Source organism: Deltaproteobacteria bacterium, from assembly GCA_016874735.1.
Classification (GTDB): Bacteria; Bdellovibrionota_B; Oligoflexia; order Oligoflexales; family CAIYRB01; genus CAIYRB01.
In genome coordinates this window covers 1-57,671 of record VGTI01000022.1, presented here as the reverse complement: position 1 = coordinate 57,671, position 57,671 = coordinate 1, and the positions used below count along the sequence as shown (strand labels likewise).

The window sequence follows — 57,671 nt, the reverse complement described above, 5'->3', positions numbered from 1 at the left end:
CCCAAATAGACGCAGAAGCACCGTATCTAGGACGGTTTCGGGCAAAACTTTTTTTGCCTGTTCCAGAACGGTCATAATTGCTCCCCATAAATTGACTGCAAATATTGAGTAAACTTAAATTACCCCAACATTTAGCCTAATGACCAACAATATAGTCCCTGTTATCATTATCGGCATATTCCCAACGCAGTCGAGGCTAACTATGGATTTGTTTCACGGCGTCGCATTCACAATTTGGACTGTGAATGTAATCCTAGTTGTTGGTGGCAGTTTAGCGACGGTGATTTGGACGCGCATACGTGAGCGCAAGGCCGAAGGCACACCCTCTTTCTCAATCCTAAAGCCCCTAAAAGGGGTCGACTCAGGTCTCTACGAAAACCTCGAAACTTTTCTAAACCTAGACTACCCCCAATACGAGGTCATTTTCTCCGTCGCCGATGATCAAGATCCAGCCATAGCTGTCGTGCGTCGACTCTTAGCGGCCTACCCCCGCGCTCCCGCACACCTCATCATTGGTGACGATGTGATCGCCCCCAACCCCAAGGTGAATAATCTGGCACGTTCTCTCGATGCAGCAAGGCACGACTTCATCGTTATCAGCGACAGCTATATCAGAGCTTCTGATGATTACCTGCAGAACCTGCTCGATGTTTATGGACCCGACACGGGAGTGGTTACGGGTTTAAGGTGTGGCTACGGTGGCAAAGGTATTGGCGGCAAGCTCGAAGAATACCACATGAATTCATTTTACATTCGGTCGCAAGTCCAAGCGCGACTCGCTCATCAAACTTTTTGCTTAGGCTCGACCATGATGTTCGCACGCAGCTTGGCAGAGCAGCTTGGTGGCTTCAAGGTATTTGGTCACTTTGCGTGTGAAGATTTTGCCTTTGGCATGGCTTGCAAGCGCAAAGGCAAAAAAGTCTCGCTTTCCCATGCGCCTGTGCGGCAATTCATAGGTCAACGGAGCTTTCAGGAATTCTGGCTCCGTCACCTGCGTTGGCACATCTTGCGGAAATACGCCACGCCTTGGATCTTTTTCATCGATTGGCTCCATCGCCCCCTGCCGGCCTCGGTGCTTGCTTATCTAGGCATATCCGGCTTTGCACCCCAGTTAGCCCTTGAAGCTGTTTTAGCAACCAATGCCTTGTGGTTCCTCTGTGACTTGTTCGTCCAGAGAGCCATCATCAACACTTGGATCAATCCTGCCATCTGGTTGCTTAAAGAGCTCCTAGCGCCGTTCAATTGGCTCCATTCCCTGATCGGGCGCCATATTGTTTGGCGGGGCAACAAATTGAAGCTGCTGACTGGTGGTCGTGTCGAGGCCGTCCCCAAATATGAAACCCAAGAGCAGGATCAGAGTTTAGGGAAAGTTAGCTAACTTCTTTTGCCCGCCACACTAGAGGTAGGGTGCAGCTAGTCGTACGACACCGTCGCGGATCTTGGCTGCGGTGGGGCGCCGTATCAGCTGATCCAAGGTCAGCGGCTGAGAGCGCGCCAACTTGCTCTCAAAAATGGCATGCAAGCCCGCCGCGAGACCACCGCTGAAGCACTCAACATTAAACTCAAAATTCAAACGCAAACTACGTGCATCCCAGTTTGCTGATCCAATCATGCTCCACGCATCATCAACCAACATCACTTTAGAGTGATCGAAGGGTGCTTCGGACAAATAGACGCGGCACCCCTTTTCGAGGAGTGGGGGCAAGGTTGCCATCGCTGCCCAGTGCACAGGCTTGATGTTGTTCTTGGCCGGCAGGATAATCTCCACCTCAATGCCGGACATGGCCGCCACACATAAAAAACGCACTGTGGTTGCATCTGGCAGAAAATAAGGGGTAACGATCCGAATCCTGTGTTTAGCCGACGCAATGGCACCGAGTATAGTCCAGAGTATCTTCTCAAAATCACGGTCCGGCCCATCCAAGATGCCGCGTGCCAAAACTTGTCCCGGTTGCTCTGTAATGGCAGGACGCCAAATCTCGCCCGTAAGGCGTTCTTTGGTGGTGAAAACCCAGTCTTCGATAAATGCCTGGCGCAAGTGCGCCACTACCGGTCCAGCAACTCTGAAGTGCAAATCTTGAATTGGATGCGGGTAACGTTCTTGGATGCAGTTGCCCTGCCGGATATTCATGCCTCCGGTAAATCCCAAACGCCCATCAATAACCAGAATCTTACGATGGCTGCGCAAATTGATGGCCGCTATCCGCGTTGGCTGAAAGTTCGGCATAAACCGTGCCGCTCTTATGCCAGCGCGCCGCAAAGGTTTCATAATCGACGGATACGAGTAGCGTGAACCGGTGGCATCAACAAGTACACGAACCTCGACACCGCGCGTGAGCGCCTGACTCAGGGCAGCCACGAACTTAGCTCCCACATCATCATTGTCGAAAATATAGGTCGACAACATGATGCTCTTTTGCGCCCCGGCGATAGCCTTTAACATCTCGGGATAGGCCTGATCACCGTTGATCAAAGGTGTGATCTGATTACCCTCGAGCAGTGGCAATCCAGCCACCAAATTACCCACGTGTGCAAGCCGCCTGATCGATGGCTCAGTGAGCAGGCCCACATGATCCAACTGACGTACAGCCGCGTAATCGAGACCGCTTATGTTATCGCGTCCCATAAGACTGACGGCAGAGCGCCTAATGCGATTGATACCTAATATGTAATAAAGCAGAGTCCCTAAAATCGGGGAGAGCCATACAACCCCCACCCACCCCACTGCTGCCCGCGGCTCCTCTTTGGTCAGAACGATGTGCACTGAGGCGCCAATAGCTACAGCTAAGTGCAGAGCTAGCAGCACATCAACGCGGACTAAAAGATCGTTGATTAGGTGAATCATCCGTTCCTAAACTTAGAGCGCAGAACAGACCTTAGAGTTTAGTCTCATAGATATGAAAGTGTGCCTGCGACATCCCCAGTCTCTCGTAGGTTGCAATCGCTCCGGCATTATCCTTCTCGACGTAAAGACGTACACGTCGCCCGTCACCTAGCGCATTAGCCTGAGCTATCACATGCTGGTAGAGACGCTTAAAGATCCCTAAACCACGAAATTCGGGTTCGACAAAGACACTCTGGATCCAATGAACCAGACCATCTTCCCAATCAGTGACTTCAAAAGTCACCATGGTCTGCCCGACGACGCGCCCGTCAACTTCGGCCACATAGTAACGGCAAAGCTCAGGGGCTGCCAAAGCCCGGGCCACTCCGGCCGTGATCGTCGCTTCGGGTAGCCGACGCTTTTCCGTGTCCCAAGCCATCGTCGTATTGAACCGTACCAATGTTGAAAGATCACCGATCCCCGCATCACGAATGATCAGCGCGTTAGCAATTTCGGGACGATGACGCACCGCCGACGGCACGCCACCGTTCTCAAGATCAGTGGCCACTGAGTTTCCTTACGGTGTAGTGCAAAATGCCGCCGTTACGATAGTACTCAAGCTCATCAGCAGTGTCGATACGGCAGCGTGCTTTGAGGCGATCGGTCTTGCCGTCTTCACGGTGAATCACGACCTCAACTTCGCAGCGCGGCGACAACTGAGTCAGTCCAAGAATGTCAAAGGTCTCTGTGCCAACAAGCTTCAACGTGACGCGACTTTGGTCGGGCAGGAACTGCAAAGGCAATACGCCCATCCCGATCAGGTTTGACCTATGGATCCGCTCGAAGCTCTCAGCGATTACCGCCTTGACGCCAAGAAGGAAAGTCCCTTTGGCAGCCCAGTCACGCGACGACCCCGTGCCGTATTCTTTACCAGCAACGATCACGAGCGGTGTCTTCTCTTTCTGATATTGCATCGCCGCATCATAGATGGACTGCTGTTTGCCATCCGGCATGTGCTTAGTCACGCCGCCTTCGACGCCCGCCAGCATCTCGTTGCGGAGGCGAATATTAGCGAAGGTACCGCGCATCATCACTTCGTGATTACCGCGACGCGCACCGTACGAGTTGAAGTCGGCCTTTTTGACACCGTGAGCAACCAGATACTGACCTGCCGGACTAGCCTCTTTGATCGATCCAGCGGGCGAGATATGATCCGTAGTCACGCTGTCACCGAGGATCGCCAAGGGACGAGCGCCCTTGACATCACTCAATGCCGCCGGCTGTTTGGACATCCCGACAAAGTACGGAGGATTGCGCACGTAGGTACTCTTCTCGTCCCATTTGAACGAGAAGCCACCGCTGACCTTAACGGCCTGCCATTGCGCCGGGCCTTTGGCGACATTGCCGTAACGCTTGCGGAACATCTCCGGACTCAGGGCGCTGGCGATGGTGTCTTGGATTTCTTTATTGGTCGGCCAAATATCTTTGAGGTAGACGGGCTTGCCGTCTTTACCAGTGCCGAGTGCATCCTTTTGCAAATCAACCTTGATATTACCGGCGATGGCGTAGGCAACGACCAACGGAGGAGACGCAAGGTAGTTGGCTTTAACGTCGGGGCCGATCCGACCCTCGAAGTTGCGGTTACCCGAAAGCACCGAAGCACACACCAGGTCTTTCGCGTGAATAGCCGCAGCGATAGAGTCATGAAGCGGCCCACTGTTACCAATACAGGTCGTGCACCCGTACCCAACTAGATTGAATCCCATTTGATCGAGGTACGGAGTCAATCCCGCTGCTTGGTAGTAATCCGACACAACTTGGGATCCTGGCGCCATCGACGCCTTGACCCAGGGCTTAATCTTCAGACCTTTTTCTGCTGCTTTTTTGGCCACCAAACCAGCTGCCAACATCACTGCTGGGTTGGATGTATTGGTACAGCTGGTAATCGCTGCAATCACTACGGAGCCATGCTCAAGGGCAAAGTCAGCACCGGCAACTGGAGCGGTTTGGCTGGCATTGGCTTCACTCACCTTAAAGTTGCCGTGCAGCTCCTTTTTGAAGCCCGCGGCTACTTGGCTGAGAGGCACGCGGTCCTGTGGACGACGCGGACCTGCAAGGCTCGGCTCAACGCATCCTAGATCGAGTTCCAACACGTCTGTGAATACTGGCTCTGCGGCGTTGGGATCGCGCCACAGGCCTTGCGCTTTAGCGTAGGCTTCAACGAGCGCAACCTGTGTATCGTCACGACCAGTGAAACGCAAATAACGCAGCGTCTCGTCATCAATGGGGAAAAAGCCGCAAGTAGCCCCGTACTCAGGTGCCATGTTGGCGATCGTTGCGCGGTCGGCGAGCGACAGCTTGCCTAGACCTTCGCCAAAGAATTCGACAAACTTTCCGACCACACCCTTTTTGCGGAGCATTTCAGTCACAGTGAGTACTAAGTCGGTGGCGGTGGCGCCCTCGGGCAGTGCCCCTTTAAGACGGAAGCCAATGACCTCCGGGATCACCATCGAGAGCGGCTGTGCCAACATAGCGGCCTCGGCCTCGATACCGCCTACGCCCCAGCCCAAGACGGCCAAACCGTTGACCATGGTGGTGTGACTATCCGTACCTACGAGAGTGTCGGGATACACCCATTCGTCACTTCCTTGTTTAGAGCGGAAGGCCACCCGCGCCAAGTACTCAAGGTTGACCTGGTGACAAATACCAGTGCCTGGGGGCACCACAGTAAAGTTATCGAACGCCGTCTGCGCCCATTTCAAAAACTCGTAACGCTCCCCATTGCGCTCGAATTCCAAATTAACATTGACCTCGAATGCATCGGCCGTACCCGCCTTATCCACTGTGACCGAGTGGTCGATTACCAGATCAACCGGTTTGAGCGGATTAATCTTCTTGGGATCGCCGCCGACCTGCGCCATGGCCTCACGCATCGCCGCCAAGTCGACAACAGCCGGAACACCTGTGAAATCTTGCATCAATACACGCGCTGGATAAAACGCTACCTCGTGCGTCGAGGTCTTAGTCCTAAGCCATTCGCTCATGGCTCCGATGTCGGCCTTGGTTACGATTTGCCCGTCTTCGTGACGGAGCAAGTTCTCGAGCAAGACCTTAAGCGAGAGTGGGAGACGACTGATATCGCCCAGTCCGCCGGCGGCTGCCTTCTTTAGGCTAGCGAAACGATAAGTCTTGCCAGCCACGGTTAGGGTGTCGAGCGAGCGATAGCTGTCGGTCGAGGTAGCCATAGATTCCTCTCAGATACAGGTGCAAGTCAGTTCAGGTTCCAACCAGTCGCCGGTAGATCAGCATGCCTGGGCGTTGGCCCAGTCTACCTAATTTTGCTGTCTGGGGCAGCGACAAAGTGATCTTTCCAGTTCCGCTGTTAATGGTAAGATCAACGGCGTTGGTGCCAACTTCGACCCTACTACTGGCGATATCGAGCTTTGGTAAATATTGTTACTCCACCATTGGACATGGCCTTTTCCCAGCTGGACATCCCCACACCTGGGCGTGACATCACGCCCGACGCAGCTAAGTCACTGGCCACCCTGATTGCACTGCGAGGCCTCGGTCGTGTGGCACCCAATCCTCTGGTAGGAGCGGTCATTGTTGACGCCCAGCACCGCTTCGTGAGTGCCGGAGCCCACGAGAGGATCGGTGACGCCCACGCTGAAATTGCGGCGCTACGCGCAGCTGCTGCAAACGGGCTGACGCCAGCCATTGCCGGTGGGACGATGTATGTAACGCTCGAACCTTGCGCGCACCAGAACCGCACGCCAGCCTGCGCGCCGCAAGTAGCGGCCAGTGGCGTCGCAAGGGTGATCTATGGCAGCCCCGATCCCAATCCCAAGGTCAGTGGTCGCGGCGCTGCTTATATCAACAACGCAGGGATCACCTGCGAGTTGGATACAACCTGGACGCCCGCCTGCCAAAGGCTGGCGGAGGTCTTCCTATGGACCATGCATACGCAGAGTCCTTTCGTTGGCCTCAAAGTGGCTATGTCTAGCGACGGCATCATGGCCAAAAAAGGCGACCAAAGGGCCTGGATCACGGGGCCGAGGGCCAGGGCTTACGGCCATTTTCTCCGCATTTATTACGACGCTATTTTAGTTGGCGCTGGGACCATGCTTGCCGATGACCCGACCCTGGATGCGCGGGATGCGCTCATTGCTGGTCGGACACCGATCCGGGTGGTTCTCGATCCTGAAGGGTACCTCCTGCAAACGCGGCCGGACTGCGCTTGGCGCGTCCTTGGTCACGAACCCGACCGCGTCTTATGGTTGGTGAGCGATCAGCTTGCAACGTCAGCGACAACGCTTTTAGACCGACTTGCAAGTCTGTCGGTCCAAGTGCAGCGCCTCGCCGTCGATGCCAGCGGAGCCTTCAATCCGCGGGACGTCCTACAGGCTCTCTGGACGCGCGGGATCACCAGTCTCCTCATTGAGGGCGGACTTGGCGTTTACAAATCATTCCTGAGCGCCGGTTGCGTCAACCGTCTGCACCTATTTCAAGCCCCCAAATTACTGGGCAGCGATGGCGACGCCATGTACTTCGGAGAGGTAACGACTGGGCCTTTGCCATTCACGACCACTAGTCTGGTCCCTCTGGACCAGGATTGGTTGGTCGACGCCTCGCTGACGCGAATCCAGTAAACTTAAGTGCCAACGGCTTCTAGGCCTGTAAATCCTGTAAATGAGGCATGATCCAATCTCTAGTGGCCGTGATGGCCCCTGCGTAAATTTGGGGTAATTCGGAAAAGAGCTCATGACGGGCGTTGTGAAACACGTCGAGCTTCACGGCGCCGGGTGCATTTTCATGGGCAGCTAGGGCCCAGCGGCGCGCACAGTCAGGATCAACCACTTGCTCCAGGGTTGGAGCAAGCACCAATGTGGGTGTACTCAACTTCTTGAGGTTGTCGGCATGGAAACAAGTGTCGATAGCGCGGAACGACGCAGCTACCCAGCCAAATGTGGCACCTGGGATCTTGTAAGGAGCTGCGACGATCCGCTGATACAAATCAGCGCGATGCGTAAGCTTATTGTCGGCGAAAGTGGCACGACCAAAATCGCCGGCTCCGGAGCTGATACTACCGAGCCCCAAATGCGCAAGCGTCCGCGACAGGGGACGCGCGAGCGGTATCGGTACAGGTCTATTAGGTAGACCAAGAAAAGGCGATGACAACACCAAGGAACGCGGCGCTAGTTGCCCCGTTATCGTGCCGTAAAGTGAGATGAGAGCGCCCATCGAGTGGGCCACCAGCACGTAGGGCTTGCCGTCTGTCATTTTTTTAATCAGGTGCAATAAGTCACTGACATAAGTGTCGTAGCTATCGATGTAGGCGCGTGTACCGCCTGATCCGCCTTGCCCACGATGATCACAGGTCAAAAACCCTACATGCTTCGGCAGAGCTAAGTCGGCCTGAACATAAGCGTATTTTTCAATCCACTCGGCGCGACCATTCAAAAACACGACAAAGTGCGAGGGGTCTTTATCTTTGAGGACGCGACCGTAGCGCAACTCAACTTTACCATCCGGCATGCGTAATTTGCCGATATCAAACTGGCGCTCAGTTGCCTTGATCTCGTCAAATTTAGTCATGGACAAGCCGGTCATAGCGATCTGCCTCCTCGAGCCATAATTTAAGTTCGCGCGGATAATTCGTGCACAGTCCGTGTAAGCCAAAGGTACGAAGCGTCGTCCAGAGGGCGTCCCGTCCATGGTCCTCGCCCACCATCTCCGCCCATGCGTAAACGCGCCAGTTGCGCGCTGCGGCCTGGTCCATCAAATTGGCGTCCACGAGACTTGTATGCGGATGCAGGATGTTCGTGCTTGCCTGTGCCAGAAAGACGCTAGGCGCTAGGGTGGCAAAAAACGGCCAATTAAACGAATCAGAGCTCCAAAGGCAGGCCCGTTGCACCGCGGGGGCGTGGTACTTCATCCATACCAAAGGCTTGGCTTGAAAACACGAGACGATGATGCGCTCGCGCCGAGGGTGCTGCGCCACCAGCTTAGCCACCACATCGGCCAACTTTTCTGACTCACCCTTGATCTCAATATTGAGTTCAATCGCGGGCAACAGACGCTCGAGGGCCTCGTCTAGAAAAGGTACGGGCTCACCATTCAGGAGCCGAATCCGACTAAGCTCGGCCCTGTCGAGTCGCGAAATCCGTTGCCGCAGTCCCGTGGTCTTGGTGAGTGCATCGTCATGATTAATCACCGCATGGCCGTCACGCGTGAGCTGGACGTCGAGCTCGATGCGCACGGCGCCAGCAGCTACGGCTTTGCCGAAGGCGTCCCAGCTGTTCTCTAGACCCTCTTTGTTGGCGCCACGATGTGCAATCACCAGCATCGATTGCCCCCATCACCATTACGAGTAACCGTCAGTATTGACTAGTTGAATGACGATATCGCGATCCCACGTCGCGGGTCCAGGCAAATACTGCCGGTTAGAGGATGTCGCGTAGTAGGTTACACTATTATTACCGACCTCAATGTTTTTCTCAGAAGCCTTCCCCTTCCCCGGAGACCTCATCATGAGTGACCTATTACGCAGCTCCTTGGCCCGTCGCACCCTTGGCGCACTCGTAGCGCTGGTAGGCTTATCCACTGCGGTGAGCCCACGCGCCTACGGTCAGAGTGCGGGTGGCGGGCCGTTTGCCATGTCATCCGGCCGGAGTGGTGGGGACGGACCCTATCGCAGCTTGATGCTGGGACTACCCTTAGCCTCGACCGAGAGGGGACCCATCGGCCGCGTCGAATGGAATCTCTACGGCAAAGGTTCTTTGGCGGTCGAAGGTAGTTCTGAAGTTCTTGCCGAAGACTTGCTGCGGAGCCAAGTGACAGAGTCGGGTGAATCGATGATGACCAAGGGTGGGCAGATGAGCCTCCTCTACTTCCGCTATAGCAAACCGGCGTCGATGGCAGGGTGGTACTACGGCTTTGGGTTGGGTTATCACGAAGAGAGCGTCCAGTGGCACCGCCGCACGTCAGCTCCGGGCATCGCGCTAGCCGATGCATCTTATGTTAATCATTCTGCTTCATTAAGAGGCCCGACGGGTCACGGGCGTGCCGGCTATCGCTACGTCGGCACCGACGTGCCCATGCTGGTCGGCGGTTATTTCGGCCTGAGACACTTTCAGGCCTCGATCAGCGACAGCAAGCCCGAGGATTATGCTGAGAGCTCGGTGGCCCAAGTGGCCATGAGTGGCGCTGAGAAGACGCGCCTGCTCAATCGCTTTCGCACCGCTCCGGAAATCGGCATTGAGATAGGCTTCGTCCTCTAATCTGCCAGCATCACGAAACTGTGTCTGACAGTCTTTAGTTATGCTACCTTGGTGGCTTATCGGCACCAGGGGGATATGTGCGGATTGCAATCGATGCCAGGATGATCAACCCAGGCAGTATGCATGGCATCGCTCGCTATGTATACGAGTTGCTAATGTGCCTGATGAAGAGCGGGACCGGCGATGACTACTTCATCATCGTCAATCCCCATAGCCCTCTAGAGAGTATCTCCTGGCCTAAACACATGAGCCTCAAGACGGTCCAAGGCAGCTGGATGAGTCTCAGCCAGCAGTGGGAGTTGCCGCGCCTCCTTCACGACATCAAGGCCGACCTCTTCCATGCACCGTCATTTATGGCACCGTTGGTCTGCCCCTGCCGTCTCGTGATGACCATCCATGACCTGAACCACATGGTGCTGCCGCAGTTCTATACGCCGTTTCATCAATTCTACTATCAGCTATTTGTCCGCAGCTGTATCCGTCGCTCGGATTACATTCTCACGGTGAGCAATTTCTCCAAGGATGAGATTGTACGCAATCTTGCCATATCACCGGACAAGATCTTCGTGACCTACAACGGTGTGTCCGACAATTATCGACCGGTCGTAGATCAGGAATATTTGGACTACGTCCGCGATCTTTACGAATTGCCTGAGCGCTTTATCTTCTGCCTGTCAAACAATAAGCCGCACAAAAATGTCCACCAACTTGTGCGCGCCTATTGTCATGCCCAGCTTACAGTACCTCTCGTTTTGGCTTGTCCCGTTGATACAAGCCTCATCAGAATTGCTGAAAATTACGGCAAAAAGCACCTGATCTACTTCTCTAAGTTTATCGCCGAGGAGCACCTCCCGAGTGTCTATTCTATGACGCACCTGTTTGTTTATCCTTCGACGTACGAAGGGTTCGGACTACCACCGCTAGAGGCGCTTTCTTGCGGCGCTCCTGTAGTCGTTGCGCATTCGTCTAGCTTGCCAGAGGTTGTGGGCGACAGCGCCATTTTTACCGACCCATTTGACTATCAGGACATCGCACGCGCCCTTGAGCTTGGTGTCCGTGACGAGGCGCTGCGCAAGCGGCTATCACATATAGGTGTCCAGCATGCCAAACGATTCTCGTGGCAGGCCATGACGGATCAGACGGTTGAGATTTACAAGAAATGTCGGATCGCAAGTAATGCCGGCGCTACGAAACGAGTGGAACCGACATGAGAATAGGCATCAACGGCAGATTCCTTGCCGCTAAACGTACCGGTGTTCAGAGAGCTGCGTACAATTTAATTAAGGCCCTGGTCCGCGTTGATCATGTGAACGAGTACTACCTCTTCACTTCTGCCGACCAAGCGACTAATCCTGACTGGAATTTTCCTAACGTCAAAGTCATCGCCGCGAACATTCGCGAGGGCGAAAACTTTCGCAATCATTTGTGGGAGCAGTTTGTGCTGCCACGCCTAGCTATGCGGCATCAAATTGACATTTTGCATTCACCGGCCAATCTAGCGCCGCTGCTTTATCGCGGCAAATCCATCGTCCATATTCATGATCTTTGTTTTGTCGTCAATCCACAGTGGTTCAGCTTCTCATTCCGGACCCTCTATAATTTTGTGATCCCCCGTCTCGCTAGACGCGCCGCCAAGGTCATCACCAACAGCAACAACTCACGCAACGACCTGCTGCAGTTTTGTAATTTACCCGCGGAGCGAGTCAGCCAAGTGTACTGGGCGGTGGACGATCTTTTCACTTCTAGGGATCGCGAGGATAATCAACCAACCGATTGGAATTTAAACGACTACATCTTGTATGTGGGCTCGCTCGAGCCACGTAAGAACATCGGCACGCTGCTCGAGGCCTACGAGCTCATGCGTAGTCGGTACCCCGACTTAAAGCCGAAGTTGGTGCTCATCGGGGGGGAGAGTCCGCTTTTTGCCGAAGTCCGGCTCAAGGTCAAAAAATTCAAGGACGACATCCTATTCAAGGGATTCGTCAACGATGAGATGCTCAGGGCCTCGTACCGGCATGCCAGCATTTTCGTTTACCCTAGTCTTTACGAAGGCTTTGGCTTGCCGCCGCTGGAAGCAATGGCAAGCGGGGTCCCCGTGGTCACCACGCTCACCTCGTCCCTTCCAGAGGTCGTGGGCGATGCAGCGATGATGGTAAGTCCTTATAATGTCGAGCAGCTTGCCGAAACGATGGCCAACGTACTGACCAAGCCCGAGCTGCGGCGGGATATGATCACCAAGGGCAAGGAACAAGTACGCAAATTTAACTGGTATCGTGTTGCGCGCAACACCTTGGCCGTTTATTACGAAGTCTACAACGCGCAGCCAGCGGCGGCTGGCGATTCACGGCAGTTTCTCCCGTTCTCGGTCTGGCGAGAACTGCGGGATCTCGAGGCCCGCGAATTGCCTCCCGCAACGCTCACGTTGTCATGACGCTACGAACAACTTCACTGGAGATAGCATCTTATGCAACGCGAACGCATTGCCCTCGTTCTTGCCTCTGGCAAGCCTGACACCGTCATCACCGTCTGCGGCTGGGTCCGCAGCAAACGTGAGTCAAAAAACTTTGCCTTCCTCGTGCTTGGCGACGGCTCTACGCAAGACAACCTGCAGGTTATTGTCGACGTCGGCACCCAACCATCCACCCAGCTGCCCCAGTGTAATACGGGCGCAGCCATCAGCGTCCGCGGCGTCTTGCGCGAATCTCCCGGCAAAGGCCAATCGGTCGAACTTTTGGCGCAGGAGATTACCATCTTCGGCGGCGCCGACCCAGAGACCTACCCACTGCAAAAGAAGGGGCATACGCTCGAATTCTTGCGCGAGATAGGCCACCTGCGTCCGCGCTCGAATACCTTTGGTGCCGTGTTCCGCGTGCGCAACGTCCTGTCTTATGCCGTGCATGAGTTCTTTCAGAGTCGCGGCTTCGTCTGGGCTCACACTCCGATCATTACTGCCAACGATTGCGAAGGGGCGGGCGAACTATTTTCCGTGACGACTCTGGATCCCAATAAATTGCCGCGCGACGACAAAGGCCAGATTGACTACACTAAGGACTTTTTCGGCAAAAAGGCCCACCTCACCGTCTCCGGACAACTAGAAGGTGAGTTTATGGCGATGGCGCTTGGCTCCATCTATACCTTTGGACCGACCTTCCGCGCCGAAAACTCGAACACCACGCGGCACCTTGCTGAATTTTGGATGATCGAACCAGAGATGGCCTTTGCTGATCTCGATGATGATGCCAAACTGGCCGAGGATTTTCTGCGCGCCATGTGTGCCGCTGCCGTCAAACACTGCCAACCCGAACTTGAATTTTTGGAAAAGCAGTATAAGACCATCACCGTGGCCGAGATTGCTAAGCTCGCCGCATCACCCTTTACTCGTATCACCTATACCGATGCGATCGCCGAACTCAAAAGGGCCAAGGTCACCTTTGAATTCCCCATCGATTGGGGCAAAGACATGCAAAGCGAGCACGAGCGCTATCTGACTGACACTGTGTTCAAGGGCCCGGTGATCGTCACGGATTATCCCGAGCAAATTAAAGCGTTTTATATGCGCCTCAACGACGACGGCAAGACAGTGGCGGCCATGGATGTACTGGCGCCACGCATCGGCGAAATCATCGGTGGCAGCCAGCGCGAGGAGCGTCTGCCACTCCTCGAGAAACGCATGGCCGCCATGAATATCCCAACAGCTGATCTGCAGTGGTATCTGGATCTCAGACGGTTTGGCTCAGCGCCTCATGCGGGCTTTGGTCTGGGCTTTGAGCGTCTCGTTCAGTACCTGACTGGCATGGGTAACATTCGCGATGTGATCGCATGTCCACGAGCGCCGCAACTGGTCGCGTTTTAACGAAAAAAGGTTTATAAATAGAGGCACAGGAGGTGCCTCTTATGGTTTTCTTGCGCTGCAGTGCAGGGCTTCGCCTTGCCGTAAAGCTTGCCTTATCTGTCTCTCTCCTCACCGCCTCGCCGTCGCTTGCTTCGGCCGCGACAGCGCGGACTGGGGGCATCAGCCTCGAGCATAAGGAGCAGCATTGGCCGGCTCCACATCACGGGCTGCCGCATGTGGTGATGACGTCGTCTGGTTTTACCATCACGACGGCGCAGGGCCGCACGTTTAAGGTACCCAGTGACGACACCGCTAGGGACCGGTTCCTTACTCTTTGGCTACAGCTACACGATCCACGAAATGGCTACTTCAGTGCGACTGACCTACCTTATCATTCGGCCGAGACGCTCATCGTTGAAGCGCCCGACTACGGGCATTTAACGACGAGCGAAACGATAAGCTACTGGGCATGGCTCGAAGCTGTCTACAGTCGCTACACTGGCGACTTTAGTCTGCTCGGTTACGTTTATGACCGCATGGAGGCCTACGCAGTTCCAAAAATGCAGCACGGTGTAGGCTCCTACAACCCGTCCTCTCCTGCGCAGTATGCACCTGAACGCGACCTACCTAACGAGTACCCAGTACAACTGAATCAGGGTGTGCAAGTTGGTACTGATCCGATCGCCAAAGAGCTTGCTGCGGCCCACGGGCCAGAAATTTATGGCATGCATTGGTTGATCGATACAGACAACTGGTACGGCTATGGTCACGGTACCAACCCGGTGCCGATTAACACCTTTCAGCGCGGTGCTATGGAGTCCGTATTTCTTACGGTGCCCCATCCCTCGTTTGATGAATTTCACTTTGGTGCACCAGATCAGGGCTTTTTAAGCTTATTCGCTGCTGATCCTAGTGGCTATAAACGGCAGTGGCGCTACACCAACGCACCTGATGCTGATGCACGCATGGTGCAAGCGACCTATATCGCTATGCAAGCAGCGCGTGCCAGCGGTGATGAGCAGGCGGTACGCTCACTCGCTGCTAAGGCGAGTAAGATGGGCGATTACCTGCGCTATTCTATGTTTGATAAGTACTTCAAGGCGACGGGCTGTATGCGTCCGGATTGCACCCCTGGTCAGGGCTACGACGCCGCCCATTATTTAATGGCTTGGTACTACTCGTGGGGTGGCTCGCATCCTCAGGATCAGGGCTCATGGTCATGGCGTATTGGTGGCAGTCATGCGCACTTTGGTTATCAAAATCCTTTTGCTGCCTACATCTTGAGTCAAGATCAAGATTTCCTGCCGCTTTCGGCCCATGGTGCTGCCGATTGGCATCAGAGTCTGACGCGTCAACTTGAATTCTATCAATGGTTGCAAGCGGCCGAAGGCGCCATCGCTGGTGGCGCCACCAATAGCTGGCTTGGCCGCTACGAGACGCCTCCTGCTGGTCAGAGCCAGTTTTACGGCCTGAGCTTCGAGCCCCATCCGGTCTACCATAATCCCAATTCCAATAGTTGGTTTGGTTGGCAGGCTTGGTCGATGGAACGAGTGGCAACTTATTATCAAGTGAGCGGTGACCGATCGGTCGAGCCATTGCTGACACGCTGGGTCAACTGGGTAACCGCTCACGTCAAACTTCAAGATGATGGCGGGTATCTGATTCCATCGACTCTTGAGTGGAGCGGACAACCCGACTCGTGGGATCCGCAGGTCCCTGATCATCAGCGCAATCGCGCGCTGCATGTGCGGGTGACTGAGTATGCTGAGGACGTTGGTATAGGCACGAGCTTAGCCAAGGCTTTAGCAAGTTACGCCAAAGGCTCGCGTCTGCACCGCCAAGTGGAGTCCATACAGGCTGCGACGTTGGCACAAGAACTCATCGACCGTACCTGGAATCACTACCGCGACGACAAAGGCGTCACCAACAACGAGACGCGCGCCGATTACAAAAACTTCAATGCCGGTGTCTATATCCCGCCCGGCTATCAGGGTAAATTAGCGCACGGCGCTGAGGCCATAAGTAATGCCACGTTCCTGAGTCTTCGGCCGCAGTACCGTCAGGACAATGAATTTAGCAAAGTGCAAAACTACTTGAACGGCGGCCCGGCACCGATTTTCCGCTATCACCGGTTTTGGGCCGAGGTCGAAGCGGCCGTGGCCTTCGCCAATTGAGAGCGCTAGTTTTTTGACTGAGGTGGAGTATCGCCTGCATGGGCACGCTCCACCTTAGTAACATCAGCATCCGACACTGGTGCCAAATTTGTGTGGGTGAAAGCTTGATCACTAGGGATTCCTAGCTGTAATCCACGGGCAGCCTCGAGAGTCACAGCGCCGCTGACCAAATTGAGTTTGAAGACGTGACCAGCAAAGGTGTGATCATCACTGATAAAGTGGAAGTGGTAGCCGGGCACGTTAATGCCCGACACATAAGACGGCATGCGGAAACCAACCATAGTCCCGGTCACCCGGGCTCGCTCAAAGATAGGCTGCTTCTTCACGGCTTCCGTGAGCTTGGGGTAGGGGCGCTCTTGCCTAGGTGCCACGCGCAGTGTTACAGCTGCGAAGTCACCACTGATCTTTATAAACACAGGTGTATTTAGACTTGGCATGCGCGCATCGACTGCTGCCTCAATCTGGGCTAGGTCTAGGTTCTTCAGTTGCTCTGCTTTGGCATCTGCACTGAAACTGGCAACTGTCGCAAATGGTGTGGAGCACGCGCTTAACCGCTCCACCTTGCCGGACTGACGTGCTGCGTATACTTGGCCGTCGACGACGATCATCTCACCGTCTAGGTGATCGAATGTACCAACGCCGACATTGGACCCACGCCTCAGGACATCGCTACAGCTGGCGTTACCGTCGTAGAGACCTGCCATGACCGCCGCGATAGGTGCCGTCTGGTAAATCCAACCCGGTTCAGCTATCCCCATCTGGGAACAGATTAAAAGCAATGCCGCGTAAATATGCCGAGCCATTTTCACTCCGAAGTCTCCATCACTTAGCGCCGTACGCATAGTCAATTCATTTACAAAGTAAACGCAAGATTAGAATATAACTCAACAAACACAGCTGAAATTCCGATAAACTAACATCATGCAGGCGCCGTAAGCCTGGCGCTAGGCCGCACTACACCAGCATAAATACACGATCGAGGTCGCAAGTGACATCTCAAAGCCAAAACACGAAAGCTTGGCCGCTAACTCAAAAGTGGTTTGCCGCGGGTCTAGGTCTCGTGAGTTTGGGACTCGGCTGCGCCTTTTACGCCAGCATGCGTCCCGCTCAGTTCTGGATCTCATGGGCACCGCGGCTCCCACCTCTACCGTTGCCCACCGTGATTGCTACGAGCGCTCCGAGCTTTCTACACACGGTAGCATTCGCTCTCATGGGGTCAGCTATGAGTCAGAAGCCCGAGCGGTCCGTAATCTTCTGGACCGCCGTGTCGCTGGCCTGGGAGGCTATGCAAGGCCTATGGCCGGTGCTTGGCGTGTGTGACCCGTCCGATTTCGTCTTTGCCTTGCTCGGTGGAATTTTGAGTTGGACCATCGCTCACGGGCAAGTCCAGACCAAGTTGCCGCCGCTGAAAACTCTTTGTGTCAAAATCCCGGTAACCTTGGCCGGTGCTGCCGCATTGATGGCGACGAGTCCGTCGCGTGGTCCCTTTAACCCTGTTTATATTCAACCGATTTACATGAGCTACGAGGACCTCCGCATTGCCTTTCGCGTTGAGCCTCCAAAGCCCATAGCCGAGGCAGGGAAGATACTACGCCATGACAAGTATTTGCTCATTAACGACATCAATAAAGGCATTCATGTATTTGACAATGAAGATCCGACGCAGCCTAAAGCCATCGCCTTCCTGAACATCCCTGGAAACATCGATATCGCGGCTAAAGATCAGGTGATCTACGCCGACAGTTTCACTGATTTACTAACTATTGAGTTTATTGATGGCAATTTCTACTTAAGACATCTTGAAGCCGATGTCTTTCCCTACAACGCCTATCAGATATTTCTCAACAAGGGAGCAGGAAGGCCACCCTACGGATCGTTTAAAGAAATCGATCCTAAAAGTGGTGTCGTGATCGGTGCAAAAGATTCTTGAGCAATAAAAACGGTCTCACGGAGCAACCAAGCATATGCGTCAAAAAATTGAAAAAACTATATTCTGCTTGTTGATAGCAGCTCCCACATTACTAGCTATCAGCTGCGGTACTGGTGGCAGCGGTGGCAGTACAGGTAATAGTGGAATTGGTCAGACTGGTTCTACGGCACGCTTTGCTATTGCGGGAAATGTGCTGTACACATTGAGCACTAGACCCAAAAGCGGCCCGGCTACGCCTCCCGAACCATCGAGCTGGCAATATGCAGTGTCAGGCGATCCGATCATCCGTACCTTTGATATTGCGACGCCTACGATTCCCGTTATGTCTGCGGATGTGCCGGTGCAAGCGAGGCCTGAAACCCTATTTTCGAACGGTAACCAACTCTTTGTCGGCACCCTTACTGGCATGGAAATGTACGACCTTTCTGAGCCACTCAAACCGCGTTTTCTATCACTGGTTCAGCACGTGCGCGCTTGTGATCCCGTCGTGACAGAAGGCACCACAGCCTACGTCACACTACGTAGTGGTGGCGGCTGTTTTAATGCAGAGAATGTTTTAGAGATCATTGATTTCAAGGATCCGATCAAGCCTATCAAATTAACTAGATTTACCATGAACGCGCCATTTGGCCTGGCAGTGCATGATGGACGCGCATTCATATGCGACGGGCCCGCTGGGCTCCGGATCCTCGATGTTAAAGACCAAACGCACATCCAAGATCTACCAAGTGTGTCCGAAGAAATCTGTACTGACGTCATATTGAATGGGGAGCACCTAATTACTACTGGCTTTACGGGAATCGCACAGTATGACGTAAGTCAATTGCCACCGCGCAAGCTCAGTGTGATCGCCGCTACAGACCCTCGTAGCTCTGGTACGACAAAATCGACGCCTTAAAAATCTGGATAAAAATAATATATTGGGGTGATAATTCGCTATGTTTACCATAACGGTACAAGTCTCAACCCCGTTATGGTCTCACTTTTAGTGCGCGTGCACCGATAGCACTTCTGAGAGGTATTGTCCCAACACTAATATCCCAACGCTTTTCCGATGCGAGGCACAGTATGGCTGATCACACAGGCAAATTTAGTAACCACGCCGCACTAGCTCTTACGACCGCGTTGTCAGCGATGCCCTCATGGTCCTGCAAGTCTACCAATGCGCGGGATCAAAGTGCGCTAGCCTCAGCACCACAGCCGACGGACCCTAAATCGAGTGCATACACAGTGACCCACTACGAGGGTCGCGTTGCGTACCAGACCAAAGCCGATTATCAAAAGTGTCATCTCTACACCTTCAAAGCGAATAAGGACGGCAAACTTGCCTTAGTTAAATTCTTGGGCGGGACCCGCGACTTTGAACTCAGATCCTACAGAATCGGTGGACCTGCCGAAGAAAATAAAGATCGCCTCGAACTGAAAGTCGACCTCGAGCGCACCCCTTACAAGGAACTAGAAGGCTACACCCGGCTTGCTCGCTCCGAGGAAACCGAGAAAAAATCTCTGACCTCAAGCACTCTCATTGTGACGGATGTTGCCGTGCGCGATGAAAAACCCAACTGGTTTGGCGCCGTAGTCGGCAGCGAGGTATATAAGATTAAAATCATCGGCGGCATGACCATGGACGACAGTAGCCGCGAACGCGAAACGGTGACTTGTGTCGGAGTCGCCAAGGTTGACGAGAAGGGCACGGAAGAACTGCCAAAAAACTAGCCGATACGTCTGACCTTGATCAGCTCATCGGCAAAGATAGATTATAAGGTTCCGATTACTTTGAAGTATTAGCCTCCCTCGGGCGGCATGAATCGTGCAGAACCAAGGTTGAACTAGACCAAATGGACTCACGGTATCGCCATGCTTCCTTTCGGATCAACATTGCCAAACTGGGCCCAGCGCAAGCACCTTACCCGCGGCGCACTGGGCCTCACACTGGGACTTGTTGCGGTAGCCATGTGGGCTGCAAATCCTGTTTGCCAACGATCGCGTTCCCAGGCAACTGATCAAGTCACTGATCATCCAGCCCCAATCATCGCCACCACAAACCCAGTCATCGATTTTAGCCGTGCTGATTTTGACTCGCAAAACAGCTTCGAAATTGGCCGCTACTTGCAACCAGAGTCCGTAGATGGCTCGGCCATCTATCAGGCGACCTTAAAACTCCCACCTAATCATCATGGTTTCGCAATCAAGTTCTCCGAGATCAATGGTCACGCCCTCATCTACATTGACAACTTACTAGTACGCGAGGCGGGTTATTATGATGAGGCAGTGCACCAAACTGTGGCGGCTGGACGACATATTTATGTCCCGTATTATACCGAAAACGGAACGGTTAACCTGAAAGTTAAAGTCACCAATCGCTCAGCCCCGATCACAGGGATCACCGGAACCGTTAAAATTGGCAGCCCTGAAGCGATTGCTGCTATCAGAACCGGTGGTTTCGTTTTGGACGGCGTCGTCGCGAGCATCATGCTTTTTATGTTCTTTTACCACTTAAGTATTTTTGCCATCGAGCGGCGTCGCGTGAGCAATCTATGGTTCTCTCTGTTTTCTTTATTTGTGCTGATAAGGTCGACCTTAGTTGGCGAAGCTAATTTGGCCGCAGAATTATTCCAGATCGGCGACACTTGGAGCTGGCGTGCTGAACTGATCACGTTCTACTGGTCACTCCCGGTGCTGACAGCATTTATGAACGCTCTTTTCCCGAACGAAACGGAGCGCCGTTACCCTTGGATCACCTTAGCACTGGTCATACCTTTCACGTTACTCACGCTGCTGACAGAACCTAGGATTTTCGCCCCGGCGAAAATCTTCATCCAAATAGCGCAGGTCATACTGACCTTCGTCTATTTGCGGAGCATCATGAAAGCCATAGCCCGTAGTCGTCCAGGTGCAAGGGCTTTTCTCGGTGGTTTTCTAATGCTGGCTAGTTTATCCCTCGCCGAAGTGGCTGCTCTTTATTTAGGTTGGGACATACCACGTCTCTCTAATCTCGGTGCCGTTGGCTTCGCAGCTGTGCAATCAATACTCTTAGCCAAGGGTTACAGCGATGCGTTTTATGCCGCAGAGACGAGCGAGCGCAATATCCGCCGTTTACACAACGAACTAGTCAAACAGGAGCGTGACCGTCTAGAAATCACGCGCATTCAAACAGAAAAGTCCATGATGAAAACTAGCCTTGCCGAGGCACAAGCGTTCACCAGCGCGCTCGGCGACGTGGCTCTTTCAATGCCTGAACTACAAGTCGCATCAGCGGTAAAATCAGCCGAGGTTGCTGGTGGTGATTGGCTCGGCATAGAGTACGACGAGCAGACCCAGCGTGCCTATGCCGTAATCGCGGATGTCACAGGTCACGATATGCTATCAGCGCTAGTCACTCTGACTGCAGTAGGAACTTTCAGGGGCGCACTTGCAGCAATCAAGGCCCAGGAAACGAGTGATTCCCCCGAGGCCATCTTGGTACATCTAGTCCGGACCATGAACGACGCTGTGCGGAAGGCAGGTCAGAAAAGTGAACGCCTCATGACCATGGCAGTGATCATGATCGACTTGCGCCATGGCGAGGCCTACTACTGCAATGCGGGACACACGCCGCTCCTCATGGTGAGCAACCAGAGCGTTAAAGCAGTAGCGCGCCCTTCGTCACCGCTCGGACTAGCATCAGAGGTCCTGCCACAGGTCACCAAACTGGATCTTAATCCCGGGGACGGGATATTCCTCTATACCGACGGCTTACTCGACAATGAGGGTCCAGACGGTGAGAGACTCAAGATCCGCATGCTACAGCGACTCCTAGCAGCAGCAGAATCACCGCGTGAATGCGACCGGATGATTCGGGAAAGCTGCGAAAACCTTTGGCAAAACACCCCCCAAAAAGACGACAGTAGCTACCTTCACATCCGGTGGCTACCAGGGCGGGATCACGGCATCAGTGGCGCCTCTTAGCTTTACACTGTAACAGCAGAGCCGCTTGACTCGCGAAATACTTTGAACTAGACCCGGTGTTAGGCAGCCTCGGTTGCCACTTGACTCCTCCCTCAAGGTGATACGTTGACCCCTAAGGCTCTACATTCCGGTTGCATGTGTTGTTGCTGTTGCAGCACCGGCCTGGTGTCGCCTTTTAGGGATTGCGCTTAAGCATACTGACTCAGTACCTCAAGCCCCCCACCGGCGACACAGCCAGTGGGGGGATTTTTTTATCGCGTTCATTTCAGGACTATTGATCGATAGATGTGATTCATTAGGGAGCTACCGCAGATGATTGATGAAGCATTAAGGATTAAGATCGCCCCCGTAACTCTCTCGTTACTATTAATATCTGGCTGCGAAGTTTCATCGGCAGAGCAAAGTCATCTCAAAATCCGTAGTGGTCAAGAGGTAACCTGGCAACAAGAGGGCCCAGAGGCCAAATCGACAGTAGGGCTGATTATTCAGGATTCCTTTGGACGCGAGTCGACTTGTAGTGCCGCGCTCATAGGTCCTGACCTACTCGTGACTGCGGCTCACTGTGTGTATGGCTATGCCGGGGTAACGGCATTTTTCGGCTTGGATCGTGACACTGCGATCGCGAGACGGCAACTCAACCCAGCCGCTGCCGTTGCGATCCATCCTGATTACAAAGCACAAGGCCCTGAAATCGCGCCGCACGACATCGCTGTGCTCAAACTTAAATCCGCAGCTCCGAGCAACTACGAACCAATCGCACTAGCTGCAAGTACCGCCAATCTAGAGCCCGGAACTCAGGTGCTGCTCGCAGGCTACGGCATCACCGAACTAGGACGCGACAGTGGCACTTTGCGCTATACCATGGCCACTTATACCGGTAGCGATGCACAAGGTCGCCTGCAAATTAACGATCCGTGGCGCCGCGGCGCATGTAGCGGTGATTCCGGTGGGCCCCTCTACCATGAGGAGGATGGACGTTACGTGGTCGCCGGCGTCTTGTCAGGAGGGCCAATTCCGTGCCGCGGTGTTAACTTCTACACCGCGGTAGCGGAACATTTGGACTTTGTTAAAGAGGCGCAGATCGCTTTAGATCACTAACACAAACACCTGATCCACTAGACTTTTTGCTGATGAGCTGATCACGACCACTGGCTGACCAAAGAGAGCGGTGACTAAATCAGCACCAGTATCGATGACTTGATCGGCTAATCTGATTAAGCTCGTCAGTATCCCAGTCCTAGGTTTTTGATCGACTATGATGACGACCTTGCCATCGACCGTCTTTTTTTCGACCCAGGGATCTGTCAAAAGCATACGTTTTTATTGCAAGATTATTACTGGCCATTTGGCCAATAAATTTCCATAATGCCACCGATCACAATTATTTCAGATAGTTAGACTGCAATCACCAGATTGGGAGCTTGTATGACGACGATCCCCCCCGGACTTACTTCCACTGTAGTTGGTATCGATGCCCTCGCAGTTTATGTACCAAAGCCCTATGTCGATCTCACCGGTGAATGGGCGCACCAACGCTTGGCATCAAGCGGCGCTGACAACGTAGACAATCTAATAGGTAAAATCCGCGCTGGCATTGGTGTGGAACGCATGGCTATTCCCGATGCGCACGAGGATATCGCCACCATGGCCGCGATGGCGGTGAAGAAGCTCATCGAAACCTCCGGCATCGATCCCACCGATATCGCCTATCTAGCCGTCGGTACAGAGTCCACGGTGGACCAATCGAAATCGGTGGCCGCCTACGTCCTCGGCATGATCGAGCGCCATTACGAGGTCGATCTCGCTCACGTTGGTTGCCCGCAGTATCAGTTTGCCTGTGCTGGCGCTACGTATGCTCTTGAATCTGCACTGGCTGCGGTTAAGGCTGAGATATTCGATCGTCCCTATGCTGTCGTAGTCGCCTCAGACGTTGCGCGCTATTCTCTCGAGTCTCCAGGCGAATACACGCAAGGCGCCGGTGCCGTCGCCATGCTGATTAGCCGCGATCCGCGGCTCCTCAAGATCGATCCGACGCTGATCGCCACGGTGACGCGAGACGAGCGGGACTTTTTCCGCCCCAACTATTCAAAGACTGCAGTCGTCGACGGTAAATATTCCATCGGCGTTTACCTAGACTGCATCGAGAAGGGTCTCGATTACTTCTTGAATAAAAAGACATTGAAGGAGCAGCTCTTAACGCGCAGCGACTCCAGGTCTCAGGATCTCTATGACCTCGTCGATCATTTTGTCTTCCATGTTCCCTTCCCCAAAATGGCCGAGTACGCCATGGCTCGGGTAGGAGCCAAACTGTGGCGTCACCATGACCAATTTAAAGGGTCGGTTGAGCTGACCTGCAGTCTCACTGCAGATGCCACATCCGAGCAAAAAACTGCTGTGGACAAAGCTATTGCCAAACTGCCGGAGTTTCGTCAGGCCTATCAGGATAAGGTCGCTCCGTCGCTTAAGTTCACGCGCGAGATTGGCAACATCTATACCGGCTCACTTTTTCTTGCCCTCGCTAGTCTCATTGAAGACGCAAACCTTCGCGGCAAGGATTTAACCGGCCACAAAACTCTGCTCCTATCCTACGGCAGCGGCGCCACGGCTAAAGTGTTGTTGGCAGAATTCACCGATCAGTACAAAGATGTGTATTCAGGTACACCAGTTACTGATTGGCTGGCGCGCGAGCACGATCGCAAAGGTGCACGGTTTGAACTATCCGTCGCAACTTACGAGACCATACACGCTGCCAGCGAGGTCACCTTTGCTGCCCAGACCGAGGTCAAACGCCAAGGTGCCAGCGCCGGCACCTTGCGTGATGGAGTGATTCAACCACATGTGGCTGTGGACAAAGACCAGGGAGCGCTTCATCTGGCAACGAAGCCGCGCAGTGTGAGGCAGCCTCAAGGTGAGTTCGCCCTGATCCGTGTCGGTCACGAAGAATCAAAGGACAGGATGGACGTCGGGTATCGTTATTACGAGTGGGTTCCCAACTGACGCTGATCGCTCTTTCGGCTGCGTGTTAACTCAACCTAGAAGTTGTGAATGACGCGCCTACTTGCGCAACCACTCCATCATGAGCTTCTTGATCATGGTCTGATACGGCACGCCGTGCCGCTCTGCCTTATAACGGAATGCGGTAAGTAGCTGTTCTGGTATCTTGATGCTAATCAACTTAAGTGCTTGCTTGGCGCGCGGATCGGTCAGATCACGAAAAGACTCGAGGAACTCAATAATGGGCGTGACATCATCCATCGGTCCAACGAGCTCGTCGCGCGTTTTGGCGCGTTGGACTGGGCGAGATTGCGTCTTCTTCTTTTTCTTAACGACCACGAAGCGCCTCCAGCATTTTAACGTCTTCAATATCCTGGGGACGGCCAGCGGCGCGCTTCATCTCAATTAAATGTGGAATCGATAGCACCTTCACTTTGTCCAAACCTGCGCGCATGATCACAGCCTTTAGGTGCGCAAGGTTATGAGTGATGATGATATCAACCACTTCTACCGGATTAACAGGATTGTAAAAACTCCATGCGATCAAATTCCGGCGATTAATATACTCCTCACGAAACCGAAATACCTCGCGCGCTGTAACCGGCAGCCTCGGCTCCATACCTATGGAGCGCAGAGCCGCCTCACAAGCAACAAATGAGTCCTCCGTGTGCCGGATAATACAGTCGATATCCACAGTGCCTCGGACAGCACCATGAAGCGCCACAGCGTATCCACCAACTAGTGCGTAGGAGACGCCAGCTGCGTCAAAAGCTTTGATGATGCGCGTTAATGTGCTCAAAATCACTCCCGCGAAGTCAAGGTATATACCAGTATATACCGTTTTCATAGAGGATGACAAGATCCGACCCGCTCGGAGTACGCGCCATCCGGCAGCTTCGACGGACCTCGATGTTTAAGTTGTGACTAAAAACGGTATATTGATGTAATTTGAGGCGTCTTGCCGGAATGATATATACTTTTTTGGCCGTCACAAAGCTTGGATATCTCCAGTGACTAAACATTTTTGGCCAATATTTAGTAAACATCTGGAACTTAGAGATTTCAGAAAAACCCACACATGGGTAGCAAGATTCATGTGTATCTTCCTTACAAACGAGTGGTTTGTTTTTTCCACACGCTCCGATGCTTACAATCGCTATAATATAAGAACAGTCTCAACAATGGCTCCTAAGGTATTTCTTCTGTACGTGATCGGACTTTGGCTATCGAGCACTCAGTGGAGCCTACGGCATTAAAAAAAAACAACCTACATTCTTCTACTTCCATCGCTATTGCTGTCTCCTCCGATCGCAGGGTTTCCGTTTAGCTTAATGGGATGGTTGACTCTTGTTGTCGCAATTTGGTCTTACGCGCAAGTGTTTGTAACAAATGGGAACTTTTAAATGGAATGGTGGACCAGAATCTCGCTACGCCGGTCTAGCGACTCAAGGCTTCAATCCACCGCCGCAGGCTTAAGCAGTAAGCTATAACCACCACTCAGCTCGTCCATGCGGTCGATCTTAGGGCTGACTGACGTGCGAGGCCTTAGCAGTACGTCATCTGTGGCGAGTTCGATCTGGCGGCCGCGCCACTTGAGAGCGAGACGTGTATTGAAGAGTGGTTGACGCGCGGCGTAAATATGGCGTGCTTGCATCACTTCATCGCTGTGCTGCAACACTTCGTGGGAGAGGCCGTGCTCCGGCTGAAAGAGGTACTGCAGCTGACCACCCACACCAATCACCGTGACGAGAGCAAATAACCGCCACACGCGCTTATCGATTTTGGCTGCCATGTCTGCAAGCACGACGGTCAATATAGCCAGAAAGGGAATTGTGATGGCGACGTACCAGTTAAACTTGGTCGCAGACGATGCGAAGAGGGCGCACGTAGGTATCACCATACACAGGCTGAGCAGCATCAGATGATCAGCGCGCAGATAATTCCATATGCCACTAAGTATTTGACGCGTGGTCGAACGGTGCTGCCAGCCTAGATAGAGTAGTAGGAGTATCAGAAGATAAAGCCAGGGCCCAAATCTGATATCCAGCGCCTCCATGACGAACCATGATGTGGTGTTGTTGCCCTCGAGCTTTTCCGTGTAGCGGCGGAAGATGTCGTAGTTGACCATAACGTCCCATGCATCGACGCCGTATTGACTGTTCGCAAAGGGGGTGCCCAGTCTTTTCACCGCCAAATACCAACCACCTATGGCCGCTCCCATGATGAGAGTCCCGAGCCAAAAGAGCCAGTCCTTGAGTAGACGCACGAGCTGCCCACTCAACAGGACATAGAGTCCTAGACCGGGCAGAAATATGCCCATCATAAAACCCTTAGTCATGAAACAGAGGCCACCGCACAGTCCGGCGAGTGGCAATAGCCAGCGCTTGCCGCGTACTTCGGCCAGCTGAAATAGGTAAATCATCGCCATGGCCGTGAGCACGTAGACAGCGTCGAGATCGCCGCTACGCGCCATATGATGACCAACGATCCCGCGACAGAGCATCAGGACCAGCGCGACTAACGCTGCCAGCGTCGCACTGCGATAGAGCCGCACTAGTGCATAGGTGAGCGTAATGATGCCTACGCCAGCTAAGGCCGACGGGGTGCGCAGAGCCCACTCGTTAAAGCCGAGTAATCGATAAGCAAGAGCAATGAGCCAAACACCCAAAGGCGGTTTAGCCAGCCAGTCGTCGCGCACATCGTCAAAATAGTAATCGATGTAGTCACCACGCTGCAGCATCTGCCATGCCGCCTCGGCGTGACGCGTCTCGTCCCACATCTTAAGCCCATGATCACCGAGCTGGAAAAAGCATGCAATCGCGCTACCGATCACCACTAACCAGGGTAATCGATTTTGCCACGCTGCCTGCGATCCGGCGCTCAACTCTGACCCCAGTCGTCATTGGGCTGAGAGCCCGCACGGCGCGGCAATGGCTGCCCCACCGACGTCTGCACAAAATACAGCGGACGCCTTTTAACCTCGTTAAAGATCTTGCCGAGATAGAGACCGAACACACCGATAAACGTCAGGTTCAGCCCAAGGCTAAGGACGTTAAAGCTGAGCAGTGACACCCACCCTGGAGCTAGCGGCGTGATACCGAGTGCCACCAACACGATTGAGACGATGATGTAAGCAATCGCCAGCACGGAAATGATCCCACCAACGAGCAGTGGCAGTTTGAGTCCGACGTCAGAGAAGGAAACAATACCGTCGGATGCCAGCTTCAGTGACTTCCGCAGCGTGTAACTCCGCTTACCAGCGAACCGTGGCGGGCAATCAAATTCCATCAAAGTCTGACGGAACCCAATATAGGGAACCATACCGCGGTAAAACTTAAGCCGCTCGGGCATCGACTTCAGGGCATCGACACAGCGGCGATCGAGGAGACGAAAATCCGGACTGTGCGGAATGATCTGCACATCTGAGGTCCGGTTATAGGTCCAGTAAAAAAGACGCGACAGCAAGTCACCCTTGGCCTTGGTCTCGGCCGTGTTGCGCCGCATCATGTTGACGACGTCGTAGCCACTGCGCCAGGCTTCGATCATGCGCGGGATGAGCTCGGGCGGATGCTGCATGTCGGCATCCATACAGATCACGACATCACCGCGTGCGGCATCAAGACCGCATGCCAGGGCCGCCATATGTCCGACATTGCGCGAGAGAGCGATGCCGTTCACGCGAGAGTCGACCTCGGCCATCTCCGTGATCCGCGCAAAGGTGGCGTCCTTACTCCCGTCGTCGACGAACAGGATCTCAAACTGGGGCGTGAGCGCCCCCAGTATCCTGATTAACTCTGCCGCCACCTTAGCAATGCAATCGGCCTCGTTGTAGGCCGGGATAACTACCGATAGGGAATATTGTTCAGGGCGCTGCGTATTCAGAGGCTGAGATCCTTAAAGTGTATAAGTTGGATACCACGGCGCGCGATGGTGGCCTTCACTTCGGGGTCGACCAGAGCGGCGAGTTCTCCGGCCCAATCGAAGTCCTGGTACCCCCAGGGTAGATGACGCCGCAAAAAGGGATCATCTAAACCCGGATGGGTCATTAGCTCCATCGTGCCGACGGGCATATCATCCAGAATCTTACAGACCGCAGCGGCATCAAGGCGACCGCAAACATCGAATCCAGCGAAATATTTTGGCCCACCGATGTTGAGATGACGGGCCTGACGCCGTGCCCGGACTCCCAGGGCCCGCATGGCCAAGTTTTGCGGCCATCGGCGGTCGCTACCTGGGACCCTTCTGCTACGATCAGGGAGACGCAACCAGGGGATCTCATACTTGGACATGAGCCTGAGGACGACTTCCAGTACCCCGGGGAGGAGGTGGAGGTGCTGCGTACCGTTAGCAAATGCAATGGACCCTAAAGCCTCGGCCATGCGCCCCAGCTGCAGATCGAGTTCCTCCTCCAGCTCACCCAGATCGATGCGGCCAAGCGAATATAGCTTAATAAATTCAGGCCAGCCTCGATGGAGGCAGTCACCCTCACCGAGGTAACTTAGGTCATCCGTTAGACTACTCTTCCTGGCCCGCAGGCTAAAACCCTCGACGATGCCGAGATGAGCCCCGATCTCCAAATTCGGGCATTGGCGCCTAAGGTTCAGGGCATAATCCGTAGCCAGTCCATTCATGAGGAGAGCGGTGGATCGGACGACGCCGCTCCGATGGGCCTCGACGATCCCGTCCGTGATGGCCTCGGTCAGACCAAAGTCATCAGCCGTAACCACCAGACATCTTTGTTGATTAGCACTTCCGGGCGACATGACTGCCTCGTATGAGTGGCGCCTGTGGGCGCTAACGCTTGGCACCCAAGCCTCTTTTCGGTTTTAATAGAGGCAATTTCTTAATTCAATCTAAGTCCTAGCGCTCACAGTACTAAAAGCGCGACGATAGGCTCCCGGAAAAAAAAGTCGGGACGAACATCTTTGGGATGGGTTAAGTACGACGGCGCACGAGGTGACCAATTTTGCATAACAGCGAACAAAAAAACATCCTAATTACCGGGGGCACGGGCTTCGTCGGCAAAGCCGTGATCGCCCGCCTTCTAGCCCAACCCTGGGTCGGCCGTATCTATGTCCTAGCACGGCCACACCGCGGACGTCCGGCATCTGAGCGGGTAGAGCAGCAACTTAAGACCATGTTCGGAGCGGACCAGGCCGCGTCGTTCTCGGACCGCATCGTCGCGGTTGCCGGAGATTTGACGGCGCCGGGCATGGGAATCGGCGCTGACGATTTAGCTCTACTTAAGTCCTCGTGCCATCAGATTCTCCATTGCGGCGCCAGCACGGATTTTGCTGCCTCACTCACAGAGGCACGCGCCATCAATTTAGATGGTACCCGTTACGTCCTTACCGTGGCTGATGAGCTGCGGCGCGACGGTATGTTGCAGCGCGTCGACTATGTGTCTACCGCCTACGTTGCTGGAACAGCGGGCCGTGTCGTCAATGAGACCGACCTCGATATGGGGCAGGGATTCCTGTCTCCTTACGAGCAGAGCAAGTTTGAGGCTGAGAAGCTGATTCACTCTTGGACGCGCGATTACCCCGTGACGATACACCGGCCGTCGATCGTTGTGGGTCAGTCCTATAACGGGTACACGCCGCACTTCAAAGTTTTGTACTGGCCACTGATGATACTGGCTCGTGAGATGGCGCAGTTCTTTGTCTGTAATCCAAACTCGTACCTCGATGTGGTCCCCGTCGATTACGTTGCTGATGCCATAGTTGCGCTACTGCCTGATCCCGAAGCCGCCGGGCGGACGTTCCTGCTCACAGCAGGACGCGGCAGAGAGATTAGGGTCCGTCAGCTCCTGGTTGACGCTATGGACCTCGCCCAAGTCAAACGCAAGCCCATCATGCCGATGTGGATCTTTGATTTTATCCGCAAGGTGCCGCCGCTAGCGCGACTGCTACCGAATGATTTCTGGGCCGTGGTCGACATGGTCGAGCCCTATCATGGCTACCTGCGCGGCATCAAGACGCGCTTCAATCCGGACCAGACGTTGAAGTTACTGGCTAAGTCGGGAGTGAAGCCGCCCGTGTGGCACAGCTACAAAGACAAGATCCTCCAGTTCTGTATCGACAGTCGCTGGGGCAAAAAGCTACCGCAGCCGGAGTATACCTATTACACACTCCCTGAAGTGGCCACGCAGCAGGCTTAATCACTTTTCGAGGACGTGACTCGATGCCTAGCGCAAGACTTCAGCTCCTAAAGGCCGCGGTCTTTGCGTCCCTCATGGGGGCAATTTGCCTATGGATCTACGCGCCCGCATTACACGGACTCCCCATCTGGGATGATAACGAAGCGCTTTTTCAGTATCCACTTATAGCGTCGCCTTTTAGCTCCCTGTCACGAATATGGTTTAGCCATCAAGCTCCAGATTTTTGGCCACTGCACTATTCTTGGTTTTTTAAGGCCTATCGCTGGTGGGGTCTGGATACATACCCCTATCACCTGACAAACGTGGTCTTACATACCTGTAACGCTCTCCTATGGGCTGCTTTGCTGCGCACGCTACGCCTACCCCTCGCGTGGATCTGCGCTGTGATATTTGCAGTGCACCCGGTGAATACAGAGGCTGTGGCCTGGATTGTACAGTTCAAAACACTGGCGAGTTCCTGCCTGTGTTTGGCCTCCTGGCTCACCTTCCTCAAATTTCTTACATGTGCTGAGCAGGTATCGCAGAGAGCCCGCATGAGCATGTATTTCGGATCGATGCTTCTTTTCGGCGCAGCACTGCTAACTAAGTCGGCGGTGGTTTTTGCCCCTTTGGTGCAAGCTGCAGCGACCTGGGTGATCACACGTGATTTGCGGCGGAGCATCAAGCTCAGCACGCCGTTTTTTATCTTGGCTTTGGTGAGTGGTGTGATTGCCGTGACTTGGTATGCACCCGATCATCTACTACCCGCGGGGGAGCACCTAAATCTAGGACCACTTTCTGAACGCATCGCGCGCGCGGGTTGGAACTTTTGGTTCTACCTAAAACAAGCGCTCTGGCCGACTCAAATTGCCTTCATTTACCCCAAGATTATCCTTAACTCTGCCAGCCTACCATACTACTTACCGACGATGCTTGCTGCGTTGCTACCCTTTGGAGCGTGGGCACTGAGACGACGCCTTGGCTACGGTCCATTTGCTGGTGTTTTGTACTACGGTGTAGCCCTAGCACCTGCTCTCGGGATCTACGGTATTTACTTTATGCGCTTTGCCTTTGTGGCTGATCACTGGCAATACATGGCGCTGATTGCGCCCATCACCGCGGTAGTGAATACGGCAGCGCGAATTTTGCGCCTAAAGTTAATCACATGGCCAGTCCTAGGAATAGTGACGTTGACTCTAGCGCTGATGACCCGCAGTGAGGCGCGTCACTTCGTTGATGAAGAGGCGATCTGGCAGCAGACTTTGGTGCACAATCCCGATTCTTGGCTCGCGCACAACAATTTGGGCAAGGTGCTGATGGGGCAGAGCAAACTACCCGAAGCCGAGCGTCACTACCTTGCGGCACTCGCGGCAAAACCTGACTTTCGCGATGCGATAAATAATCTCGGTGCAGTTTATATTGCACAGGGACGATTGGCAGAGGCTGTGAATATCCTCGAGCGCGCCGTTGTTATCTGGCCAGACTTCGCCGCTGCTCGGTCTAATCTTGGGGTTGCCCTAACACGCAGCGGGGACTACGCAGCAGCTCTTGTGCATCTCAAGCGCGCCACGGAACTGGCTCCGGAAGACGCTAGCTATCACAAGAATCTTGGTTTTACCGAGCACAGGCTGCATCAGGTTGATGGCGCCATCGCTTCTTATGAGCGGGCCATTGCCCTTGCCCCGAAAGCCGATCTCTACAGTGATCTTGGGCAGCTCCTGAGAGAAGCCAAGCGTCATGACGATGCGATCAAGGCGCTTAGCACGGCGCTCCTTCTAGATCCGCGTCACGGACTAGCCATGGCCAATCTTGGATTTGTTTATATGACACAAATGCGCCTTAACGACGCCCTGCATTGGCTAAGGCGCGCTGCTGCTGCCAGTCCTGACAGTGCCTCGGTGCAGCTGGCGCTTGCCAGTTGCCTCGTGGAGGCAGGCGAACTATCAGAGGCGGCGGCCGCGCTAAAACTTGCGCGGCAGATTGCCCCAGAGCAACCAGGGACGGCGGACGTTGCCCGTAGGATCGAGGCCAGCCGTCGCCAGGGACCGGATCCCTCAGCCCCCTGAACGCTCACGCTGGTGATGCGATGTCAGTCCCTGCCAGCAGTCGAGATAATCTTTTTGCAGCAACGGTGTCTTTAGAGCCCATGCGGTTGGCTTATAAATCAGCGAGGACTCAAACATGAAGGCCATTGTATCACCCTGATACACCGGCTTTAGCTCAGCCTTGCTCGCTGCTGCAAATGCGGCCGTCTCTGGACCGTGAGGTGACATGCAGTTGTGAAGGCTGCCCCCGCCCGGCGTAAAACCACCAGCCGGTTTGGCATCGTAGACGCCGTAGATCAGCCCCATATACTCACTCATCACATTGCGGTGAAAGTAAGGCGGTCTAAACGTATCTTCTGCCACCAGCCAGCGCGGTGGAAAGATGACGAAGTCGCAATTGGCCGTGCCCGCCTTAGTCGATGGTGACGTCAGCACCGTAAATATAGAGGGATCGGGATGATCGAAGCTGACCGTATTCATCGTGTTGAAACGGCGCAGGTCGTATTTATACGGTGCGTAGTTACCGTGCCAGGCTACAACATCAAAGGGAGTTGCAGGCAACTGCGAGCGCCAGAATCCACCGGCAAACTTAGTTACCAGCTCTACGGGCTTCTTGGCCTCTGGCCCCTGCTGGTACCAGGCCACTGGTGTGAGGAAGTCGCGCGTGTTGGCTAGTCCGTTAGCCCCGATAGGTCCGCGGTAAGGCAACTGAAAGGGGTCTCCGTAATTCTCGCAGATGTAGCCACGTGCCGTCGCGTCTAGTAGGCTCACTTGGAACTTGATCCCGCGCGGCACCACGGCTATCTCGAGAGGCTCTACAGCAAGGCATCCGAGCTCCGTGATGATTAAGAGACGCCCCTCCTCCGGTAAAATCAAAAGCTCGCCATCAGCGTTATAAAAGGCGCGATCGGTCATCGATTTATTGGCAGCATAAAGGTGCACCGCAGTGCCGTGTCGTCCAGCAGCGTCACCGTTGCCGCACACCGTCACCACGCCGTCGATAAAGTCCGTATGCTGTTTGGGCACTGGCATCGGATCCCAGCGTAACTGCGACGGTGGTGGAGGTACTTCCGTCAGGGGTGCGCTCAGCCAGTTTGGTAGTGCCGCTGCCACAAATGGGCTGTGTCTCACGCTAGGCAAGACGCGATACATCCAAGTCCGCAGGTTCTCGGCGTTGGGCGCCGTGAAAGCGGCTCCACTGATCTGCTCGGCATAGAGGCCGTGGGGCGCGCATTGCGGATTGTTGCGCCCGATCGGTAAAGCCCCCGCATCAGCCTCAGTTTCAAAATAATTACCGAAACCACTTTGATAGCGCCACTCAGTCATAACGTCTGCCCCAACTTGGTACCACTTGTAGATGGGTCGCTTATATCAAAGCCACAAGCGACGCGGGAGCAGTTTATTTATTATGGAAATCAGCACCTTAAAAATACCCCTCAAGTTTCTCGGACAGCCTTCCGAAGCGCTACGCAACACTACCGGGTGTTAGAACCCTATGAAGCAGCTTTTCAAAATTTTCGGCATCTTATGCGGCCTCGCGACTGCCACTCTTCTACTCGTAAGACTTGCCTTGGGCCTCGTGGTCAGCACCGAGTCGTTCCGTAATTTTTTCAACAACCAGACAGAAAGAGCACTGCGGAGCCTACTGCCGACGCTCATGAGCGAGGTCGGTTCGGTTTCTATGGAAGGCATAGCCAGCCTCCTAGTCTCTGATTTGACGGTCAGGAATACGCGCAAGATCTCGGCTGCGCTGCCGCTGAAGCGCCTGCTGATCACACTAGATCTGCCGTCTACCGTGACGGCTGACTCTGCTCATTTGGAGATTGAGACCATGTTTGGCGACTACGGCCGCATCAATCTTCATGCATCGGCACCAAAGTGGCTACTCAAGTCATCGGCCGGCGACCGCGATCTAAACGGTGCGCTGCGCATCGATGGGAGCGCTACGGACTTAGACGCCGTAGTCATCACTAATTTACTGCTAGCAGACGATGCCGCGCCCGGATTCTATCTTAGCCGTGGCCTACTCTCGGGGACGGTACAATACAGTAAGCCTTTAGGCGCGACGCCTGGTACTAGGACCGGTCGCTTTCTCGGCCAACTGAAGGACGCTGTGTGGATCTTGGCCGAGGACAACAACCGGCCTCTACTCATAAATAAGACGCCGCTGAATCTAGACCTCACGGGCCATGAAATCTTAATCCGTAGCCCGATTACGCTTGATGGTACCAGTGGCAACGGCTCCGTCACGGGATCGATGCAGCTACCACGCGGCAGCGATGAGGATATGATTTGGAATCTCGAGGTTCAGGTCCACGAGGACAAAGGTCTGAGCGGATCCCTCGTTAAGCTCTTCAAGTGTAAGAGCAACCCGGGTACCACTCCCTTTTTAGTCAAAGGTCCCATCAGTGGTTCTAGTTGCACGCCGATACCAGGAGATCAAACGACTCCCTAAATTCGTGTGCGCCTTAGTTGCATTTACCTAGTCACAAACTAGGGCATGGGCGGCATGAGTTGTGGGAACTGCGCCTGATGCCAGTAGGGATAAGGCTTGGGGCGAAGGCTCGCAGTATCAAGTCGCGCTACCTGATCCGCACTTAGACGCCAACTGAGGACGTCAACATTTTGTCTCAGTTGCTCTTCGTTGCGGGCGCCAATAATCACATTGGCTACCGTGGGACGGTGCAGTACCCAGTTCAGTGCCACCTGCGGTACGGTCTTGCCAACTTCAGCCGCTACTTCTTCAATTGCAGCGATCACCTTGAAGAGATAATACTCGTCCACATATGGTCCTGCGTCATCACAAGCTTTTGTTTGTAGTCGACTGACGGCCGGTAGTGCCTGGCCGCGGCGCATCTTTCCGGTGAGGCGTCCCCAACCTAGCGGGCTCCATACAACTGCACCGACGCCCTGATCGGCCGCAAGTGGCATCAACTCCCACTCGTAGTCACGCCCAACCAATGAGTAGTACGCTTGATGCGCAACGTAACGCGTGAGATGGAGACGATCCGAGGTAGCCAGAGACTTCATCAGGTGCCAGCCAGAAAAGTTGGAACAGCCGATATACCGAATCTTACCGGCGCGCACAAAACCATCTAACGTCGCCAGAGTCTCTTCGACTGGCGTTGTCGCATCAAAGCCATGAAGCTGGTACAGATCTATGTAATCGGTGCCAAGACGCTTCAGGCTATCGTTGATGGTCTTAGTCAGATGATAGCGCGAAGACCCACATTCGTTGGGTCCCTCGCCCATGGGGAAAGTGCCCTTGGTGGAGATGAGAACCTCACTCCGTCGCCCTTTGAGCGCTTGGCCAAGAATTTCTTCTGCCATGCCTCGTGAGTACATATCTGCTGTATCGAACATGCAGACACCGTGTTCGAGACAGATTGAGACCAGACGTTTAGCTTCAGCAAGATCCGTGGTGCCGAAGGCCTTGAAAAGCTCACCTTTACCACCAAAAGTGGCTGTGCCGAAGCTAAGCACCGGTACCTTTAAACCTGATGCTCCTAAACGTCTGTATTCCATATTTTCAATCCAAAAATGACTTTTTCAGTGTAGCCGTCAGCAAAGCACTCTTCACTACCTCTGCCTCAGGACGAATCATTGGGTTCCGTTTAGACTTTGCTTGCACGGTAAATCCCAACCAATCGTTCAACTTATAACGCAGCGATGCCAGCGTCTCGTAGTTGACTAGTTTGGAGGCTTCCGGCGCACCCTCTGCGCGTAACGAGTGAACCAGCGGATAGAGTGCCTCGGCCGAAACCAGGTAGTCCAGCTTTTTATCAAGGAGGACGCCTTTGACCTCGAGCGCCATTTCAGCACCAAAGGCGTGAACATCGTTCACCTCCTCAAGTACGATCACACCGTCTTTACTCTTCGATGTGTTGACGAAGTAAGCGTCTTTGGCAAATGTCTGCAACGCAGCAGGCCCACCACGCACCTCAGCCCGGAGCGTCTCTTGATCAAAAGGACTCAGGAATAAACCAAAGGCTTCCTTGTATTCCTGGGGCGCAAAACCCGCCGCCAATTTGGCTCTGAATTTGTCGGCTTCCGTGCTCGAAGACCCGTCACGCTTGCTCCGCACATAGGTCGTTGCTGCAGCACGTTCATCGTACGATTCAAATGCCGCTGTTGTGGCCTTAAATCGACCAAAGAGGCCTGCCAAACTGTCAGCCGCGAATTGGTAACGGTACATACTGACGAAACGCACTTGATCCGTGGATTTGATCAACCGTGGCAATGCAGGAGTGCGCGAGAAAGCCTCGTTGACCGTTAAGCTATTACTCGATGACTGTTGACCGCGGCGAAAGTTCAGGTCACCAGACAGGTCTAAGTTATAGATTGTTGACGTACCATTTTGTTGACCATTAACGTTTTGCTGATCGATGACATTCGATCCACCTGTTACCGACTCAAGATCGGTCCAGCCGTCTTTTTCAGTCAGTTTATCCGCACTTAGGTCAAGTTTTTTCACTTGCGTGGTGGTCTGGCCAAAGGCGCTGGAGGTAATCCAAGCAACTATTCCCAGACCAGCAATCGCTCCCTTGGCCGTACCTTTAGAGATACTCACAATGTTCCGTTGCAACTTATGCATGAATGACTCCTCCCGTTGGGCGCTGATTATGAGAGCGACGATTTTTTAGCTAGGAGATCACGGATCTCACTCAGTAGTTCTTGATCCTTGGTGGGACCAGCAACAACTTTTGCCGCAGCCTCTTCGGCAGTGCGCTTACGCGCAACCCAGCCGAGAAATTTCACTACAAACAAAAATAATGCCAAAGCCACGATGACAAAATTAACGATGTCGCCGATGAAGAGGCCGTAGGGAATCTCTTTGTTACCAACTGCCCATTTCCAGGCAAGATAACTTTGCTCAGTTGGGAAGAGCAGACTAACGAGAGGCATAAAGATGTTTTTGACGAGTGAGTCGACGATCTTGGCAAAAGCGGCACCGATGATGACACCGACTGCCAGATCAACCACATTACCTTTTAGGGCGAAATCACGAAACTCTTTCATAAAAGAGCTAGCTTTAGATACGCCAATACCACCGACGCTGCGCAGTTGTTCGGTGCCTAGATTAGTCGCCATTAAGGATCCTCCTCACAAAAAATGGATTCCCCAATTAGCACCGCACGACTCAAATTTCAACGCGCGAGACGCCACACCCAAAGCAGGGTCGGCCGCCTCTTAGTACGCATTTCGGTTCACGAAACCCTTGAAAACTGTGAGGAAAATGATCTTTAGATCGAGTCCAAGCGACCAGTGCTGGATATAGTACAGATCACATTCAATGCGCTTTTCGATGCTGGTGTTACCACGCCACCCGTTGACCTGAGCCCACCCAGTGATACCAGCTTTGGTTTTATGGCGAAGGTAATAGCCGGGCACTTTACGACGAAACTGCTCAACGAAAACAGGCCGTTCTGGCCGCGGACCAACTAGACTCATTTCCCCACGTAGGACATTCAAAAATTGCGGCAACTCGTCCAAACTGGTGCGCCGCAGCCATTTACCAACCGGTGTCGTACGGTCATCGCCAGGCTTGGCCCACACCGCCCCCGAGGCCTGCTCGGCATCGACACGCATGGACCTAAACTTAAGCATGGCGAACGTCTTACCATCGACGCCCATGCGTTCTTGGCGGTAAAGCACAGGCCCCCGCGAGGTCAGCGCCACGAGTAAACCCACGAACGTCAGAACCGGACTAAACACAACCAGGGCAGTCAAAGATCCGATCAAATCTACAGCGCGTTTGATCAGACTGCCAGCCCCGGCCAATGGGCTCTCGTTAATAGTTACAACGGGTACGCCGTTGACCACATCAACACCGGTGGAGAATCGACTAAACCGAGCCAAATCAGGTAGTAGTCTGATATCTGGGACCTGATCGGCAATCTGCTCTAAAACTTGTTCCAAAAATCCGTAAGCACTATGCGGCAAGGCAAATACCACAGTGGCCGTCGGCTCGGCCGAGAAGAAATCAGTCCAGCTGGTGGGCTCAGGCAAAATGCGGAGATCATTCTGGCGACACGACTTCTCGCTCAAATCGATAGCGTCTTGTGGCCCCACCAATACCACACCCGTGATTTCGCTGCGTATTAAGTCACCTGTGCGCATCATCTCTAAGGCTTGGTCAAGCACTGGTCCACTACCGATCAGCAAGGTCCGCCGCGGCGCTGCACGCCGTTTGTAGAGACGTAGCGATTTACGGATAGCGCTACGACCGGCAATGATGAGCCACGGATGCACCACAGCAAAAATACCCATCACTACTCTAGAATACCGGTATTCCTCGTAGACATAAGTAAATGCTATGAACGACATCGTTGCCAGAAAGCAGCTCTGCAAGACATCGAGTGCCTCCAGGAAGGCTGATCGCTGACGACGAGTCCGTCGGTAGAATCCGGCAAGGGTAAATGCCACAAACCAAATGACCGCCACAAAAGGCAGCAGCTTCATGTACAGGCCGACCTCGGGCACACCCTTGGTAATCGGAAATACGCCAGAAAATCGGAATATATAGGCCAGCGCCCAGGCGACGAGCACCATGCCTATGTCCGAGACGACGCGCAACATCAACAGAAAGTCTTGATCTCGACGATTCACTGATCACTACCCCCGACCATCAGGGCCTCAATCTCGGCGCGCATACGTTTTAGGAAATGTTCCTGACCATAGCCCGCTGCATACTCCACCAATGCGGCTGCTGTAAACTGATCCCGACTAAATTCGTTGATTCTCTGCGCCAAGGCCGTGGCAGTGGCCTCGGTAAAGAAGACGCCAGTGCGACCAGGTACAATAAAATCTCTGGCACCCCCGGCACCGTAGGCGATCACTGGAGTCCCCGCCGCCATGGCTTCAACGGCGATCATGCCGAAGTCCTCTATCCCGGGAAAAAGGAGCGCCTCAGCCTCGCCCATGAGTCGCCCAAGCACCTCGTCCGACGGGCTAATGACAAAGTCGACCGTTGGGCCCGCCTGGGCTCTCAGCGTCCGCTCCATGGGGCCTGAGCCAGCAATAACAAGGCGCTTCCCCGCTTGCTGACAGGCAGCAATCGCCAAATCGAACCTTTTATACGAGACCAATGCACCAGCTGCCAGAAAGTACCCTCCCCTGCCCGGGAACGGCCTAAAACGGTCCGTCGCAATGGGTGGATGGACTACGGCTGCCTCTCTAGCGTAGAGCCTGCGGACGCGCTCGCTGACAAAGGAAGAATTGGCAACAAAGCGATCAACGCGACTGGCACTACTGACGTCCCATTGCCGCAAGCTTGGGGTCAGGGCTCTGATGGCTGCGGCCGCGCCCGGAATATGCGCCACGCCGGCGATATACTCGTCTTGCTGGTCCCAAATATAGCGCATGGGCGAGTGTATATAACAAAGATGACGCGCTGATGGCCCCTTGATTGCCCCTTTTGCAACACAAGAAGACGTACTGATTACCAGGTCAAAATCGTCAAGTTTTAGAGATTCCACCGCGCGTGGCAGTAAAGGCAGGAGCAGCTTTCTGAGCGGGCGCACGAGGTTGAGTACAGGTGGTGCAACGACTATTCTCTCGGTGATGCCAGCAGGCATGGCTTCTTTATCATAAAAGAGAGTAAATATTGGTGCTTCTGGATAAAGTTTGAGTAGTGCCGCAAGCACCTTCTCGCCACCACGGTAGGTCACTAACCAGTCATGTACAAATGCAACGCGCACCTTTAGCTGCCATCCCTTCGTGATATCGATGCCCCATTAAAGCCCACCCAGGCTCCCGCCGGCAAAGTGATTTTCACGGATTTTAGCACTTTATCCTCGTCCCTGGGCCAATATAAATCCAGGCAAGATTTGCGCGGCAATTCCTCCCTTTGGTAAGATAAGAGGACACAGTACCTCGTTAGAGCTACTCCCCGCTGGCCCAGGCGCTTGCGCTTTCCCCTCTTTGTCTCGTATTTGCATCCATCCCATCTGACCGACAGCACCCGACCGGAGGACGCCCTATCCATGCGCACACTAGGTTCGACTGGCTTTGGCAGCAATCGCCCGACCGAGCAGTCCCTCCTGCTGGAAGACAATCCCTCCGGCATCGCCGACCACTGGCGCCAGTACTTCCCCGAGGTCATAGGCCACAGCCAGGCCATGATGCGGGTCTTAGAGACTGTAGCCAAGATCGCACGGTCAGACAGCTCCGTCCTCATCTTGGGCGAAAGTGGCACCGGCAAAGAGCTGATCGCTGCGGCATTACACAGGCTCTCCCATCGATCGGTCAAACCGTACGTGCCTCTGAACTGTAGTGCCATACCCGACAATTTGCTCGAGAGCGAACTGTTCGGTCACGAGCGCGGCGCCTTCACCGGTGCTGATAAACGCGTCATCGGTAAATTTCAGTTCGCCGAAGGTGGAACCATCTTCCTCGATGAGATTGGTGACATGCCAGCACTCTTGCAAGCGAAGCTGCTGCGCGTCCTGCAAGACAAGAAATTCGCTCCGCTAGGCAGCAACCAACTACTTGAGGTTAACGTCCGCGTTGTCGCGGCGACCAACATGAATCTCGAGCATGCGATGAAGGCAGGTACGTTCAGACACGACCTCTATTACCGACTCAATGTGTTACCGATCCATTTACCAGCCCTCAGGGACCGCATTGAAGATGTCCCTCACCTCCTAGCCCACTTTATCGACTCAGCCAATCGCATTCACGGCGTCAGCAGCCCAGCCTATCTTAGTGATGCAGTTATTCGCGCTCTATGCGCCTACCAGTGGCCCGGCAACGTGCGTCAGCTGCAAAACCTGGTCGATCGCCTAGTGATCATGAAGGGCGGCGGCATTATCGAGGTCGATGATCTCCCCCCAGAAGTACTGAATTGTCTGGAAAATCCGGTAAACTTTCCAACCTCGACGACTCACTCCGACCACCGTCCATCACAGCTAAGCGCCGACCAACTCCATAATCAACTAGCGCAGCACCCGGTCGATGGCAGCGGGATTAGTGGTAGGAATCATACGGTTTACCCCATCGACTTTGGCCATCTTCCTGAGCATGGACTTGATCTGGCGGGGTTCATCGAATCCCTCGAAAATGACCTGATTCGTCAAGCTCTCGAACGAACCGGTAATAACCGCAACCAAGCCGCTAAATTACTCGGACTAAATCGTACCACTTTAGTGGAACGAATTAAGAAGCGGCGGCTGGCGGCACTTAACGAACCATCCAAGGAACTCTAGGCCACCAGCCCCAACTTATCCAAAGTCTGTGGCTCCTTGCCAATCACACGGTCAACCGCACCCTCAATGTCAGCATCCCTTACCATGGCGTCTGAGCTAAGAATCACTATCAATTCTGGTCTCATTTTCTTGATCATGCGGGCAATGTCTAAGCCATTCAGCGTAGACCCTTCTATGTAAAAATCGATGATCACGCAAGTTACCGCAGCAAGAAAACCTGGCTGCAACTTCAAACGCTCCATGAGCGATTCGAAATTGGGCAGTAGGTGTAACACCGCCTGCGACGCCAACTTAGACGACCAAGCCTCGAGCACAAAGGGATTGTCGTCAATCACGATCAAGGTGGGAGGTTCTTGGGTCTTAACGGGAATGCCACTCAGGTTATCTGCATGGTCTTGACTGTTGCGTTGCGCAAGTAATCCATCCGAAGTCTGCAACGTTAGGCGCAGCGCTTGTCCGAGCGACATAGGCTTGGGCATATAGAGATCGGCACCCATGCGCATAGCGAACTTATAATCCGACTGCGCGATCCGATTCGAATGCATGCAAACCATTGCGGTTGGCAGTTTGGCGCGGATACTCTTGACCAATTCAAAGCCACTTAGTGAGGAAGCACCGAGATTAACGTCACATATGATCAGATCGAAAACCTGATGTTCCATGAGTGACAATACTTGCTCGGCTCTAGAGGCATCGCTGATTATGATATGAGCCTGCAGCATCTGCGATTGTAACAGCAACTTTCTAAGACTGTCCCTATAGTGCTCGTCATCATCTACCAGTAGCATTCTGATCTTGCGCCCTAACTTGCGTGATACTTGAACGAGCTGGGCTTCCAAGTATCCCTGGTTGTCATCGGCCGCATGACGCAACTCGCTCTCCGCGTTTGACCAGGCCCCTGGTGCGATGAGGTTACTGTTGCTTCCTGGCAGATTGAGACCGAGGCGATCCGGGTGTCCGGCAGCGATCGGCAGTGTGATGAAAAACTCCACCTTACCGAGCGGGAACTCGTCCGACTGCACCGAGGCACATCGAATTTGCCCCCCGCACTCTTCCACAATCTTACGTGCCACCGCCAACCCTAGGCCCGTCCCGTTTTTCTTACCCGACGTAAAAAACGGATCAAAAATGCGCTTTAAATTACTCTCTGGTATGAAAGAACCGGAATTGCCGATACACAGTTCTACAAAAGACTTCTTGTCAAGGATAACGTCACGACTCATAAACCAAGTGTGGCCACCGTAGCCGATTGCTTGCAATGCGTTGACATAGATATTCGCCATTACGCGCAAGATTTTATCTCGGTTGACATAGGCCATTGTCGCATGATGCAACTGATAATCTACTGTGACCTTGACACGCGGAAGCATCATGAATGCTTGCTCTACTGTATCTTTGATAAGTGACTCAAGCCCAGTCGGCGACCTACCAGCGTCGGTGGTGTCCGCGCCTATTTCCATTACGTCGCGAATCAGTAGGTCTACTGACCCAGAAGCTGCTTCGACCTCTGGCATTAAATTGGCCAAATGCTTCTGCACCTCCTGGTGATCACGCGAACCAGCGATCAAGTCGAGACCGATACGCATAATGGAGAACGGCTTGCGTACGTCGTGGGCTAGCATCTGTGCCACGCGAATCGTCGCCTCCTGCTCTCGCGACAAAATTTTCTGCTGCTCTGTCAGTGTCGCATTTCTGACGCGCATGGCGTCAGCTTCGCGATTTTGTCTTTCTCTGACGTAGGCTAAACGATCGGCAAGCGACATCGAGGTTAAAATCATTGCTAGAGCTGCAGCTAGTTGATGTGGCTGATTACGAAGAAAGAATTCGAAACCAACTCCAAATTGCGCCATGGTGCGCAGCAGGGTGGAAATGCCATACGGTGTAAATGCTATCACCATAAACAGAGCCGGCCTAAAACCGCGCAGCCAAGACCTGACCGCTAAGATTGCAATGATGGACATAACTATAACATTTGCTACCAGGGTAATATTGATGGCTATACCCTTGGTATTTGGAATCACATAAGGCAAGAACAGTGGTACCACAAAAAGACCAACACCGATCCAGGCACCCCAGCGGGCAATCAACCGATCAAAGCTTGGCAACACCTCGTCAACGGCGGCCAAAAACGTCTTCAAGCTGAAAAGTACAAATAAACCAGCAAATAGATGCAGCAAATCGCGATTCCAATGTCCAGCTCCAGGCCAAAAAAGGTCGATCCCAACGCCGTTTATCGTTGAGAAGAGCATCATCACAGCAGACAAAGCACCAATAAAATAGAGATAGGTCGGATCACGGGATGTGATCATATTGTATAAATTATAGATAATCAGACAAATTAGGATCCCAAAAAAGACACCATTCAAATTACTGCTGCGAAACGAGTGTCTAAGGAACGGATCCGCGGAATATAATCTGGTCGTTAAATCTATCGGGCCGTCTGATTCTGCGTAGAAGAGTAGGCGAGCAGATTTATCTCGCGGAATCATTAATGTAAAAGTGCTCTCCGCAGTATGCAGCATTTCGTTGGTTTTTATCGCTTCAATCCCTGTGGTCGCAATCTTTTGTATGCCCTGCTCATCACGTACAAAAAGCATCGCGATCCAGAAATACTGGCGCGGCATTTCAATGGATATCCGTTGATCGAAGGACGACTCATTTTTGACTACAAATGTAAACCATAAGGCTCCGTCCTCTGATCCAATATCTAGTTTTTCCGGGAGTTCACGGAATTCATCTCCGCGCTCCAACACGTGCGCCGCCGCGTCAGCTATTTCCGCGTCTTTAATATATGCACTTTTTTCGGTCTGAAGATAAACGATTTCACTGGTAATATCCAAATTGTCTAAACTTAGATCGTTTAATACAACTTCGGCTCTGAGAGGTGATGCTATCGTAGCGATCACCACTACACTAATCCGCAGTATCCAATGAAGTATATGGAATTTTTCTCCGGCATGTGATTGCAAATGCATAGCTACGCCAACTTTCTGGCTACTTCGTTTGAGTGAGGCAAATTCATTCCCTCCCGGTGCAAGGGTACAAGAAACGTAGCGGTAGTACCTCCTCCCAAGCGCGGGGTTAAAGCGATATGAAATTGATTCTCCTTAGCCTCATGCCTCATCCCGAGCGTCCCGATACCACTGCGTTTCCCCTCAAATGACTCGATCACCTCCCCCGCGTCGAAGGCAGAGCTCACTTCGTCAGACAATCCAATGCCGTTATCTTCAATAATAAACTGCACTGCTTCACCGGTTACAGAGACATTCATGACGATCGCCCCGGAGAACGAAGGTCCTGGGTACAGTCGCCTAGCCTCGTTAATGGCATTCATGGCATTGCGCGTGATGTCAAACAACACGACCGCCACGGCCCCCGGGACAGCAAAGATGGTGAGTGTATCTAGATTAGAGTTGGCTCGGTAATCAACCGTAACCCCATTTTTTTTGGCGTCGTGAGTGAGAATCGGTAAAATCGATGACACCTCACTCGCAAGTGAAAGGGTCTGCTTGTGAGTCGATCCGACCTTAATCTTTGCAAGAAATGCTTCGATCCTCTTACGTGCAAGATCGTTTGATTTTTTTATGTTAGCCAGGAGCTCGTTCATCCCCTCAGGGCTGACGGATTTGTGATCAGACATGAGATCGAGGGAGAGCAAGATGTTCTTGATCTCGTGGAGAAACAGGCCCAAATGATGGGCAAGATAAGCATTCCGATCTGACTCCGCCAGACGCGACTCGATCGCTCCGATCCGGCTCTCTAATTTGGCGCGCTCGTGACGCATGAGGTTCTTGTTCGCGATGAACAGCTTTACCGCCTGCTCGGTTTGTACAAAAACTGTCACCGTCGACACGATGAATGTGGTTCCGACGACAAAGTACTCAAGCGTGATCTCACTCTCCTGAAAATCCGAAAATAAATGCCAGAAAATTGCTGATCCAAAAAACGATGTTAACGCATAGATAAAATATTCGTTTGGCAACCAAGGAAACAAAGCTGCGGTACAAAGAATCAGCATGACCTCAGTGCACGTTTCCAGAACAAAAAACTCCCGCGGCACTGACACCACCATATAGGTAGTCACGATGACGGGAGGCACAGTTAAGAGATATTTACTCAGCGCGGTGAACGGGACCTTACCTTGCTTTAAGGCCCAGACATAAATGACCGTTGCGAAAACCAGCGTAAATCGCACGACAGAAAATCTAAGCAGTTGATCGGGTAGACAGATCCAATCAAAAAAAACAAAGGACGAATACGCTATCACTCCGATTGTCATCATTGTCGGAACCGAGGCGACGGAACGCTTCGTTGATTCACCGACAAATTCGGCACGGTCTTCCGGCGGCAGTGACCTCATCGGCATGAAAATGTGCTTCATCGCGCAGCTCCGTTGGGGAGAGCATGAACTCTTGTGGAGGGGGTTTCGGCAGGTTTACGCGAGAAGTTGAGAGTATTTTTGCAAAAAACTGATAAGTTTATGAAAGTACCAAGAAAACTCAGGCGCCCCAGCCGCATACCTCTTCGAGCTCCGCCCCGATTTGCAGGAGTAAATCCTCCCGCGCAGGGGGTGCCACAATTTGGACACCTACGGGCAGCCCTGACGGAGATGTATAGGTCGGGAGTGAGATGGCTGGCTGTCCAGTGACATTGCACCAACCGGTGTAAGGCACCATTTCGGTGCAGCGCCAAAGCAAATCCTCGGGATCTTTGAGCCCTGTGGCATAAAGCCAACCGATTGGCGGCGGCTCAATGGCAAGCGTGGGGGATAGAAGTAGATCAAAGGTTTCGCCCCAGCTAGCGAGAATCTTGCGCGCAAAGACCTGCAACCGCAGCACGGCCTGTGTGTAATCAAAAGTGCTCTGCTTTTGACACATCTCTTTCAGCGCTTGGTTTAGTGGCTCTACTTCAGACCAGTCTTGGACTTGCTGATAAGCCGCTCCAGTGCACCACACGGCGATAAAATCGCGAGCCAAAGGCTTATCGACTTGCGGCCAATCAACCTGCACTGGACGCACGTTGTGACCCAGCTCGCTGAGTATCGTAGCCGTACGCGTGACCGCATCGATCGAGCTTTGATCTATGCTCACTCCGGAGTAGGGACCATGAATGGTAAACCCTATACGCAGGCGCGGCGGTTTTTGCGTGAGACAAGAAATATAAGAGACGGACGGAGTCGGCAATGTCATCCATGCAGCTGGGTCGAACGTAGAGAGCACATCCAATACGGCAGCTGTGTCAGCCACGCCGCGGGTCAGGCAGCCGTCAGTCGTAAAGCCATGCATCACTTCACTTACAAGCGGACCCTTAGCAATCCTGCCCCGGCTGGGCTTGAGACCCACCAGACCACAGCATGACGCGGGTATACGAATCGATCCACCGCCATCACTGGCATGGGCTATGGGCGCCATCCCGGCCGCAACGGCAGCAGCTGCTCCACCACTAGACCCGCCGGGAGTCCGCGTCAGGTCAAAGGGATTGCGCGTCGCGCCGTGCAATACGTTTTCGGTAACCGGCAAGGTGCCAAATTCTGGGGAGTTAGTGCGCCCCATGAATAGAAATCCGGCTTTACGCAGCAGCCCCACTGCGGCCGTATCGATTCGACCAATCTTGGTACGCGCAGCACGGGAGCCATGTGTCACCGTATGACCGGCAGCCTCTGCCAGGTCCTTTAGCGGGATTGGTACGCCATGAAAGAGAGGGAGATCATTTTCGCCACGCATCACAGCGTCTTCGGCAGCTTTGGCCTCCTGGAGAAATTCCTCATCGCGGCGCCAGACAAAAGCATTGATTTCAGGATTAAGCCTATCGACCTGATCGAGATAGTGTCTAGCTACCTCGACCGGACTTATCTTGCGCGCCTTGATGGCTGCTGCGATACCTAATGCTGATCCATCTATCATGCTCGGTCCACTCCGGGTGAATTAGACCTTCATGACCTCTTGCTCTTTTTTAGCAAGACGCTCATCAATCTGCTTGATGAAACCGTCAGTATGCTTCTGAACATCAGCCTCAAGACGCTTACCGTCGTCTTCGCTGATCACTTTGTCCTTCAGCTGCTTTTTCACTTCATCATTGGCATCACGACGGATGTTGCGGATGGCAACCTTCGCCTCTTCTGCCAGTTTTTTTAAGTTTTTGACGATGTCCTTACGACGCTCTTCCGTCAGCGCCGGAATCGGAATACGAACGACATTGCCGTCATTAGTAGGCTGAATACCAAGATCGGCCTTCATGATGGACTTTTCAATGTCTTGAATCAGCTTCTTCTCATACGGCGCAACGGTGATAGTCCGGGCATCCGGTGTCGTAAGAGTCGCAACCTGATTGAGCGGCGTTGGTGTACCGTAGTAATCGACCTTTATTCCGTCTAACAGGGAGATCGATGCTCGTCCGGTCCGGACTTTCAGTAAGTCAGCATCAAAGCCCTTGATCCGCTTTTCCATATTTTGCTTACAGGAATCAACTACATTACCAGCCATAGTTTACCTCTCTGCTACTTAATCAATTAACTGTCGTACCAACGCCATCGTTGACCAAGGCCCGACGCACGGAGCCAGGCTCTGCCAACTTAAATACCATGATCGGCAGGTTTGCTTCCATACACATGGTGATAGCAGTAGCGTCCATGACGTCCAGCTTGCGCGCGATGACATCCAAATACGACAAATGGGCATATTTCTTGGCGCCCGGATTTTTCATCGGATCGGAATCGTAAATCCCGTCAACTTTGGTCGCCTTCAGGATGATATCGGCACCAACCTCCCGCGCCCTCAGGCTAGCAGCCGTATCGGTAGTAAATAGGGGGTTGCCTGTACCTCCAGCAAAGATCACCACCCGCCCCTCATCGAGATGCTTGATGGCTTTACGCCGGATGTATGGCTCTGCCAATGAAGGCATGCTGATCGACGTCATCACCCGGGTGTTCAGGTTAAACTTGTTCTCAAGCGTCGCCTGCAGGGCCAGTCCATTGATGATCGTCGCCAGCATTCCCATATAATCGGCGGATGCCCGCTCGATACCCCATCGGGCTGCCGCTGAACCGCGGAAGATATTACCGCCTCCGATGACCACCGAGACCTTACACCCAAGGGCATGGGCGTCGGCAATCTCATTGGCAATCATCAGAAGCGCATCGCCTTCGATCCCGTAGCCTTGCTGCCCCCCCAGCATCTCGCCTGAAAGTTTCAGCATGATATGGCGGTACTTGCATTGGCTCATGGGTCTTAGGTCTTTCTATGTGTTACTTCTTGAGTTGCGCGGCCACTTCTGCTGCGAAGTCTTCTTTTTTCTTCTCGATGCCTTCACCCAGCTGGAACCGAGCAAAGCCAGCAATTTTCAGACCCTTTTTAAGGCTGTCGACATGCTTCTGTACAGTCACGTTGGGATCTTTGACGTATGCCTGCTCAATCAAGCAAACTTCTTTGTAGAACTTCTTCATCTGACCGACCAAAATCTTCTCGATCAATTCAGCGGGTTTGCCTTCCTCTTCGAGGCGCTTGCGGGCAATTTCACGCTCTTGGTCTAGCTCGCTTGCATTAACTTCGGTCTCTACCAAGTAGCGAGGGGAAGCAGCCGCCACGTGCATAGCAAGATCTTTACCCAGCTCAACCACGTCGTCGCCTTTAGCGCCTTCGAGCACGACGAGTGTACCAATGCGGCCACCCATGTGGGAGTATCCGGTGACAACGCCAGTCGCCGTGTGGACGACTTTCACGCGGCGCACTTGCATGTTTTCGCCAATTTTAGCGATCAGCTCGGTCAGCTTGTCCTTAACTGTTTGAGCGCCCAGCTTTAGACCGAGAAGCTCTTCATGATCTTTAGCCTTATGCTGGAATGCCAACTTGGCGATGTCGTGAGCCAAAGCGCGGAATTCTTCGTTCTTGCTGACAAAGTCAGTCTCACAGTTGAGCTCAACCAAGACGCCGGCGTTTTGCTCGGGGTTGACGAAAACTTCGACTACACCCTCTGCAGCAACGCGGCCCTCTTTTTTCTGCGCCCGTGCCATGCCGTGCTCGCGCAACCAGACAATGGCCTTGTCCATATCACCGTTGGTCTCAGTCAGAGCCTTTTTGCACTCCATCATACCAACGCCCGTCTTTTCACGCAGATCTTTAACCATTCCTGCGGTGATCGTCATGTCCACACCTTCCTCTATCAAACAACATATAGTTTATTTTTTATCTACTGGCATAAAACCACCGCGGCCACTAAGGCAGCGATGGTTCTCTAGCATTCATAACTCGACAATGAAAACAACCAAGCGAAACTTAGTTGAGGTCTTCATCTTCGTCGTCCGGACGGCGCGCCTTCTCAACCGCAACGGTATGGCCTTCGCTATCGTGGAATTTGCCGGCTTCTACCGAGTCGTACTTCTTGTCATCGGAATCACTGAAGTCACGAGCTTTTTGCTTACCAGCAATGCAAGCTTCAGCGGCCGTGCGCACGAACAGTTGGATAGACTTGAGGCTATCGTCGTTACCTGGGATGAGGTAGTCGATACCATGAGGATCAGCATTGGTGTCGGCAATTGCCACCACCGGAATACCAAGACGCTTAGCTTCTTTCAGTGCGATCGATTCTTTGTGAGCATCGACGACAAAGAGAGCGCGTGGCAGACCTGGCATGTCCTTGATGCCGCCTAAGTTGCGGATCAGCTTCTCATGCTCGCGACGTAGACCCAGCACCTCTTTTTTGAGGAGCTTTTCAAAGGTGCCGTCTTGCTCCATCTTCTCAATGCGCTTGAGGCGGTGGATTGACTGACGCAGCGTCACGAGGTTGGTGAGCGTACCGCCCAACCAACGGTGATTGATGTAGAACTGACCTGCACGCGCCGCCTCTTCAGCAACGAGATCCCGCGCCATGCGCTTGGTGCCCACAAATAGAACGTGACCGCCACGTTGGGTGGTCCGCTCGAGAAAGTCACATGCACCTTTGAAGAGACGCACGGTCTTTTGCAGATCGATAATGTGTACACCGTTACGCTCGCCAAAGATGTATGGCTTCATCTTCGGATTCCAACGGCGCGCCTGGTGACCGTAGTGGGCCCCAGCTTCTAGCATGTCCTTCATGTTGATCGTAACGCTCATCCTGATTTACTCCTAACGAAGGTTGTTCCTCGGTCGTCCAAAGTGCCTGAGCACACCTTCATTCCAGACGACCCGCCTATTAATTCCGCTTGGCACCTGATGCCAGCGGCACCCTAACCTACTCGCCTACTGCTTCAACTTCAACCCTTTAAGAGCGGCAAACGGCGAACTTTGCGAAGTATCATCCGCCGCCCCGTACACGCGCCCGTCAGCCACCGACACTGCGCATACCCGACATCTTTCCCCTTTGGCGTCAGCCAGCACGAAGCGACTTGGCAGCGCTAGCTCGACGGTATCGGTAATGAGTTGTTCGAGATCGACCTCGTCCCCATCCAAAAAGTACGCATCTAGGTCATTACGACTTAGGTTCTTTTCCCGCTCTAGATCGTTGATCTGCTCGGGTAGATAACGCACATCGACATCACAGGCTAGAGGCCATGCGATCGCCTTGTCACAGCGACTACAGCTGACAATGGGGGCGTAGCTGAGGTGGCCCGTCACGTGGACACTACCCGCTTCTTCCACCCGCAGCTTTAACACGCCCGACAACAAAGCTGCCTCGCCCGTACCACCTGGTAAAGGAAAATCGCGATAGAGTGCCTCCAACCAGGGCTCATTACCCTTAATTGTGACTTCTATCTGGCCATTTATCGCGGCGACCGCAAGACGCATGTTCAACTACCTAGATTAGCGCTTGTTCCACTTACTAGTTGGAGACTCACCCAACCGGCCCCTCGTCTAGCCCTTTGGGCCTGATTTAGCAAGAGCAATTCCACCATTTTTGTCCCATCAGCTAACCGCTGGCGCGGTGCACTCTAGTGGTCAACTACTGAACTTCTCAAGCAACTTTCCGATACCAGGGACGGAGGCGCAGAGCCGTCAAGATGACCGAGGGTGGCGTGAGCGATAAGTGGCACATTTATAAGGGCAACAAAGAGCTAGGCGTGATGACGGCCGAAGAAATTCGCGCCGGTCTGCGCGATGGCTCACTTGACCCTTTTGACACTGTCGCGCGGGATGGTTCGTCACTGCGTCGCGAAATTTTTGAGGTGGACGAAATTTTCTCGGTTACGGCGGCTGTTTATGACGAAATGTCGACGACGGCGATCAAACGTCAAGTGCCGGGTAATAACGAATTCCATGAAAAAGATGCCGACCTGTCTGGCACAGGGCTAGGGCGTTCCCATCCTAGCAACGATCGACACGCCATTGGCGAGGGTCAGCTGCATCTGGCCACCAGCGCGCAGTCCACGGTGCGCGCCAAAAATGCGGGCGATCTGGGTAAGAAACGGGGCGAGGCCCGCCGCCCGCGCAACCCGAAACAGTACTACCTTAGCGACCGCGATCAGAAGTCGATGGGCCCCCTAAGTATCGATGAGATTCGTTCGCTGTTCTACCGCGGTGTGTTGCCCAAAGACGTGCGCGTGATGAGGGAGGGCTCAACAGCGCAAGTCTCCGTAGGTAAATTTCTGGCGGTGTATACCGAAGGCCAGCACAAGCCGATGGAACTCGGCGGCCACCCCCGCGCCCCGCGCTACACATCTCAAATTTCCCGCCGTACCTTCGAGGTCCAGGGGGTGTCACCATTGGCGATCGCCGCCCTTTTTGTCGGATTCTTGCTGCTCGGCGCCGCGGCGGTTCTCATTTGGGACACGAAGCTGACGCGATCACCGACGCTTGCGGTCGTTAATGCGAGTACCACGAACCTCAAGAAGAATCCGAAAAAACCAGGGAAAATTGGTCCTGCAACCTCCAAGGACGAGCCTGCGTTTGACGATGTCCCGCCGCCTCCGAGCGAAACTAGGTTACCGATTCCGGCGCCTCCCATGCTGGGTACCGCTGTCGAAGTGGAAGATGCTGCCGAAGAACCAGTGGTGACCAGGTCTTTTGAGCGGCCAGCGAGTCGCACAGGTCGCATTGGCGGTACGGTGGCACCCGTGAAAAGTCCTCCCCTGCGCACCCAAACCGCGCGCCGACAAACGCGACCACAGCCCAGCCGCCGTGGCAGCCAGTCCAGCATGACGCGGGTCACGGTAACTCGGCCAGAACGCTCACGGACTCAGCCAGTTATGGCTGTAGGCCTGAGTGCCCGCGCTCCGATCAACACCGTCCAGTCAGCGGCCCCGCGCCAAGCCAGCGGCGGGACTAGAAGTATCGACAGCCTGGCTGACGGCGCACAGGTGCAGAACTTCGGACCGATGTCATTCGATCGCACAGCACTCAGCCAGTGCGCCCCAGCCTGCACACTCATGTTCAGCGGTCCTTCGGGCACAGTCCGGGGTACATTCTTTAAGAAGGTGTGGGGGCCGGCCCTAGAGCGCAGCAGTGGGTCGGTCTATCTCAGCGGATCTGTGCGCAAATCTGAAGGCGGCACGAAAATCATCCTCAACGGGGTCAAATAAATCCCATCTAGGGTCTTGCCTTTCGGTGACACTCAAGCTAAGAGGGAGCTTCGATTTTTTGTGCCTATGATTATTTTTGGAGTCGGGTCATGGCAGTCCCAAAGTTTAGAATCTCAGCTTCCAAACGCGACATGCGCCGTGCACATCATGCACTTAAGGCGACGAGCTTTGCCTACTGCACAGCTTGCGGCGAAGCAAAACTCGCGCACACTGTTTGCAAAAACTGCGGCAACTACAAGGGTAAAGTAGTTGTGCAACCGAAGGTCAAGGGCGACCTCGGCGGCGAGGACTTCAACGTCGAAGGATAACCATCGACGGCTAATTAAGGATAAGCACGGATGGCTTACAGCGGTCAGATGCTGGCAATGTTCCCCGGCCAGGGTTCCCAATTTGTGGGAATGGGCCGGCAGTTACTTTCCGAGTTTCCTGCTGTAAGGTCCGTGTTCGAAGAGGCTGAGGATGCTGCCAAGCTGAGCATTCGTCGTCTGTGCCTGGATGGGCCAGAGGACGAGCTAAAGCTGACGGCTAACACTCAGCCTTGTATTTTGACCGTGAGTATCGCCACTTGGCGCGTGCTGCAAGGCGAGACGGGGATTGAGCCCAGTCTTTTTGCGGGTCACAGTCTCGGCGAGTACTCTGCGGTTGTCGCTGCCGGCAAACTTGATTTCGCCCGTGCTGTGTTCTTGGTGCGCCAGCGCGGTGAGGCCATGCAGGCAGCGGTCCCAGCGGGTGTCGGAGCTATGGCGGCTGTGGTCAATGTGGCGGCCGATGACCTTCAAGCAAGGTGTGTCGCTGCATCGCAGAAGGACTCGGTCGTTGAGGTTGTCAACTTCAACTCACCGCAGCAGCTGGTTGTCGCTGGGCATAAAACGGCGGTAGATCGCTTGTGCGCGGGACTTGAAGCTAGCGGCCTGCGTTTCGTCATGCTGCCCGTGAGTGCGCCTTTCCACTCCTCTCTGATGCAGCCGGCACGCGTGGCCATGGAGCCCCTCCTGACGGCATCCAAGTTTCACACCACCCCTACGCGCGTCATCCCGAATCTCACAGCCGAGATCAGCGATCAGTACGTGGCTGACCTGCTGGTGGCGCAGATTAATAGTCCCGTTAAGTGGACGCAGAGCCTTGATCGCGCATACGCAGCGGGTTGTCGTGACTATGTCGAGATTGGCCCCGGCAAAGTGCTGTTTGGCCTAGCGCGCAAATCGCTACCTCGTGATGTGCAGTTGCGCCACACTGACGATGTGCGTGAGACCATTACAGCTCTCAGTTGATTTTTTGCTCCGTAGCTCTGTAGCGTGAGGCCCGTATGACAAAGCTTGACGGTTCACCTAGAAAGCCGAGTGGAGCCGTCGTCGCGCCGATTGAGCTCAGTACGACCTTTGTCCGTGAGGGCGACGGTAGTTTTGCCTCCGGCTATTTTTACACGCGGCATAATAATCCTAATCGTTCGCAGCTCGAAGAGGCTCTGCGCAAATTAGAGCACGGTGCCGTGGCGCTGTCATTTGCCTCTGGCATGGCGGCATCGATGGCGGCCCTGCTTGCCCTGCAGAGCGGTGATCATGTGGTACTACCGCAGGAGTGTTATCACGGCACGCTGAGTTTGATGCACGAGATCTTTCCCCGTTGGGGCCTCTCCTACAGCTTAGTCGACATGACTGATTTAGAAGTCGTGCGCAGCGCCATGACGCCTCACACCAAACTACTGTGGATCGAAACACCATCTAACCCCCGCCTTAGGCTGTCTGATTTAACCGGGCTCGCTGCCTTAGCACATGCACATGGCGCCTGGGTGGTCTGTGACAACACGATGGCGTCACCGCTCAATCAAAACCCCCTCCTGTTTGGTTGCGATGTAGTGCTGCATGCCACGACCAAGTACATCAACGGCCATTCTGACGTATTGGGAGGCGTCCTCATTACGCGTGAGCATGGTCCCTTAGCGGAGCGTCTGCGCACGATCCAAGTGTGTGGCGGGGGCGTCCCTGCACCCTTTGACTGCTGGTTGACCAGTCGCAGCCTGGCAACTTTGCAGCTTAGGATCCAAACGCAAAACGACAGTGCTCTCAAGATAGCGGAATTTCTCGCGCAGCATGCACGCGTCACCGAGGTCCACTACCCCTGGTTGCCAAGCCATCCCCAGTGTGCATTAGCCCGGACACAAATGCGCGGCGGTGGTGGTGTCGTCTCGTTTCAAGTAAGCGGAGGTGAGGCTTCGGCACAGAGACTTGTCGCTAATGTGCACAAAATCCATCGTGCGACCAGCCTAGGTGGTGTCGAGACCCTGATCGAACATCGAGCCTCAATGGAGCGTGCCGATACGGAAACGCCCCGCGATCTCGTGCGCCTCTCTGTGGGACTCGAACCTACACAGCAAATCGTTGACGACTTAGCGGCGGCATTTGCATCCCTTTGAGTCAGCCCAGACCTTTGGATTTAAAAAAGTTTTACAATGATCGCTACTGACAAGTCGGCATGAATCCTGCACAAACGTGAACGTAATGTTCACCCCCCAGTCTTTGTGACTGCCCATGCTGGAGACGACTCATGACTCAATGTCGCATGTTTTCAACACTCAAAATCTCTGGACTTTCACTGATGGCTACTCTAGCGCTGACGAGCGCGAGTCACGCCAAGAGTCTCCCAGAACTCAATGTCACGTCACAACCCATGCGCTTATTTTTAGGTCGCGTGATCAATTTCGAACCTAGTGAGATCGCTCCTGCTGGCGGCCCTGTCAAGATTACGTACGCCAAACAGTGCACCGAGTATTTTGAGAATTTGGTATTTAAATACCTGCCACGTATCGATCCCGAGGCACCAGCGCCTGTAGCAGTAGGCGCCATCATGAGCGGCACCCGCTGCGACCAGTGCAACTGCCCTGAAGAGGCTAAAGAACTAAGCCTGAACGTAGAGCCAGACACGGTAACGCGGCCCCTGGTGGCTATCGCTCCGACCAAGAGCGACGCAGCGGAACTATACCCAGCGCGGATCCTCGGTATTCAGCAAGAGCCTGTGAGTGAGGACGAAGTCGAGGTCACGGTGACCTACCTAGAGACTTGCGACACAACGCTGGTCAATGTGATTCCGGTCGAAGTCTCACCGATCGGTGGTTACAATAAGCAAGTGGGTGTGCTCGCACTGGCTCAGCATAACGCGACTCCTTGCCCTTATCCGTCGCACCCGATGAGCCAAAAGTTTCGCTATCCATCCAATAAGGGTGGCTACCGCTTCTTGCCGGTCGAAGCTGAGTAATCACTCAGTGCCGGTAAAGCTTGCCAAAAAAGACGGTCAGTTTGAGCAAATAATTATCTGCTCAAACTGACCTTAAACGATACATACTTTAAAAGGATACTCTAGAAGGACACTGGCACTGTGTAGCCGCCAATTGCTTTGGGTTGTGGAGACTGGCAGAACTTGGCGTCTACCTCTTGCACACCGACGGGCAGTACCAACTGACAGGTGTTGGGATCTTGAACCCGACGCTCGAGTCGGTAAATAAGAGACTTCCCGACGATAACGCAGACTGGTGGAAGATTATGGTATGCTGCCTCCGTACAGGCGCCTATCGGCATCGGCATGGGTTTCGGTTTTCTTACGTCGTCTAGTACGATCACTAGGCTCCCACTTTCGTCCCCAACTTGCGTCATCGTGATATGAGCCGTCGCAACTTGCCCGGCCTTATTAACAGGTGCAAAAGTATGCGGTCATGATGTATGATCCCTGTCATGGCGCTCGACGGTCGACAACTTAGTCATGAAGCGCTCGAAGCTATTCGCATTCGAGCCGTGAAGGCTGTTCAATCCGG

The 57,671-nt window shown here is 53.7% G+C and carries 50 protein-coding genes (1 of these 50 running past the window's edge); 22 read left to right on the top strand and 28 right to left on the bottom strand.

What is annotated here, in order from left to right; translation table 11 throughout:
• Positions 1-75 carry the start of a DUF4442 domain-containing protein gene (locus tag FJ146_10710; protein MBM4252431.1) on the bottom strand. 453 nt of this gene lie to the left of the window's left edge, so 75 of the gene's 528 nt are visible here — the first part of the coding sequence; the start codon lies at positions 73-75; the stop codon falls past the left edge of the window.
• A gap of 64 nt (positions 76-139) precedes the next feature.
• Here FJ146_10710 and FJ146_10705 point away from each other — a divergent pair, with 64 nt between their 5' ends.
• Positions 140-1,378, top strand: coding sequence for a glycosyltransferase (locus tag FJ146_10705; protein ID MBM4252430.1), 1,239 nt, complete (start codon positions 140-142; stop codon positions 1,376-1,378).
• 18 nt (positions 1,379-1,396) lie between these two features.
• Here the strand turns inward: FJ146_10705 and cls are convergent, their stop codons facing one another.
• From cls to acnA, 3 genes are read right to left on the bottom strand one after another with little or no spacing between them, the layout of a single operon-like run.
• Positions 1,397-2,845, bottom strand: a complete 1,449-nt coding sequence (gene cls, locus FJ146_10700) for a cardiolipin synthase (GenBank protein ID MBM4252429.1) — start codon at positions 2,843-2,845, stop codon at positions 1,397-1,399.
• Between the two features lie 31 nt (positions 2,846-2,876).
• On the bottom strand, positions 2,877-3,392 hold the full coding sequence (locus tag FJ146_10695) for a GNAT family N-acetyltransferase (protein ID MBM4252428.1): 516 nt from the start codon (positions 3,390-3,392) through the stop codon (positions 2,877-2,879).
• Complete coding sequence (gene acnA, locus FJ146_10690; GenBank protein MBM4252427.1) at positions 3,382-6,069, bottom strand: aconitate hydratase AcnA; 2,688 nt, start codon at positions 6,067-6,069, stop codon at positions 3,382-3,384. Before acnA ends, FJ146_10695 begins: the two co-directional genes overlap by 11 nt.
• Before the next feature lie 198 nt (positions 6,070-6,267).
• On the opposite strand from acnA, the gene ribD reads away from it, so the two are divergent.
• The gene (ribD, locus tag FJ146_10685; protein MBM4252426.1) at positions 6,268-7,476 is read left to right on the top strand and encodes a bifunctional diaminohydroxyphosphoribosylaminopyrimidine deaminase/5-amino-6-(5-phosphoribosylamino)uracil reductase RibD; all 1,209 of its coding nucleotides are present in this window, start codon (positions 6,268-6,270) and stop codon (positions 7,474-7,476) included.
• Between the two features lie 19 nt (positions 7,477-7,495).
• Here the strand turns inward: ribD and FJ146_10680 are convergent, their stop codons facing one another.
• Complete coding sequence (locus tag FJ146_10680; protein MBM4252425.1) at positions 7,496-8,542, bottom strand: alpha/beta hydrolase; 1,047 nt, start codon at positions 8,540-8,542, stop codon at positions 7,496-7,498.
• Positions 8,415-9,173 carry a glycerophosphodiester phosphodiesterase gene (locus FJ146_10675; protein MBM4252424.1) on the bottom strand — a complete coding sequence of 253 codons (759 nt, stop codon included), beginning with the start codon at positions 9,171-9,173 and terminating at the stop codon, positions 8,415-8,417. The genes FJ146_10680 and FJ146_10675 overlap by 128 nt, the downstream gene beginning before the upstream one ends.
• Before the next feature lie 184 nt (positions 9,174-9,357).
• On the opposite strand from FJ146_10675, the gene FJ146_10670 reads away from it, so the two are divergent.
• From FJ146_10670 to FJ146_10650, 5 genes are all read left to right on the top strand, one after another.
• The gene (locus FJ146_10670) at positions 9,358-10,107 is read left to right on the top strand and encodes a hypothetical protein (GenBank protein MBM4252423.1); all 750 of its coding nucleotides are present in this window, start codon (positions 9,358-9,360) and stop codon (positions 10,105-10,107) included.
• Positions 10,108-10,184: 77 nt separating this feature from the next.
• Positions 10,185-11,318 carry a glycosyltransferase family 4 protein gene (locus FJ146_10665; protein ID MBM4252422.1) on the top strand — a complete coding sequence of 378 codons (1,134 nt, stop codon included), beginning with the start codon at positions 10,185-10,187 and terminating at the stop codon, positions 11,316-11,318.
• Positions 11,315-12,538 (top strand): glycosyltransferase family 4 protein, encoded by a 1,224-nt coding sequence (locus FJ146_10660; protein MBM4252421.1) that lies wholly within the window; start codon positions 11,315-11,317, stop codon positions 12,536-12,538. Before FJ146_10665 ends, FJ146_10660 begins: the two co-directional genes overlap by 4 nt.
• 33 nt (positions 12,539-12,571) lie before the next feature.
• Positions 12,572-13,960 carry an asparagine--tRNA ligase gene (gene asnS, locus FJ146_10655; protein MBM4252420.1) on the top strand — a complete coding sequence of 463 codons (1,389 nt, stop codon included), beginning with the start codon at positions 12,572-12,574 and terminating at the stop codon, positions 13,958-13,960.
• 41 nt (positions 13,961-14,001) lie between these two features.
• Positions 14,002-16,113 (top strand): endoglucanase, encoded by a 2,112-nt coding sequence (locus FJ146_10650; protein ID MBM4252419.1) that lies wholly within the window; start codon positions 14,002-14,004, stop codon positions 16,111-16,113.
• A gap of 5 nt (positions 16,114-16,118) precedes the next feature.
• Here FJ146_10650 and budA read toward each other — a convergent pair whose 3' ends face one another.
• Positions 16,119-16,955 (bottom strand): acetolactate decarboxylase, encoded by an 837-nt coding sequence (gene budA, locus FJ146_10645; protein MBM4252418.1) that lies wholly within the window; start codon positions 16,953-16,955, stop codon positions 16,119-16,121.
• 146 nt (positions 16,956-17,101) lie between these two features.
• Between budA and FJ146_10640 the strand changes: the two genes are divergently transcribed.
• From FJ146_10640 to FJ146_10620, 5 genes are all read left to right on the top strand, one after another.
• Complete coding sequence (locus FJ146_10640; protein ID MBM4252417.1) at positions 17,102-18,043, top strand: hypothetical protein; 942 nt, start codon at positions 17,102-17,104, stop codon at positions 18,041-18,043.
• Between the two features lie 34 nt (positions 18,044-18,077).
• On the top strand, positions 18,078-18,941 hold the full coding sequence (locus FJ146_10635) for a hypothetical protein (protein MBM4252416.1): 864 nt from the start codon (positions 18,078-18,080) through the stop codon (positions 18,939-18,941).
• A gap of 170 nt (positions 18,942-19,111) precedes the next feature.
• The gene (locus tag FJ146_10630; protein MBM4252415.1) at positions 19,112-19,759 is read left to right on the top strand and encodes a hypothetical protein; all 648 of its coding nucleotides are present in this window, start codon (positions 19,112-19,114) and stop codon (positions 19,757-19,759) included.
• Between the two features lie 141 nt (positions 19,760-19,900).
• Positions 19,901-21,991 carry a hypothetical protein gene (locus tag FJ146_10625; GenBank protein ID MBM4252414.1) on the top strand — a complete coding sequence of 697 codons (2,091 nt, stop codon included), beginning with the start codon at positions 19,901-19,903 and terminating at the stop codon, positions 21,989-21,991.
• A 312-nt stretch (positions 21,992-22,303) separates the two neighbouring features.
• Positions 22,304-23,089, top strand: coding sequence for a serine protease (locus tag FJ146_10620; GenBank protein ID MBM4252413.1), 786 nt, complete (start codon positions 22,304-22,306; stop codon positions 23,087-23,089).
• On the opposite strand, the gene FJ146_10615 is transcribed toward FJ146_10620, so the two are convergent.
• A complete protein-coding gene (locus FJ146_10615) occupies positions 23,078-23,299 on the bottom strand; it encodes a hypothetical protein (GenBank protein MBM4252412.1) in 222 nt (73 codons plus the stop codon). The genes FJ146_10620 and FJ146_10615 overlap by 12 nt on opposite strands.
• Positions 23,300-23,416: 117 nt before the next feature.
• Here FJ146_10615 and FJ146_10610 point away from each other — a divergent pair, with 117 nt between their 5' ends.
• Positions 23,417-24,988 carry a hypothetical protein gene (locus FJ146_10610; GenBank protein MBM4252411.1) on the top strand — a complete coding sequence of 524 codons (1,572 nt, stop codon included), beginning with the start codon at positions 23,417-23,419 and terminating at the stop codon, positions 24,986-24,988.
• Positions 24,989-25,045: 57 nt separating this feature from the next.
• Here the strand turns inward: FJ146_10610 and FJ146_10605 are convergent, their stop codons facing one another.
• From FJ146_10605 to FJ146_10585, 5 genes are all read right to left on the bottom strand, one after another.
• A complete protein-coding gene (locus FJ146_10605; GenBank protein ID MBM4252410.1) occupies positions 25,046-25,324 on the bottom strand; it encodes a hypothetical protein in 279 nt (92 codons plus the stop codon).
• Positions 25,314-25,784: a hypothetical protein gene (locus FJ146_10600; GenBank protein ID MBM4252409.1), complete on the bottom strand. Its 471-nt coding sequence runs from the start codon at positions 25,782-25,784 to the stop codon at positions 25,314-25,316. The genes FJ146_10605 and FJ146_10600 overlap by 11 nt, the downstream gene beginning before the upstream one ends.
• Positions 25,785-26,438: 654 nt before the next feature.
• On the bottom strand, positions 26,439-27,869 hold the full coding sequence (locus FJ146_10595) for a phospholipid carrier-dependent glycosyltransferase (GenBank protein ID MBM4252408.1): 1,431 nt from the start codon (positions 27,867-27,869) through the stop codon (positions 26,439-26,441).
• Positions 27,866-28,867, bottom strand: a complete 1,002-nt coding sequence (locus FJ146_10590) for a glycosyltransferase family 2 protein (GenBank protein ID MBM4252407.1) — start codon at positions 28,865-28,867, stop codon at positions 27,866-27,868. Before FJ146_10590 ends, FJ146_10595 begins: the two co-directional genes overlap by 4 nt.
• A complete protein-coding gene (locus FJ146_10585; protein MBM4252406.1) occupies positions 28,864-29,748 on the bottom strand; it encodes a ChbG/HpnK family deacetylase in 885 nt (294 codons plus the stop codon). Before FJ146_10585 ends, FJ146_10590 begins: the two co-directional genes overlap by 4 nt.
• Positions 29,749-29,948: 200 nt before the next feature.
• On the opposite strand from FJ146_10585, the gene FJ146_10580 reads away from it, so the two are divergent.
• Positions 29,949-31,145: an SDR family oxidoreductase gene (locus tag FJ146_10580; protein ID MBM4252405.1), complete on the top strand. Its 1,197-nt coding sequence runs from the start codon at positions 29,949-29,951 to the stop codon at positions 31,143-31,145.
• Between the two features lie 23 nt (positions 31,146-31,168).
• On the top strand, positions 31,169-33,190 hold the full coding sequence (locus FJ146_10575) for a tetratricopeptide repeat protein (GenBank protein MBM4252404.1): 2,022 nt from the start codon (positions 31,169-31,171) through the stop codon (positions 33,188-33,190).
• On the opposite strand, the gene FJ146_10570 is transcribed toward FJ146_10575, so the two are convergent.
• The gene (locus FJ146_10570; GenBank protein ID MBM4252403.1) at positions 33,179-34,495 is read right to left on the bottom strand and encodes a homogentisate 1,2-dioxygenase; all 1,317 of its coding nucleotides are present in this window, start codon (positions 34,493-34,495) and stop codon (positions 33,179-33,181) included. The genes FJ146_10575 and FJ146_10570 overlap by 12 nt on opposite strands.
• Positions 34,496-34,664: 169 nt before the next feature.
• On the opposite strand from FJ146_10570, the gene FJ146_10565 reads away from it, so the two are divergent.
• Positions 34,665-35,624: a hypothetical protein gene (locus FJ146_10565; protein ID MBM4252402.1), complete on the top strand. Its 960-nt coding sequence runs from the start codon at positions 34,665-34,667 to the stop codon at positions 35,622-35,624.
• Between the two features lie 38 nt (positions 35,625-35,662).
• Here FJ146_10565 and FJ146_10560 read toward each other — a convergent pair whose 3' ends face one another.
• The 5 genes from FJ146_10560 to FJ146_10540 all read right to left on the bottom strand — a co-directional run bounded on the left by FJ146_10560 (position 35,663) and on the right by FJ146_10540 (position 40,869).
• On the bottom strand, positions 35,663-36,694 hold the full coding sequence (locus FJ146_10560; GenBank protein MBM4252401.1) for an aldo/keto reductase: 1,032 nt from the start codon (positions 36,692-36,694) through the stop codon (positions 35,663-35,665).
• A gap of 4 nt (positions 36,695-36,698) precedes the next feature.
• Complete coding sequence (locus FJ146_10555) at positions 36,699-37,763, bottom strand: hypothetical protein (GenBank protein ID MBM4252400.1); 1,065 nt, start codon at positions 37,761-37,763, stop codon at positions 36,699-36,701.
• Positions 37,764-37,789: 26 nt separating this feature from the next.
• Positions 37,790-38,188: a large conductance mechanosensitive channel protein MscL gene (mscL, locus tag FJ146_10550; protein ID MBM4252399.1), complete on the bottom strand. Its 399-nt coding sequence runs from the start codon at positions 38,186-38,188 to the stop codon at positions 37,790-37,792.
• 171 nt (positions 38,189-38,359) lie between these two features.
• Positions 38,360-39,778, bottom strand: a complete 1,419-nt coding sequence (locus tag FJ146_10545) for an undecaprenyl-phosphate glucose phosphotransferase (protein ID MBM4252398.1) — start codon at positions 39,776-39,778, stop codon at positions 38,360-38,362.
• Positions 39,775-40,869 carry a glycosyltransferase family 4 protein gene (locus FJ146_10540; protein MBM4252397.1) on the bottom strand — a complete coding sequence of 365 codons (1,095 nt, stop codon included), beginning with the start codon at positions 40,867-40,869 and terminating at the stop codon, positions 39,775-39,777. Before FJ146_10540 ends, FJ146_10545 begins: the two co-directional genes overlap by 4 nt.
• Positions 40,870-41,154: 285 nt before the next feature.
• Between FJ146_10540 and FJ146_10535 the strand changes: the two genes are divergently transcribed.
• The gene (locus FJ146_10535; GenBank protein ID MBM4252396.1) at positions 41,155-42,375 is read left to right on the top strand and encodes a sigma-54-dependent Fis family transcriptional regulator; all 1,221 of its coding nucleotides are present in this window, start codon (positions 41,155-41,157) and stop codon (positions 42,373-42,375) included.
• On the opposite strand, the gene FJ146_10530 is transcribed toward FJ146_10535, so the two are convergent.
• The 8 genes from FJ146_10530 to FJ146_10495 form a co-directional block, all read right to left on the bottom strand.
• Positions 42,372-45,350, bottom strand: a complete 2,979-nt coding sequence (locus FJ146_10530; protein MBM4252395.1) for a response regulator — start codon at positions 45,348-45,350, stop codon at positions 42,372-42,374. The two genes, FJ146_10535 and FJ146_10530, sit on opposite strands and share 4 nt — an antisense overlap.
• A gap of 2 nt (positions 45,351-45,352) precedes the next feature.
• Positions 45,353-46,756: a HAMP domain-containing histidine kinase gene (locus FJ146_10525; GenBank protein ID MBM4252394.1), complete on the bottom strand. Its 1,404-nt coding sequence runs from the start codon at positions 46,754-46,756 to the stop codon at positions 45,353-45,355.
• Between the two features lie 118 nt (positions 46,757-46,874).
• On the bottom strand, positions 46,875-48,278 hold the full coding sequence (locus tag FJ146_10520) for an amidase (protein MBM4252393.1): 1,404 nt from the start codon (positions 48,276-48,278) through the stop codon (positions 46,875-46,877).
• A gap of 21 nt (positions 48,279-48,299) precedes the next feature.
• Positions 48,300-48,857, bottom strand: coding sequence for a ribosome recycling factor (locus tag FJ146_10515; protein MBM4252392.1), 558 nt, complete (start codon positions 48,855-48,857; stop codon positions 48,300-48,302).
• 22 nt (positions 48,858-48,879) lie between these two features.
• A complete protein-coding gene (locus tag FJ146_10510) occupies positions 48,880-49,596 on the bottom strand; it encodes a UMP kinase (GenBank protein MBM4252391.1) in 717 nt (238 codons plus the stop codon).
• Positions 49,597-49,618: 22 nt separating this feature from the next.
• Entirely contained in the window at positions 49,619-50,515 is an 897-nt protein-coding gene (locus FJ146_10505; protein ID MBM4252390.1) for an elongation factor Ts, read from the bottom strand.
• A gap of 130 nt (positions 50,516-50,645) precedes the next feature.
• Positions 50,646-51,464, bottom strand: a complete 819-nt coding sequence (rpsB, locus tag FJ146_10500) for a 30S ribosomal protein S2 (GenBank protein ID MBM4252389.1) — start codon at positions 51,462-51,464, stop codon at positions 50,646-50,648.
• Positions 51,465-51,590: 126 nt separating this feature from the next.
• Positions 51,591-52,136 (bottom strand): DUF177 domain-containing protein, encoded by a 546-nt coding sequence (locus tag FJ146_10495; GenBank protein ID MBM4252388.1) that lies wholly within the window; start codon positions 52,134-52,136, stop codon positions 51,591-51,593.
• Between the two features lie 227 nt (positions 52,137-52,363).
• On the opposite strand from FJ146_10495, the gene FJ146_10490 reads away from it, so the two are divergent.
• The 5 genes from FJ146_10490 to FJ146_10470 all read left to right on the top strand — a co-directional run bounded on the left by FJ146_10490 (position 52,364) and on the right by FJ146_10470 (position 57,118).
• The gene (locus FJ146_10490) at positions 52,364-53,866 is read left to right on the top strand and encodes a hypothetical protein (GenBank protein ID MBM4252387.1); all 1,503 of its coding nucleotides are present in this window, start codon (positions 52,364-52,366) and stop codon (positions 53,864-53,866) included.
• Positions 53,867-53,955: 89 nt separating this feature from the next.
• Positions 53,956-54,174 carry a 50S ribosomal protein L32 gene (locus FJ146_10485; protein ID MBM4252386.1) on the top strand — a complete coding sequence of 73 codons (219 nt, stop codon included), beginning with the start codon at positions 53,956-53,958 and terminating at the stop codon, positions 54,172-54,174.
• Positions 54,175-54,222: 48 nt separating this feature from the next.
• The gene (gene fabD, locus FJ146_10480; protein MBM4252385.1) at positions 54,223-55,137 is read left to right on the top strand and encodes an ACP S-malonyltransferase; all 915 of its coding nucleotides are present in this window, start codon (positions 54,223-54,225) and stop codon (positions 55,135-55,137) included.
• Positions 55,138-55,172: 35 nt separating this feature from the next.
• A complete protein-coding gene (locus FJ146_10475; GenBank protein ID MBM4252384.1) occupies positions 55,173-56,279 on the top strand; it encodes a cystathionine gamma-synthase in 1,107 nt (368 codons plus the stop codon).
• Between the two features lie 131 nt (positions 56,280-56,410).
• Positions 56,411-57,118 (top strand): hypothetical protein, encoded by a 708-nt coding sequence (locus FJ146_10470; GenBank protein MBM4252383.1) that lies wholly within the window; start codon positions 56,411-56,413, stop codon positions 57,116-57,118.
• A 101-nt stretch (positions 57,119-57,219) separates the two neighbouring features.
• On the opposite strand, the gene FJ146_10465 is transcribed toward FJ146_10470, so the two are convergent.
• A complete protein-coding gene (locus FJ146_10465; protein MBM4252382.1) occupies positions 57,220-57,513 on the bottom strand; it encodes a hypothetical protein in 294 nt (97 codons plus the stop codon).
• Positions 57,514-57,671: the final 158 nt, after the last annotated feature.

Coding starts and splice junctions, on each gene's coding strand:
- FJ146_10585 (MBM4252406.1), bottom strand. CDS start 29,748: ATGTCGCCCGGAAGTGCTAATCAACAAAGATGTCTGGTGGTTACGGCT.
- FJ146_10570 (MBM4252403.1), bottom strand. CDS start 34,495: ATGACTGAGTGGCGCTATCAAAGTGGTTTCGGTAATTATTTTGAAACT.
- FJ146_10470 (MBM4252383.1), top strand. CDS start 56,411: ATGACTCAATGTCGCATGTTTTCAACACTCAAAATCTCTGGACTTTCA.
- FJ146_10635 (MBM4252416.1), top strand. CDS start 18,078: ATGCGTCAAAAAATTGAAAAAACTATATTCTGCTTGTTGATAGCAGCT.
- FJ146_10670 (MBM4252423.1), top strand. CDS start 9,358: ATGAGTGACCTATTACGCAGCTCCTTGGCCCGTCGCACCCTTGGCGCA.
- FJ146_10565 (MBM4252402.1), top strand. CDS start 34,665: ATGAAGCAGCTTTTCAAAATTTTCGGCATCTTATGCGGCCTCGCGACT.
- FJ146_10620 (MBM4252413.1), top strand. CDS start 22,304: ATGATTGATGAAGCATTAAGGATTAAGATCGCCCCCGTAACTCTCTCG.
- FJ146_10630 (MBM4252415.1), top strand. CDS start 19,112: ATGGCTGATCACACAGGCAAATTTAGTAACCACGCCGCACTAGCTCTT.
- FJ146_10515 (MBM4252392.1), bottom strand. CDS start 48,857: ATGGCTGGTAATGTAGTTGATTCCTGTAAGCAAAATATGGAAAAGCGG.
- FJ146_10475 (MBM4252384.1), top strand. CDS start 55,173: ATGACAAAGCTTGACGGTTCACCTAGAAAGCCGAGTGGAGCCGTCGTC.
- mscL (MBM4252399.1), bottom strand. CDS start 38,188: ATGAAAGAGTTTCGTGATTTCGCCCTAAAAGGTAATGTGGTTGATCTG.
- fabD (MBM4252385.1), top strand. CDS start 54,223: ATGCTGGCAATGTTCCCCGGCCAGGGTTCCCAATTTGTGGGAATGGGC.
- FJ146_10675 (MBM4252424.1), bottom strand. CDS start 9,173: ATGCTGGTGATTGCACATCGTGGCGCCAACAAAGAGGGTCTAGAGAAC.
- FJ146_10535 (MBM4252396.1), top strand. CDS start 41,155: ATGCGCACACTAGGTTCGACTGGCTTTGGCAGCAATCGCCCGACCGAG.
- FJ146_10510 (MBM4252391.1), bottom strand. CDS start 49,596: ATGAGCCAATGCAAGTACCGCCATATCATGCTGAAACTTTCAGGCGAG.
- FJ146_10485 (MBM4252386.1), top strand. CDS start 53,956: ATGGCAGTCCCAAAGTTTAGAATCTCAGCTTCCAAACGCGACATGCGC.
- FJ146_10555 (MBM4252400.1), bottom strand. CDS start 37,763: ATGCATAAGTTGCAACGGAACATTGTGAGTATCTCTAAAGGTACGGCC.
- FJ146_10530 (MBM4252395.1), bottom strand. CDS start 45,350: ATGCATTTGCAATCACATGCCGGAGAAAAATTCCATATACTTCATTGG.
- FJ146_10650 (MBM4252419.1), top strand. CDS start 14,002: ATGGTTTTCTTGCGCTGCAGTGCAGGGCTTCGCCTTGCCGTAAAGCTT.
- FJ146_10575 (MBM4252404.1), top strand. CDS start 31,169: ATGCCTAGCGCAAGACTTCAGCTCCTAAAGGCCGCGGTCTTTGCGTCC.
- FJ146_10610 (MBM4252411.1), top strand. CDS start 23,417: ATGACGACGATCCCCCCCGGACTTACTTCCACTGTAGTTGGTATCGAT.
- FJ146_10560 (MBM4252401.1), bottom strand. CDS start 36,694: ATGGAATACAGACGTTTAGGAGCATCAGGTTTAAAGGTACCGGTGCTT.
- rpsB (MBM4252389.1), bottom strand. CDS start 51,464: ATGAGCGTTACGATCAACATGAAGGACATGCTAGAAGCTGGGGCCCAC.
- cls (MBM4252429.1), bottom strand. CDS start 2,845: ATGATTCACCTAATCAACGATCTTTTAGTCCGCGTTGATGTGCTGCTA.
- budA (MBM4252418.1), bottom strand. CDS start 16,955: ATGCGTACGGCGCTAAGTGATGGAGACTTCGGAGTGAAAATGGCTCGG.
- asnS (MBM4252420.1), top strand. CDS start 12,572: ATGCAACGCGAACGCATTGCCCTCGTTCTTGCCTCTGGCAAGCCTGAC.
- FJ146_10705 (MBM4252430.1), top strand. CDS start 140: ATGACCAACAATATAGTCCCTGTTATCATTATCGGCATATTCCCAACG.
- FJ146_10465 (MBM4252382.1), bottom strand. CDS start 57,513: ATGACGCAAGTTGGGGACGAAAGTGGGAGCCTAGTGATCGTACTAGAC.
- FJ146_10625 (MBM4252414.1), top strand. CDS start 19,901: ATGCTTCCTTTCGGATCAACATTGCCAAACTGGGCCCAGCGCAAGCAC.
- FJ146_10520 (MBM4252393.1), bottom strand. CDS start 48,278: ATGATAGATGGATCAGCATTAGGTATCGCAGCAGCCATCAAGGCGCGC.
- FJ146_10495 (MBM4252388.1), bottom strand. CDS start 52,136: ATGCGTCTTGCGGTCGCCGCGATAAATGGCCAGATAGAAGTCACAATT.
- FJ146_10680 (MBM4252425.1), bottom strand. CDS start 8,542: ATGGACGGGACGCCCTCTGGACGACGCTTCGTACCTTTGGCTTACACG.
- FJ146_10660 (MBM4252421.1), top strand. CDS start 11,315: ATGAGAATAGGCATCAACGGCAGATTCCTTGCCGCTAAACGTACCGGT.
- FJ146_10505 (MBM4252390.1), bottom strand. CDS start 50,515: ATGACGATCACCGCAGGAATGGTTAAAGATCTGCGTGAAAAGACGGGC.
- acnA (MBM4252427.1), bottom strand. CDS start 6,069: ATGGCTACCTCGACCGACAGCTATCGCTCGCTCGACACCCTAACCGTG.
- FJ146_10525 (MBM4252394.1), bottom strand. CDS start 46,756: ATGAAGCACATTTTCATGCCGATGAGGTCACTGCCGCCGGAAGACCGT.